The organism is Selenomonas dianae (assembly GCF_030644225.1).
Taxonomy (GTDB): Bacteria; Bacillota; Negativicutes; order Selenomonadales; family Selenomonadaceae; genus Centipeda; species Centipeda dianae.
The window spans coordinates 2,230,665-2,288,335 of sequence record NZ_CP128650.1 but is presented as its reverse complement, the minus strand read 5'-3'; the positions used below and the strand labels follow the sequence as shown (position 1 = coordinate 2,288,335).

The 57,671-nt window shown below is 53.0% G+C and carries 50 protein-coding genes and 1 pseudogene (1 of these 51 only partly in view); 45 read left to right on the top strand and 6 right to left on the bottom strand.

The annotated features are described in order from the left end of the window. The 11 genes from QU667_RS11050 to QU667_RS11000 all read left to right on the top strand — a co-directional run. Positions 1–426, top strand: the 3' portion of a protein-coding gene (locus QU667_RS11050; protein WP_304987220.1) for a TraB/TrbI/VirB10 family type IV secretion system protein. Its footprint begins 942 nt before the window's first position; 426 of the gene's 1,368 nt are visible here — the last part of the coding sequence; its start codon lies off the left edge, out of view; its stop codon occupies positions 424–426. Positions 427–503: 77 nt separating this feature from the next. Beyond that, positions 504–3,044: a type IV secretory system conjugative DNA transfer family protein gene (locus QU667_RS11045; protein WP_304987219.1), complete on the top strand. Its 2,541-nt coding sequence runs from the start codon at positions 504–506 to the stop codon at positions 3,042–3,044. A 3-nt stretch (positions 3,045–3,047) separates the two neighbouring features. Then, a complete protein-coding gene (gene trbB / locus QU667_RS11040; protein WP_304987218.1) occupies positions 3,048–4,040 on the top strand; it encodes a P-type conjugative transfer ATPase TrbB in 993 nt (330 codons plus the stop codon). 134 nt (positions 4,041–4,174) lie between these two features. After that, the gene (locus QU667_RS11035; protein WP_304987217.1) at positions 4,175–4,588 is read left to right on the top strand and encodes a hypothetical protein; all 414 of its coding nucleotides are present in this window, start codon (positions 4,175–4,177) and stop codon (positions 4,586–4,588) included. Positions 4,589–4,597: 9 nt separating this feature from the next. After that, a complete protein-coding gene (locus QU667_RS11030) occupies positions 4,598–4,879 on the top strand; it encodes a VirB3 family type IV secretion system protein (protein WP_304987216.1) in 282 nt (93 codons plus the stop codon). A gap of 13 nt (positions 4,880–4,892) precedes the next feature. Beyond that, entirely contained in the window at positions 4,893–6,020 is a 1,128-nt protein-coding gene (locus QU667_RS11025) for a hypothetical protein (RefSeq protein WP_304987215.1), read from the top strand. After that, positions 6,007–8,490: a TraG/VirB4 family ATPase gene (locus tag QU667_RS11020; RefSeq protein WP_304987214.1), complete on the top strand. Its 2,484-nt coding sequence runs from the start codon at positions 6,007–6,009 to the stop codon at positions 8,488–8,490. The genes QU667_RS11025 and QU667_RS11020 overlap by 14 nt, the downstream gene beginning before the upstream one ends. Further along, positions 8,487–8,708, top strand: a complete 222-nt coding sequence (locus tag QU667_RS11015; RefSeq protein WP_273106177.1) for an L-PSP family endoribonuclease — start codon at positions 8,487–8,489, stop codon at positions 8,706–8,708. Before QU667_RS11020 ends, QU667_RS11015 begins: the two co-directional genes overlap by 4 nt. A gap of 5 nt (positions 8,709–8,713) precedes the next feature. Further along, positions 8,714–10,582 carry a hypothetical protein gene (locus QU667_RS11010; protein WP_304987213.1) on the top strand — a complete coding sequence of 623 codons (1,869 nt, stop codon included), beginning with the start codon at positions 8,714–8,716 and terminating at the stop codon, positions 10,580–10,582. A gap of 16 nt (positions 10,583–10,598) precedes the next feature. Continuing rightward, complete coding sequence (locus tag QU667_RS11005; protein ID WP_304987212.1) at positions 10,599–11,390, top strand: hypothetical protein; 792 nt, start codon at positions 10,599–10,601, stop codon at positions 11,388–11,390. A 91-nt stretch (positions 11,391–11,481) separates the two neighbouring features. Continuing rightward, complete coding sequence (locus QU667_RS11000) at positions 11,482–13,089, top strand: type IV secretion system protein (protein ID WP_304988459.1); 1,608 nt, start codon at positions 11,482–11,484, stop codon at positions 13,087–13,089. A 38-nt stretch (positions 13,090–13,127) separates the two neighbouring features. Here QU667_RS11000 and QU667_RS10995 read toward each other — a convergent pair whose 3' ends face one another. Continuing rightward, positions 13,128–13,433, bottom strand: a complete 306-nt coding sequence (locus QU667_RS10995; RefSeq protein WP_304987211.1) for a hypothetical protein — start codon at positions 13,431–13,433, stop codon at positions 13,128–13,130. A 73-nt stretch (positions 13,434–13,506) separates the two neighbouring features. Between QU667_RS10995 and QU667_RS10990 the strand changes: the two genes are divergently transcribed. The 5 genes from QU667_RS10990 to QU667_RS10970 are packed head-to-tail and all read left to right on the top strand — an operon-like array spanning position 13,507 to position 18,065. Further along, positions 13,507–15,423, top strand: a complete 1,917-nt coding sequence (locus QU667_RS10990) for a peptidoglycan DD-metalloendopeptidase family protein (protein WP_304987210.1) — start codon at positions 13,507–13,509, stop codon at positions 15,421–15,423. 15 nt (positions 15,424–15,438) lie between these two features. After that, positions 15,439–16,326, top strand: a complete 888-nt coding sequence (locus QU667_RS10985) for a hypothetical protein (RefSeq protein WP_304987209.1) — start codon at positions 15,439–15,441, stop codon at positions 16,324–16,326. Between the two features lie 25 nt (positions 16,327–16,351). Then, positions 16,352–16,696, top strand: a complete 345-nt coding sequence (locus tag QU667_RS10980) for a hypothetical protein (protein WP_304987208.1) — start codon at positions 16,352–16,354, stop codon at positions 16,694–16,696. Further along, complete coding sequence (locus QU667_RS10975) at positions 16,665–17,486, top strand: zeta toxin family protein (RefSeq protein ID WP_304987207.1); 822 nt, start codon at positions 16,665–16,667, stop codon at positions 17,484–17,486. Before QU667_RS10980 ends, QU667_RS10975 begins: the two co-directional genes overlap by 32 nt. A 51-nt stretch (positions 17,487–17,537) precedes the next feature. Further along, on the top strand, positions 17,538–18,065 hold the full coding sequence (locus tag QU667_RS10970; RefSeq protein WP_304987206.1) for a hypothetical protein: 528 nt from the start codon (positions 17,538–17,540) through the stop codon (positions 18,063–18,065). 54 nt (positions 18,066–18,119) lie between these two features. Here QU667_RS10970 and QU667_RS10965 read toward each other — a convergent pair whose 3' ends face one another. Next, entirely contained in the window at positions 18,120–18,338 is a 219-nt protein-coding gene (locus QU667_RS10965) for a hypothetical protein (protein WP_304987205.1), read from the bottom strand. Positions 18,339–19,173: 835 nt separating this feature from the next. Between QU667_RS10965 and QU667_RS10960 the strand changes: the two genes are divergently transcribed. The 5 genes and pseudogenes from QU667_RS10960 (at position 19,174) to QU667_RS10945 (ending at position 29,680) form a co-directional block, all read left to right on the top strand. Further along, on the top strand, positions 19,174–19,692 hold the full coding sequence (locus tag QU667_RS10960; RefSeq protein WP_304987204.1) for a TnpV protein: 519 nt from the start codon (positions 19,174–19,176) through the stop codon (positions 19,690–19,692). Positions 19,693–19,748: 56 nt separating this feature from the next. After that, complete coding sequence (locus QU667_RS10955; protein WP_304987203.1) at positions 19,749–25,253, top strand: helicase-like domain-containing protein; 5,505 nt, start codon at positions 19,749–19,751, stop codon at positions 25,251–25,253. Then, positions 25,250–25,669, top strand: a pseudogene (locus QU667_RS11615) (NADAR family protein); the annotation flags it as partial. The gene QU667_RS10955 and the pseudogene QU667_RS11615, both read left to right, overlap by 4 nt. 84 nt (positions 25,670–25,753) lie before the next feature. Continuing rightward, positions 25,754–28,015 (top strand): zincin-like metallopeptidase domain-containing protein, encoded by a 2,262-nt coding sequence (locus tag QU667_RS10950; RefSeq protein WP_304987202.1) that lies wholly within the window; start codon positions 25,754–25,756, stop codon positions 28,013–28,015. Positions 28,016–28,042: 27 nt separating this feature from the next. After that, positions 28,043–29,680, top strand: coding sequence for a MuF-C-terminal domain-containing protein (locus QU667_RS10945; protein ID WP_304987201.1), 1,638 nt, complete (start codon positions 28,043–28,045; stop codon positions 29,678–29,680). A gap of 2 nt (positions 29,681–29,682) precedes the next feature. On the opposite strand, the gene QU667_RS10940 is transcribed toward QU667_RS10945, so the two are convergent. Next, positions 29,683–32,766 (bottom strand): MobA/MobL family protein, encoded by a 3,084-nt coding sequence (locus QU667_RS10940; RefSeq protein ID WP_304987200.1) that lies wholly within the window; start codon positions 32,764–32,766, stop codon positions 29,683–29,685. A gap of 368 nt (positions 32,767–33,134) precedes the next feature. On the opposite strand from QU667_RS10940, the gene QU667_RS10935 reads away from it, so the two are divergent. The 12 genes from QU667_RS10935 (at position 33,135) to QU667_RS10880 (ending at position 45,584) form a co-directional block, all read left to right on the top strand. Continuing rightward, positions 33,135–33,473, top strand: coding sequence for a hypothetical protein (locus QU667_RS10935; protein ID WP_304987199.1), 339 nt, complete (start codon positions 33,135–33,137; stop codon positions 33,471–33,473). Beyond that, a complete protein-coding gene (locus QU667_RS10930) occupies positions 33,470–35,482 on the top strand; it encodes a DNA topoisomerase III (RefSeq protein WP_304987198.1) in 2,013 nt (670 codons plus the stop codon). The genes QU667_RS10935 and QU667_RS10930 overlap by 4 nt, the downstream gene beginning before the upstream one ends. Further along, positions 35,482–35,904, top strand: coding sequence for a single-stranded DNA-binding protein (locus tag QU667_RS10925; RefSeq protein ID WP_304987197.1), 423 nt, complete (start codon positions 35,482–35,484; stop codon positions 35,902–35,904). The genes QU667_RS10930 and QU667_RS10925 overlap by 1 nt, the downstream gene beginning before the upstream one ends. A 119-nt stretch (positions 35,905–36,023) precedes the next feature. Further along, complete coding sequence (locus QU667_RS10920; RefSeq protein WP_304987196.1) at positions 36,024–37,238, top strand: ISL3 family transposase; 1,215 nt, start codon at positions 36,024–36,026, stop codon at positions 37,236–37,238. Between the two features lie 144 nt (positions 37,239–37,382). Beyond that, complete coding sequence (locus QU667_RS10915; protein WP_304987195.1) at positions 37,383–38,105, top strand: DUF4198 domain-containing protein; 723 nt, start codon at positions 37,383–37,385, stop codon at positions 38,103–38,105. Positions 38,106–38,171: 66 nt separating this feature from the next. Then, entirely contained in the window at positions 38,172–38,300 is a 129-nt protein-coding gene (locus tag QU667_RS10910) for a hypothetical protein (protein WP_304987194.1), read from the top strand. A gap of 77 nt (positions 38,301–38,377) precedes the next feature. Continuing rightward, entirely contained in the window at positions 38,378–39,100 is a 723-nt protein-coding gene (locus tag QU667_RS10905) for a DUF4198 domain-containing protein (protein ID WP_304987193.1), read from the top strand. A gap of 141 nt (positions 39,101–39,241) precedes the next feature. Beyond that, the gene (locus QU667_RS10900; protein ID WP_304987192.1) at positions 39,242–40,150 is read left to right on the top strand and encodes an Rpn family recombination-promoting nuclease/putative transposase; all 909 of its coding nucleotides are present in this window, start codon (positions 39,242–39,244) and stop codon (positions 40,148–40,150) included. A 303-nt stretch (positions 40,151–40,453) separates the two neighbouring features. Continuing rightward, positions 40,454–41,896 (top strand): ShlB/FhaC/HecB family hemolysin secretion/activation protein, encoded by a 1,443-nt coding sequence (locus tag QU667_RS10895; protein ID WP_304987191.1) that lies wholly within the window; start codon positions 40,454–40,456, stop codon positions 41,894–41,896. Positions 41,897–41,918: 22 nt separating this feature from the next. Beyond that, positions 41,919–44,957 (top strand): two-partner secretion domain-containing protein, encoded by a 3,039-nt coding sequence (locus QU667_RS10890; protein ID WP_304987190.1) that lies wholly within the window; start codon positions 41,919–41,921, stop codon positions 44,955–44,957. Positions 44,958–45,061: 104 nt separating this feature from the next. Then, positions 45,062–45,334: a type II toxin-antitoxin system Phd/YefM family antitoxin gene (locus QU667_RS10885; RefSeq protein ID WP_304987189.1), complete on the top strand. Its 273-nt coding sequence runs from the start codon at positions 45,062–45,064 to the stop codon at positions 45,332–45,334. Beyond that, positions 45,327–45,584, top strand: a complete 258-nt coding sequence (locus QU667_RS10880; protein ID WP_304987188.1) for a Txe/YoeB family addiction module toxin — start codon at positions 45,327–45,329, stop codon at positions 45,582–45,584. The genes QU667_RS10885 and QU667_RS10880 overlap by 8 nt, the downstream gene beginning before the upstream one ends. 36 nt (positions 45,585–45,620) lie before the next feature. Here QU667_RS10880 and QU667_RS10875 read toward each other — a convergent pair whose 3' ends face one another. Next, complete coding sequence (locus tag QU667_RS10875; protein ID WP_304987187.1) at positions 45,621–45,881, bottom strand: hypothetical protein; 261 nt, start codon at positions 45,879–45,881, stop codon at positions 45,621–45,623. Positions 45,882–46,313: 432 nt separating this feature from the next. On the opposite strand from QU667_RS10875, the gene QU667_RS10870 reads away from it, so the two are divergent. The 9 genes from QU667_RS10870 to QU667_RS10830 all read left to right on the top strand — a co-directional run bounded on the left by QU667_RS10870 (position 46,314) and on the right by QU667_RS10830 (position 53,139). Next, a complete protein-coding gene (locus tag QU667_RS10870; RefSeq protein WP_304987186.1) occupies positions 46,314–46,709 on the top strand; it encodes a hypothetical protein in 396 nt (131 codons plus the stop codon). A gap of 37 nt (positions 46,710–46,746) precedes the next feature. Next, positions 46,747–47,424, top strand: a complete 678-nt coding sequence (atpB, locus tag QU667_RS10865; RefSeq protein WP_304987185.1) for a F0F1 ATP synthase subunit A — start codon at positions 46,747–46,749, stop codon at positions 47,422–47,424. A 66-nt stretch (positions 47,425–47,490) separates the two neighbouring features. Beyond that, on the top strand, positions 47,491–47,742 hold the full coding sequence (atpE, locus tag QU667_RS10860) for a F0F1 ATP synthase subunit C (RefSeq protein WP_006690454.1): 252 nt from the start codon (positions 47,491–47,493) through the stop codon (positions 47,740–47,742). Positions 47,743–47,783: 41 nt separating this feature from the next. After that, positions 47,784–48,308, top strand: coding sequence for a F0F1 ATP synthase subunit B (atpF, locus tag QU667_RS10855; protein WP_304987184.1), 525 nt, complete (start codon positions 47,784–47,786; stop codon positions 48,306–48,308). Beyond that, the gene (locus QU667_RS10850; RefSeq protein ID WP_304987183.1) at positions 48,302–48,841 is read left to right on the top strand and encodes a F0F1 ATP synthase subunit delta; all 540 of its coding nucleotides are present in this window, start codon (positions 48,302–48,304) and stop codon (positions 48,839–48,841) included. The genes atpF and QU667_RS10850 overlap by 7 nt, the downstream gene beginning before the upstream one ends. Positions 48,842–48,858: 17 nt before the next feature. Further along, on the top strand, positions 48,859–50,376 hold the full coding sequence (atpA, locus tag QU667_RS10845) for a F0F1 ATP synthase subunit alpha (protein ID WP_304987182.1): 1,518 nt from the start codon (positions 48,859–48,861) through the stop codon (positions 50,374–50,376). An 18-nt stretch (positions 50,377–50,394) separates the two neighbouring features. After that, the gene (gene atpG, locus QU667_RS10840) at positions 50,395–51,246 is read left to right on the top strand and encodes an ATP synthase F1 subunit gamma (protein ID WP_304987181.1); all 852 of its coding nucleotides are present in this window, start codon (positions 50,395–50,397) and stop codon (positions 51,244–51,246) included. A 42-nt stretch (positions 51,247–51,288) separates the two neighbouring features. Further along, a complete protein-coding gene (gene atpD, locus QU667_RS10835; protein ID WP_304987180.1) occupies positions 51,289–52,701 on the top strand; it encodes a F0F1 ATP synthase subunit beta in 1,413 nt (470 codons plus the stop codon). Positions 52,702–52,704: 3 nt separating this feature from the next. Continuing rightward, a complete protein-coding gene (locus tag QU667_RS10830; protein ID WP_304987179.1) occupies positions 52,705–53,139 on the top strand; it encodes a F0F1 ATP synthase subunit epsilon in 435 nt (144 codons plus the stop codon). Between the two features lie 64 nt (positions 53,140–53,203). On the opposite strand, the gene QU667_RS10825 is transcribed toward QU667_RS10830, so the two are convergent. Together QU667_RS10825 and QU667_RS10820 are read right to left on the bottom strand one after the other, a co-directional pair. Continuing rightward, a complete protein-coding gene (locus QU667_RS10825) occupies positions 53,204–53,476 on the bottom strand; it encodes a DUF4160 domain-containing protein (RefSeq protein WP_304987178.1) in 273 nt (90 codons plus the stop codon). Beyond that, positions 53,448–53,726 (bottom strand): hypothetical protein, encoded by a 279-nt coding sequence (locus tag QU667_RS10820; protein ID WP_304987177.1) that lies wholly within the window; start codon positions 53,724–53,726, stop codon positions 53,448–53,450. The genes QU667_RS10825 and QU667_RS10820 overlap by 29 nt, the downstream gene beginning before the upstream one ends. Positions 53,727–53,862: 136 nt before the next feature. Here QU667_RS10820 and QU667_RS10815 point away from each other — a divergent pair, with 136 nt between their 5' ends. From QU667_RS10815 to QU667_RS10805, 3 genes are all read left to right on the top strand, one after another. Beyond that, positions 53,863–54,900, top strand: coding sequence for an AI-2E family transporter (locus tag QU667_RS10815; RefSeq protein WP_304987176.1), 1,038 nt, complete (start codon positions 53,863–53,865; stop codon positions 54,898–54,900). A 230-nt stretch (positions 54,901–55,130) separates the two neighbouring features. Beyond that, on the top strand, positions 55,131–56,876 hold the full coding sequence (locus QU667_RS10810; RefSeq protein WP_304987175.1) for an ABC transporter ATP-binding protein: 1,746 nt from the start codon (positions 55,131–55,133) through the stop codon (positions 56,874–56,876). A 35-nt stretch (positions 56,877–56,911) separates the two neighbouring features. Further along, the gene (locus tag QU667_RS10805) at positions 56,912–57,658 is read left to right on the top strand and encodes a hypothetical protein (RefSeq protein WP_304987174.1); all 747 of its coding nucleotides are present in this window, start codon (positions 56,912–56,914) and stop codon (positions 57,656–57,658) included. The last annotated feature ends 13 nt before the right edge of the window (positions 57,659–57,671 follow it).

The window sequence follows — 57,671 nt, the reverse complement described above, 5'->3', positions numbered from 1 at the left end:
TCACGGCTGCTTGGTACCTATAAGTCAGACGGTAGCGCGACGAATGGACGTGTCAATGTTGTATTTTCGACACTCATCCTACCGAACGGAAATGCCTTTGATATAGGCACGAGCATGGTGGCTGTCGATGGAGGTGGATATAGCGGGATTGTCGGCAAAGTGCATCGGCATACCTCCCGTGTGATTGGCGCGGGCATGATCTCAAGTGCGATCGCAGCACTTGGCTCACTTGCCAGCGGCAATACATCAGCACGCGACACCTATACAGGCGGTCAGATTGCTATGCAGGGGGCACTTGCCAATCTCATATCGACGACCTCGAATATGATGTCGCAGGGAGCAAATGTCCAGCCGAATATCACAGTGGAGCCGGGGCATACATTTCAGGTATATGTTGTGCAACCTGTTGCATTCGGCACGCCATAAAAATGAATTGAAAGCAGGTTTTGTTCAGGTGCCCAATTTGGGCACCTGAATCTTATAGAGAAAAGAGAGGTTTTCTTGTGTGGGAACTGGATGAAAAAGATCGCACAAAATTCTTCCTGATCTGCATTGCCGTTCTTGCCGTTTCTTACGTTGTCGGGAACTGGGCAACGACACAGATCATTGCTGATGCGCTGGATTATCATGAACTTTTGCCCGGACGAATCTACGGCAGCCTTTTTCAGCCGTTTGCAATCGACCAGTGGCGATCGGATCCAGCACTCTATGATGCCATCAAGATAACCATACGCAAATATTTCTATGTGGCGTGGATCGTTTACGGTGTGGGGATCTTTATCTGCTATCAGGTTTACCGCAGCATGATTCGTATGAGTTCACACGGAACGGCAGACTTCGCCAAAGCCGCCGACATCAAGAAAGCAGGGCTTGCTGCCAAAGAAACCGGCTTTGTTGTTGGAAGGAACCCATTCAATGACAAGATCATGCTCCATAATGGACCCGAGCACGTTCTACTTGTTGCTCCGACACGCAGCGGCAAGGGCGTCTGCAACATGGTACCGACGGGCATTTGCTGGAAGCACAGCATATTTCTCTTTGATCCGAAGGGCGAACTCTGGACATTCACGGCGGCATGGCGCAAGAAGCACATGGGGCAGAAAGTGATGAAATTTGAGCCGCTTTGCAAAGACGGCTCGTCGGCAAAATGGAATCCCTTTGCGGAAATCGACTTCCAGTCCTTTGAAGAGCTGACCGACGTATCTACCATCTCAGAGATGATGGTGAAAACGGGAGAGGGAGGCAGCAAAGATCCCTTCTGGGAGAACTCTGCCGTTGCGCTGATTAACGGTATTATCCTCCACCTGCTCTATAAGCATCATCAGGAAAAGAGACTTTTGCCTTGTCCGTCCGACGTTATGACGTTTCTGTCATCGCCGTCCATGAGTACGGAAAAGCTCTTTGCCACGATGAAAATGTACCCGCATATATCAAAAGCAGAGTTTTTGGAGGAGGAAACGGATCAGCAGAAATATACGAATCCCCTCAAAGAAATCTACGGCGAGTACATTGAGGATTTTCGCCCCTTTGCAAAGGCGTGTCCTGAATTTGCAAAGGCGGTTGAGGAGAACGAAATACGGGCACGCCGCTATGAGGAGGCACTGTCTGCCGGACAAACAGATGCTGCGCCTCCGCTCAGTAACCTTGACCTGCTTCGGGACACCATTCGCAGCCTTGAAACGAATCCAGATGAGGCGCAGCGGCGCACGTTGAATTTTTCCACGCCAGATATTTCTCCTGCGGCAGATAAGAAAGAGATCAACAAGATCATCCAGATGCACATTGAAAAAGAAGGTCCGTGGTATCTTCTTCTCGTGCATCCGAAAGTGGCTGAAGCTGCCGCCAATATGTATAACGGTGCAGATCAGACCGCCGCATCCATCATGCAGACGGCGCAGACGGCAATGGCTGTCTATCAAGACCCTCTGATCCGCAAGAATACGGCTGTGTCTGACTTCACGCTACGCGACTTGCTCGACCCGTCACAGGAGGTTTCTCTCTATCTCGTCCTTCAGCCGAACGACATTGACAAGCTGCGCCCGATCCTGCGCCTGTTTGTCAATACCATGCTCGCGAAACTCGTGCGGGATATGGAGTTTGAGCGCAAGCAGGATGCACAGGGGAATCCGGCAAAGGAGAAAAAACCAAAGAAGCAGAGGCTTCTTCTCATGCTCGACGAGTTCCCGCAGCTAGGCAAACTCGAGAGCATCGAGAAGTCTCTTGCTATCTGCGCAGGTTACGGTGTCAAAATCTGTATTGTCGCTCAGAGTATGGGGCAGCTCAACAAAATCTATACGAAAGACAATGCCATTCCCGGCAACTGTCACGTTCAGATTTACTTTACACCGACACTTGAGGATGGAGGCGGTACGGCAAAGACACTTTCCGACACGCTCGGTGAAAAGACCATTCATTCCTATTCAAAATCGAATAACGGAAAACCGTTTGAAGGGTCTACGTCAACCTCGAATATGGCGCGTAAACTCATGACACCGGATGAGGTGCGACGTATGCCCGCTGACCGTGAACTCGTCTTTGTTGCGGGATTCCGTCCCATTTATGGGAAGAAAATCCGCTACTACGAGGAACAGTATTTCATGGATCGCATCATGGATCCTCCGCTTTTTTCCGATACAGCGACACAGATACAGAGCTTTTCGCAGCTCTTTGCGGTACACGCAGCGGAACGTCAAAAGATCGAGGAGCGGCAACAGACCGTTGCCAAGGCACGGTTCGGTGCGGAGCGATTGCCCGAAGGAGCATCCGTTTCCGATGAAGTCGAAGCCACGAAAGGAAGTGATGATAATGGCAAACTTCAAACAGGTGAAGTTTTCCTCACTCAAGGACAAAATGAAGCGGAGTCTCGTGAAGCTGCCGGGAACACTCTCTCAGAAAGTGGAGGAGTTACTGAAACAGCGCAGCCCGAACGTTCGAAAACGCTGACGGATGCAGAGCGCCGTGCTGCATATTTAGAGGCTTGTCATGCGGCAATCCTTACATGGGCAAAGGAGAATGACGAACAGGATGAACGAAAAGGAGCATAACAGATGAGTGAATCCAATCGTGAAGTAGAGCAAGAGGTACGGGAACGGAGACTGAAGGTGTTGGAAACGTGCCTCGGTGCGTCCATCATGCACTATATGCACGACGACAATGTAACTGAGGTTATGGTCAATCCGGATGGCAGACTTTGGCTTGATACTTTTGATAAAGGCTTTCAGAGTACGGATATTATCATGAATCCGGAAAATACGAAACGCATCATTTACATGATTGCTGACATGTCCGGGCAGGTGATCGATCTCAAAACGGATCCATCCTTACAGGCGAATATCCCGGAATCCCGCCTGTTCGCAAACTGCCGCTTTCAGGCAGAACTGCCGCCGATCGTCACAGCACCGAGCTTCAACATCCGCAAGCACTCCAAGATCGTTATTACACTCGAAGATTATGTGCGGCAAGGGGCAATGACAGAGCATCAACGGGAAGCGATCCTTGCTGCCATTCATGGGAAGAAAAACATCATCGCGGCGGGAGGCACCGGCTCCGGAAAGACCACGCTGCTCAATGCCATCCTTGCTGAAATATCCGCACTGGATGAGCGCGTCGTTACGATTGAGGACACGAAAGAACTCAAGTGCACGGCGGAGAACTATGTCGCACTCTCGACCACAGACACTGTGGACATGGATAATCTGCTGCGGAAAACGCTGCGCCTCTCACCGAATCGGATTGTTGTCGGTGAGGTGCGCGGCAAGGAAGCATTGACGCTCGTTGATGCGTGGTCAACCGGGCATCGCGGGGGCTGCTCCACCGTACATAGTGACAGCGCCCATGATACGCTGTTCCGTCTTGAGGATCTTGTCAGTCGCGTTTCCATCTCCTCACAGCAAGCGGGCATCGCCCGCGCCATCGATGTGATTGTCTACATCGAGCGCAGGGCGGCATCGCGTGTCATTGCGGAGGTACTATCCATTGATGGATGGGACAGAAATGCCCATGATTACATAACGCATCGGCTGGATCAGGGGAAAGAATGATACCGGCTGTGAAGGGGCAAATTACAGCAGACTTATAAAAACGTGCAGTATTTTTTTACTGCATGGGTTTACAATAGAATGCGGGATTCTTTATTCCACAGGATAGAAGATGTAATTTTAGGGAGGAAAACACAATGAAAATCCAGCGTGTAAAGATGGAACTAAGCAGCAAAGTTGCGGCGATGCGCAGCATCACAAAGAAGGATGTTCTGTCCTTCGCGAAGGCATCACTGCCGACGCTCGCACTCATGGGGCTTTATATGCTTCCGGCAGCCGTTGGCTTTGCTTCTGAGGGAACGGAGATCCAGACAGGAATCGACCCGCTCGACAAGCCTCTCAACGTTCTTGCAAGCGCTCTCACCGGACCGATTCCGAAGCTCGTTATTGCAGGATCGATCGCCATGGGCGGCATGAGCTGGGCAATGGGCTGGGAACAGCAGATCATGAACCGTTGCGTCAAGGGAGCGGGTGGTGGAGCAATCGCACTCGGCGTTGGCAAGTTCATGGAGAATATGTTCGGTACCGGAATCAGTGGATCCTTGTTCTAAGGAGACATTATGGATGAGAATAAAAACGTGCAGGAAGCCTCGTGGATTCATCTTCCGATCTACCGGTCGCTGACGGAGTACATCCTATTTATGGATGTGCCCCGCAGCTGCATTGTCTGGAATGTAGGCGCAGCTCTTCTTATTCTGCTGACCTTTGGGCTGTCCTATTGGTACATTCTGAGCGTGAATGTCCTTGTGCATTTCGCTGTGCGTTATTTCTCAATGGAAGATGCTCAATTCTTCGAGTGCTTCAGTCGCTACTGGTCAAAGCGCGACTACTACTCAACGTAAAGGATCGTATGCTATGTCTTGGAAAGAGTATCATCTCGACAACAAAACAATCGCAGACTGGCTGCCTTGGGGAGCATTGACCCATGAGAATGTCATGCGCAATAAAGACGACAGCGTTTTGGGGGTGATCCGCTACAAGCGGTTCGACCCTCCGCAGAGGATTCCGTTCTATGAATGGAAAAACCCGATCTATCTTCCGTCGTTCCGTAGAGGATGGAGTATTTGGCTCGAAGAGCAGTATGCGGAAGATGGGGATGTGGAGTGCTTTCTCACCCTTTGCTGGAATCCGTTCCTCAAAGATGGCGTAGTGGTGAACGGTTTTCAGGATGAGCCGCAGTCCATCTACGACATGGAATATGATCTCGCGATGACGCTGCGGCGCATGGCATGGAGTTTTCCGAAGGACGCGGAGGCAACTGTTCTTTCCTATCAGGAAATTGTCGATTACCTTACCTTTTCCTTGACGCTTGGACGTACACATGTTGCTATGCCGGATATTCCGGTCGATCTTGATGTTTTTCTGACAACAGGGATTGATCTTGACTTTGCGAGCAATCATGTGCGCCTCGGGGATGAGCAGTTCCTCGTCCTGACCCTTCCTTCCGTCGTCGGTTCACAGGAGCTTGTGCTGCGTCAGATCACAGAGGATCTTCATGGTGTCGGGATTCCGTGCCGTCATGTACAGCGGCTGCTGCTTTTTGATAAGACGGAAGCAGAAAAGGAACTGCGCAGATACACAGGGAAATGGTGTCCGTCACGAAAATATATCAAAGATATTTTGACAGGGCATACATTGCAGCGGCTGAACGGCTACTACAACAATCAGACCGTTGCCCTTGTCTCACAGGAAGACTACGCGCGGACAGAGGCATATCTTGAAAAGCTGCTTGGAATGCTGGGGATTCCTTATATCGTTGAAGATTTTAATGCCAAAGACCTCTGGTGGGGCAGTCTTCCCGGACTTTTCCGTGCAGCAGTCGTTCCGCCGATCTGTGGTTTTCGGACGATTGAGGAGCTTCTTGCAACAAAACATATACCACAGCATACGACCGAAACACCCGTACCAACCCTGCCGCCGGAGATCGAGGATCTGATTGATCTGCCGATGGAGTGGGAGGAGAGTGAATATGTACCAACTTAATCTGTTCCGGCGCAAGGTAGATCGTCTCTCGGATATTATGCCGTTCGGGCGCATAATGAGCATCAGCGTTGCGGATCAGCGCGTTGCCGTCTGCATCAACAAGGACGGTTCGCTCCTTGCAACATGGCGTTATCGCGGTCCCGATTTGGATTCCTCTGTGGAGGAGGAACTTTCCGTTATCGCAAATCGGATGCAGGCATCGATCGCTGCAATGAAGACGGGGTTTACGCTCTACTTCGAGGCGCAGCGTGTCCCCTCTACCGCATACGAGACGACAAATGCTTTTCCGGACATCGTAACGCGGGGGATGGATGCAGAACGCTGCCGCCTTTTTTCGAGCGGTATGTATTTCGAGTCTCATTTCTATGCAACACTTCTGTTTTTGCCGCCGAAGGATCGGCAGGAGCAGCTCAAGGAGTTTATTGTTGAGGGGCGCGAGCGCAAAGTCACCAAAGCGGATGATGTGTTAGAAGCGTTTGGCGAGCAGCTCCACAAGCTCTACCTGATGTGTCGTAATCTACGCATTGATACGGAATTTCTTGATGAAGATGGGCTTTTTACCTATCTTCATTCGATGGTCTCCGATCGACCGCGCCCGCTCAAATATCCGCAGACACCGTTTCTGCTGGATAAGTACCTCTATGACACGCCGCTGTACGGAGGGCTTGAGCCGCAGCTCGGACGAAAGCACATGCGTATCATTGCGCCGATCTCCTACGGCAAGGAGTCCATTTTTGGACTCTTTGACGAGTTTCATCGGCTCGACTTTGCGTACCGCTGGGTGACGCGTGTTTATTGCATGAGCAAGAATGATGTGATCAGCCAGCTGGATAGTGAACGTCGGCAATGGAAGGGGAAAACGCAGTCGATTTCCTCTACGATTGCCGATGTCACCGTGCGCGACAGCGTACAGAACGCCGAAAACATCGATGATGTCGCCGTTGATCGCATCGCCGAGATTCGGGATGCGATGAACGCCGTTGAGGGCGATCACATTTCTTTCGTCTACTACTCGACGGCGATTATCGTCATGGACGAGGATCGGGAGGTAGTAGAGGAAAAAGCAAAACTCATTCGGCAGATCTTTATCGAGCGTGGTATGCAGCGTGTCAAAATCGAGGACTTTAACGCTATCGATGCGTGGCTCGGCTGCATTCCGGGTCTCGTTGGGGCAAATATCCGCAGACCGCTGATCTCGACCGGCAATCTCATCCACATGATGCCGCTTGCCCTTGCATGGGCAGGAGACGAGCGAAACAAGCACCTGAATGGACCGCCGCTGCTCTATACGCAGACGGATGGAAGCACACCGTATCGGCTCAATCTGCACATCAAAGGCGTTGGTCACTCACTCATGATTGGACCGACAGGAGCCGGTAAATCCGTCCATCTCAACTGTATTGAGGCGGCATTCCGCAAATATCCGAATGCACGCGTCATTATCTTTGATAAAGGCGCATCAAGTAAAATCCTCACGATGGGTGTGGGCGGCAAGTTCTACGATGTCGGCAAATCCCGTTCACTTTCCTTTCAGCCGCTTTCCCGCATCGATGATGAGGATGAGCGTCAATGGGCACTGGATTGGCTCTGCGACTACCTGCGCGAGGAGGGCGTTGAAGTTACGCCCGACCAAAAGAGCATCATTCGTGATTCACTTGCCACGGTAGCAGGAATGCAGGAGAGCGACCGCACCATGACGACGTTCATCAGTTTTCTGCAAAACAGGGAACTCAAAACAGCGTTCTATCCGATGTCCCTTGCCGACAATCAGGGAAACAAGGGCGAATACGGCGAGATATTCGACAGCAACGAGGATCATCTTTCGATCACCAGCTGGCAGAGCTTTGAGATGGAAACCCTGATGAATGCCCGCCGCATTGTCGGCACGACGCTCATGTATATCTTTCACCGGATAGAACAGGTCGTGAAGAGTGCGGAGAAGAAGAATCAGGAGCCGACACTCATTGTTCTTGATGAGTGTTGGGTCTTCTTTCAAAATCCCATGTTTGCGGAGAAAATCAAGGAATGGCTCAAGACGCTGCGCAAGTACAACACGTCCGTACTCTTTGCTACGCAGTCGCTGGATGATATTGCGAAGTCTCCCATCCTTGACACCGTACTCTCCTCCTGTCAGTCTCGTATCTTTTTGCCGGATAAGCTCGCGATCACGGAGAGCCGGATGGAGCTTTACCGGCAATTCGGTCTCAACAAGCAGCAGATTCATCTGCTTGCCCATGCACAGCCGCAGCGGGAATACTACTATGACAGCCCGCAGGGGTCGCGTCTTTACAACCTCGCGCTTGATCTCTGTCCGTTCACACTCTCATACGCAGCCGTAGGGGACGTTGCGCTTGCGAAATGCCAGCGCATCATCGAAAACTACGGCGCAGAGAACTTCAACGAATACTGGATCAAGGAAAATGAGCTTGTTGTTCCGGAATATCCGAAAGAGGAGGCGGCAGCATTATGACAACCAGCATCATCTTTCTCTGTGTCGTCATGATCTGCTATTTCGCAATTCGGGTCAACTGCATTGAGACGCGTATGAATGCCCTTGAAGAAGCATTGAATCAGGCGGTCAAGGAAGGAAAAATTGATACGAAGATACTCGGCAAGCCATTCGGCGGCGGGGCAGGGGGCATCGGAGATTTCTGGTCGGCACTCAAATCCGCATGGAAAGAGAGGTGAGCAGGGTGGACGCTGCACTCGCTTACCGTACAGAAGCCCTTGCAATGCCGAATCTTCTTGCCGCTGTAAGGCGCATCGAAAAGAATGTGCTGCTCTCCATGAAGAACGAGGGGTACGGAATCAATCAGCTGCGTACGACCCTGCATGAAAGCCGTTATCCCCTTCTTTTCGACGATCAGGACGCTGTAAACGAATATTTTCGTGAGATTCTGCCGCAGGGGGCAGCAGAAGAAACAAATTTCAATCTTCCTGCACCGGGCGCACGTTTTAACGCACTCTATGAAAAGCCATTGCGGCAGATTGCAGGAATCCTAGCGGCTGCGGATCAGGGGATTCTCGAAAATATGCGCAAGCAGCATATTCCACGAGGAGAAGTACGCGAGGAGTATCTCGGCGGAAGCCTCTACGGCATTCTTGCCGGTGATACAGCAGAGCGCACCGCATTTGAGCATCGTGTCTGGAAAAAGCACCGAACGATGATCGTGGAATCCGTTAAAGCAGAGACGGAGGGAATGAAGCCGCTTTTTCAGGATATTTGGGAGAGCCGCAGCAAGGATGCAGCACGCCCTGTTGCCGTGCGTGAAGGGGAGGCTCTTACGCGTTTTCTTCGCACTTCTGATGCACAGGAGGAAACGGCGGCACAGCTTTTGATGGGGACAACCGACTACGAGGGGCGGGATAAAGAAGCGTATGTGCGGAAAATCGCCTCCGCTACCGTCCGTGAGATCGGCGCGTATGAGGCGATCGATGCGGCATCCGCAGATGTGGAAAGTGACACAGAAGTCTATCGGGCGTGTCTCAAAGACGCGATGCGTACATTGCGGCGAGATACCCTTCCATACGAAGCGGAAGCGCAGATTGTAGGGGCATTGCGTTCTGCGGGCATGGACGAAGAGATGCTGCGTGAGGGGATCCTCCGCGCATCGCCTCTTCTCGCTGCCGCAGGGAGGGATTCGGATAAGACCCTTGCGGCACTTTTGTCGGGAGAAACAGAACAAGCCTCTTTCCTCGATGGGGATTATGTGAAGTTTGCGGACATCTATCAGCGTCTCATCACGGATTATGATGACGTGCTCATCGATGCCGGAGCGGATTCCGGTGTCGCTGCAGATCGTCGGCATTATAACGTCTTGGCAGCGCGGGAATTACTTACAAAGTACGGCGCAAGCGAGGAGGAGGTCAGGGAACTGCTCCTCGCTTTTGGTGGTATCCCGGATCATGAACGGACACAGGAGTACCTAAACAAAATTCTTGCAGAAGCGAGAGAAGTGCAGGAAGTGTCCGCCGGGATTATTACTGCAAAAGAACCGCAGACGGATATGTCGTCCGTTTGGGAAGGTGCCCCGCGTACGCAGGGTGATGCCGTACGCATCCGAACACAGGATGCGCCGGAGGCAGCAGAGGAGGTTGAGAAGGTACAAGAAAGCACGCCTGTGCTCCTTGCGACCGACAAGAAAAGTATTCGCGAAGCGAAGCACAAGCTCAGGTCGTATTCCTTTGCGAGTGAGCGCATACGCGTACGCGGCGAGAAAGATGCAGAGGAAATGTATGAGAACTGTCGTGAGGAGATTGAGCGGGATATTCCGCTGCCATTTAACGGGCAAATGGATGAGCAGATCATCCTGCATCTTTTCTCCATCGGCTATGAAGAGCGCGAGATCGAGAATGCAGTTCAGCATAATTCCCCCCGCAGACGCTCGCAGAAGGATTATGCAAAGAATATCGTAAAGAGCGTTCAGGCGCGGAATTTGGGGCTGCAGAACGTCATAAAACAAGCCGAGACCAAATATTTACAGACCAAAATGGAGCAAGGACAGACGCTGACTGCCTATGAAAAAGAGCGTGTCCTCGTTCGTGATGTGCCTACCGGCTAGGGAAAGGAGAAGAACCATGTTCAAGAATTGGAGTACGAAACGCTTACAGATGGCAGTTGTTACGGGACTGCTCCTTGGTGTTACAACGCCCTTTGCAGCAATGATGATGCGCAGTCATCAAACAGAGGCAGCCGTTGCCGTATTCGATCAGAAGAATATCGAAGAAGCAATCAAGACGGCGATCACCACAGCGAAAATTCTCACCACAGAGGAGAAAGAGCTGGGGCTGATGATTCTGGATGCCAAAAAAATTAACCTTGACATGCTGCAAGGCTGGATGCAGAAGAACAAAAAAGCGGAAGACCTCTGCAAAACGATTGACATTGTTCAAGATATTGTTGCGCTCAAGAAAGAGGGGAAGATTCCCAGCATCCTCAACGTCAACAGTTCGGCGACCGCGATTCTGAAAAATGAGATCGGGGCGATCGAGGATGCGATCAATGGAAAGACGACCCTTGTCGATTTCTATAAGCAGACGCAGAAGAACCACAAAGCACTGGATGCGACCTACCGTGCGGCTGCCGAGCGTGCAAAGGCTTCGCAGAAGGTCACGGAATCGACGAACGAAACTGTTCATGAGGCTGTCGCTGCTGCAAATAAGGCAGAGGGGCAACAGCAAATGCTACAGGCAGGAATCCAGATTGCCGCTGCGGGGGTATTACAGGGAGCCGACCAAAAGGAGCTTCTCGCCCAGCTCCTTGCTATGCAGGCGCAGAAGTGGTACGTCGATAACACGGAAAAGGCACAGACAGAGGCACGCGATCGTGCGGTAGCGAACAAACTGCATGATTTTGCAGGAAAACGCTAAAAAATATGAACGCTTGAAAAAAATATTCAGGTGCCCAATTTGGGCACCTGAATATAATCGCAAGATGTTCACGAATGGATTATATAAGGTGATGAAAACGGAGGAGCACATGGGGACAGCAGGGATTGCACGAAAACTAAGGGAACGTCTGCACACGAAACACATTCTCCTCACGCTTGCCGTTTTTGGTCTTATCCTCTTTCAGATGAACGGCATCGGCTTTGCCGCAGGTAGTTCAGAAGACATTGCGAGTGCCGGAACGGGACTGGGCGGCACATTCGATCAGAATTTGACGACACTTGCAAACGGCGCAATCAAGGCAATGCACATTGTTCTTGTCGTCATGACGGCGATCGCGGGCATGATGGTCGCATTTGGCATTGAGGACGGTAAAAAATTCGTCTGGCAGCTCATGCTGGGCGCAGGGCTTGCCTTTAACTTCGGCTCATTTTTGATCGGTTCGGGGGTCTGGTCGATGGCAGACCAGACGGCGCAGACGCAGCAGGTCGAATATTACACACCGGAACTTGTGAGCGGCGAAGGGTCAAGCGTCGAGGACATCAGCATCCTTGGTTCTTTTATGAACCACTACACCGAGCATGTGATTGTGCCCGGTGCGGAGAATATTCTGCCCTACTGCCTCCGGCTCCTCATCATCCTGACCGTCGTACAGGCGACGTGGGAGCTGTCGGTTAAGTTCATGTCGGGGGATAAGCTCCAATATCTCATCAATATGACCCTCAAAATGGGATTCTTCATGTTCCTCATGATGAACTGGATCAGTCTCATGGGAGCACTCATGTCCGGCTTTGAAGTACTCGGCTTCCGTGCGGGTGGGAATAATACAGCCATCGCCAATAATGTCGTAGGCGAGGCGAGTGATACATTCGTGCAGATTGCATTGAAGATGTTTACGGCAATCTGGACACCGAACGCTGACAGCTGGATTCCGGATGTCGTACAGACCATCGCAGCGGTCATGCAGCCCGGCGTACTCCTTCTCGACATTATTTGCATCCTCGTCATCGGCGGCTGCCTCTTTATGGTCGCGCTGGAGATGTTTATGGCGCGAATCGAGTTCTATACGATGGCGCTGCTTGCCCTGCCGTGTCTTGCATTCGGCACGATGAACAAGTTTAATTTCCTCACGGAAAAGGCAATCGGTGCGATGTTCAATCTCTCGCTCAAGGTCTGCGTCATCGCATTCCTATCGGCTGTCTCAAAGCCGTTCATCGAAGGTTTTGCCGATAAGATCATTCAGGCGAATAATCCAGCCGAAGACCTTGCATTGCTGTTTCAGGCAGTGCTTGCATCGCTCTTGATCTTCCTGCTCGTCAAGAAGATACCGCAGCTCGTCTCAGGACTTCTCAGCGGACAGCCCCAACTCAGCGGCAGCGATATGACCGGTGCACTTAAGGGCGCGGTTGCGGGTGCTGCTGCGGCAACGGGGAACATTGCCGCAGCACAGGCGGCGGCAGCAGCGGCAGGAAACGGCGGTATGAAAGGGACACTCACACAGCTCGGACGCAATTATGTGATGAGCCGCAGCCCGGTACGGAGCTATCGGGAGGCGATTGACAGCTTCCAGAAGACAAAGGACAATACAGGATCACGTATCCTTCAAGAACTGCGCTCTGGAGTGGACAGCCGAAACAGGCAAAGGTCGAGCGCGGGACAGCCGGATAATGAATCCAATTGAAAAACAACGGACAAGTTATTCTGTCCGCTGTTTGGAGTTTATCGCTGATTCTGCTGTTCGAGCCGTTCGACGCGCTCGCGAAGATTTTTGTTCTCTATTAGGAGTTCCTTGAGCATTTCTTTCATTTCACGGATATGACAGTTGTTCTTGTACACGCCGTCATCCATTCTGCGGATGATATAGCCAAATTCAGGAGATGCGTTTGCGGGTCCGCTACCGGTAACATAGCCGATTTCTAGGGGTTGTGTAAGTTTTTCATGTAGTGTCATCTCTGGAGTTTTTTGAGCAGGGGGTGGCGCAGGATTTTCCTTCTTCGATCCCCAGAACAGTCCCATTATCATCATTCCTTCCGTTTTTTCTTACCGTAGCACAGTTCTAACACCTTGACAAGTCCTATTTTTGAGAGGAGGTCGATGTATGCGCCACGTTTTGACCGTATTTGCCGCTTTGTTCGCCCTCCTCGTTTCTTTTGCTCCGGCGCAGACCGCAGCGGCGATGACAATGGTCTCTCCGGTCGGTCAGCCGATGGTCGTAACCAGTCCGCAGGGGCATCGTATTCATCCGATTACAGGACAGCCATCCTACCATGCGGGTGTTGATCTTGCTGTCGATTATGGAGATCCAATCTATGCTGCCGCATCGGGCACGGTGAGTTATTCGGGCTGGATGCAGGGCTATGGAAACACCATCATGATCGATCATGGAGGGGCACTCTATACTCTTTACGGGCATAATCAGGAACTTCTGGTCGGCGTGGGGGAGTATGTAACGCAGGGAATGCTCATCGCAAAAGCGGGGAGTACGGGCAATTCGACGGGACCGCATTGTCATTTCGAGGTGCTTCCGAATGGTGTCTATGGGGAGCCAACCGATCCCGGTCTCTACGTTCCGGGACTGCTCGAACTGGAGAAGGCAGAGGGCGGCGGATTTGGGCTTGGTGGTGTAGATTTCCACGGGCACACAAAGGATTGGGCGGTCACGGAGGATTTTGCAAAGCCCATCAGTGATCTCGTGAACAAGGTCGTCGAGCTTATTACGACAGGGCTGGAGACGTTGCAAAACTATGTGACGAAGATATTCTTTGTCCTTGTGGCAATCGATCTTGTGCTTGGTGCAATGAACAAGGCGATGATGCCGACGAGCGAAGACCGCGAGGGACTATTTAAGTGGCTCGTTCGACGGGGGCTGTTCTATGGGTTCTGTCTTGCTCTCCTCTACAACTGGGGGGATTTTGTCGGCAACCTTTCGCTTCATGGTTTTCCTGCTCTTGGCGGGCTTGCCGGTGGAAATCCGGAAGCCGCAGAGGCAGCAGTCTCCGATCCGACAAAAATCGTACAAAAGGGCATGAACATCATTGCTCCGGTATTTAATGGCGTGCTTCATTCCGGCAGTGCATCGGATGTTTTAGCACTGTTGCTCGGTGGTGCGGGTGCAGGTGCTGTCCTCCTCATGCTGATCCTTGCCGTCATCCTATTTTTGCTGTTCTGCCTCATCGGCTATTATATCGCGCTCGCCTACGTCGAGTTCTATATGACGGTGCTGTTCAGCTTTACGGTATTCCCGCTGGCGGGGCTAAAGCATATGCGTCATCTTGCCTCGAATGGCATCAACAGTGTATTTGCGGCATCGATCAATCTCATGTTCTTCTGCCTCTTTGCTGCGATGCTCCAATCGACGATGGAGCACATCGTCGTCGGCGAACTCATGTCACAGACCGTACAGGCGCAGTCTGCCGGAGGAGCACCCGGTGCGTCAAGTGTCTCTATCTCCGGTCGTCCAAAAGCTGAACTGGCTTACCGTATCTCACAGATCATGCAGGAGCGGTATGGAAAAAGTATTTCTCCTGAATGGATTTGGGCGCAGCTTGCACTCGAATCCGGGCACTTTTCGAGCGCACTCGCCGTTGAGGATCACAATTATGGGGGGATCAAGGCGTATAACGGGGCGAAAATAGCGGGCATATCGCCGGAGGGGGATTATTACCGTCACTTTGACAGCGATGAGGAGTATGCTCAATTTGCGGCATCGAACTATGACGCTTACGCTCCTGATGGGATCTATAATGCAAAGACCGTACAGGAATTTGCGGCGGCACTCAAGCACGGCGGTTATTTTGGCTCTTCGCTCGAATCCTATACAGCTACCTTGATGGGGATCCTAGGAGGAAGCGGCGGTGTTGTGAAACAAGCTGTTGCAAACAACATACTGCTCTTGCAGCTCATTCTTGTCGTCCTTATGTATATGTATTTTGCTGATCGTATCAGCAAACTTGTCAATACGCAGTTCGGCAGCTCTGGATTTAAGCTCTCCGATCAGCAAGGCATATTCCGGTGAGGGAGGTTACGCATCATGGCAAATCGATTCGGCAAGTATGGAAAGAAAGTGTTGGTTGTCGCCGCGTTCACCATTGCTGCGTCATCAGGGGCACTCGTCTCCAATGTCCACAAAGGAGAGGCATGGGGGTGGTGGGGTCCGTGGGAGCCTGAAAATTACTGGGATCCTGTGCGTATCTCGTGGCGTGATACCTTCGACCCTCGGCACTATTTTTTCGGAGATTTGGAAGGGCAGGGCGGTTCCGTCTATGACTATACACGCATTATCAAATCTGTACTCTTCGGCGAAAAATTTCTACATATTGTCGAGAATATCGCAGAGCAGCTCGGTATTGACATCATCAACAAGATCCCTCTGGATCCAATGGTTATGCACCTTGCCACCGGCATGACAGAGCAAAAACAAAGCCGTGCTGCTGAATTGCACAACACAATGCAAAAAGACCTGCTCACGGAGAGCACCTCGTTCCATTCCTACAATGAGGGGCACGAAGACTATGAAGCACCGCGCAATCTTGTGCGCCAACGCAAGGAGATTTCCGCATCCGCAGCCAAATATGCGCAGCTTGCAGAGACGGCAATCGCAGACAACGATAACACGAGAGAGACCGTACACCGTCTTGTGGAAGCAGCTTCCAACGCCAAAGGCGAAACAGAGCTACGTCAGATTATGGAGCAGCTGAACGCGCTTAGTGTCGCGGATCAATCACAGGTGACAGCCCTGCTTGCAGCGAAGGTTCAACTTGAAAGCGATCAGCGTCAAGTTCAACTGGATGCTGAAATCGAACGAGAGAAACAGGCGCAGGATGCAAAGATCATTGTCACTGATCCGTATAACGAGGAGCGTGCTGCTGCGAGCGGTTACGAACGTGAAAAGCCGCGTGGGTTTGTTCGCTTCAAGTAAGACAAAGGCGCATCGAAGGTGGGATATGGTCTTCGATGCGCTTTTATGGTATAATGCGAACAAAGGGGGCGATACAATGATTCCGTATGAAGTCATTGAAGCAAAGGAGATCCTGCATGAAGGTTTTGCAGAGCTTTTGGCAGATGTGAGCCGTATCAAGGATCGCATGGGACTTGATCCGCAGGATGCCGTGCATCCGGTGTCCGGCTTCCAAAGCGAACTCCGCACAATCTTGCACAGGATTCTTGGCGACCGCTACAACACGCCCGAAGATATAGCGGAACTGAAGCAGGAGTTTGTGCGTGCTCGCGCTTACGTTCGAGAGTTGGAGACAGAAGATGCCGGAGAACTACAGCGCAAAGGAGCTTGATGAACAAAAAGAAAAAATCAAAGCCGATTTATTAGGCGCGGTCACACCATCAAAAAATCCACAGGCATATCTTCTTGCCGGGCAGCCGGGGGCGGGCAAGACAAAACTTGCAGATATATTCACCCGGCAGCATAGCGGCAACATCGTCTTTGTTTCGAGTGACGACTACCGAAAGTATCATCCTCGCTACGGAGAATTACAGGCAGCATACGGGGATGATGCCGTGCTTCATACACAGAAATTTGCGGGCAAGATGACCGAAGCACTCATTGATGATCTGAGCGCATCTGGCTATCATCTTATCATTGAGGGGACGCTGCGGACAACGGAAGTGCCGCTGCGGACACGAGATTTACTGCGGAGCAGGGGATATGACGTATCACTCAATCTAATCCTCGTGCGTCCGGAGGTGTCATATCTTGGAACGCTGAAGCGGTATCAGCAGATGAAGGAGATAGGGCTTACGCCTCGCATGACACCGAAGGAGCATCATGACCTCGTGGCACGTTCCATCGTCGATCATTTGCATACGCTCTATGAGCAGGATGCGTTCCCGCAGGTTCGCGTCTACAATCGGGCTGGCGAATGCCTCTATGATCGGGAGAAAACGCCATTTCGCGATCCTTCCGAACTCTTTCGCGAAGAGTTCTCGCGTGATCTTACACATCATGAGCGCGAACGTATTGTACGCGACTGTGCACCATACGTCAGTCGCGCTCGGGTAGAGGAAACACTGCACGCATACGAACACTTCTTTCCCAAGGAGGAGCGCGGCAGAGGAGCGCGGTAGCTTTACAGAGAATGAATAGGAGGGATTTTCTTGTATCGAAACATTTTGTGTATGACCGCTCTGGTCATGGTGCTCTTTATGGGGACTGCTCTCGCTGCGCCGCGTGCAATGACCGTGGATGATGTCGCGATCGCCGGCGTTGCTCCCGGCAATGATCTCAGCTATGTGCGGAGCATCTACGGTGAGCCGGACAGCGAAAAAACAATACGGATAGGCAACTATAATCACCCTGCATATCTGGTTGATTATTACGGGCAGGGATTTGTCATCACCTACAACATCATGGAAGATGGTGCATGGAATCCTCTTGTTCAGACCATCGAGAGTACGAACGGTGCACTCGTTATGCCCTCCGGCATCCACGTTGGCATGAAGATTGCGGATGTGCAGCAGATATTTAACAACTTGAAGGAACAACCATCTGATAAATCTGGTGAAAAAAAGTATGTATCACCACTTGACGGATTTGGTGTTACTCTTTCCAATGGAAAGGAAGGGATACGTTTCCTTGTCCTGCAAGTAGATCAGAAGGGGATTGTTCAAAAGATTCTTCTCACCGACAAATACGCTGACATATAACAAGACAGCACAAAAAACACCTGCTTACGGGAATATCCCGCAAGCAGGTGTTTTTCAGTGCGTTTCTTTGACCTCCGGTGCCCATTGCTGCGCCTGTTCTTCAATCATTTTCGCAATCTCGTCGTCGCTTGGAATCTCATGCTCTGCGTAGGTGTTTGGGAATCCGAAGTCATGACCGAACATATCGACCGCCTGATCTTGCGTAATAACCTCGCCTCCGATAAATTCCGGACGATCGGGATTCACATGAATTGCATTGCTATTTACCTGCATAGAAAGTCCTCCTTCTCTGCCTATCCTATCTATCAAAATTATACATGATGTCCGGTGGTAAATCCATGCACTTAGAAAAATGTGCAGTTTTTTCATTCTGCATGACTTTACAATAGAGACAAATGTATGACAGGAGGCACGCAGATGGTAACGGTACATACACTCATCGATGAGAAGGAACGATTCTTAAACGAGCTGCGCCACAACAAAAACCGCTTTCGTGACTTTCTTGGTTCAATGGCTGCACATTACAGGCAGCCGATTGAACGGCAGATTGCACTCTTTTTCCACGCGCCCGCTGCGGGACGTGCATACGCGGATGAGGCACTATGGCAGCGTCTTGGTGCACAACTACAGGAGGGGGCAGAGGGCGTTCCTGTGCTGAATGAGGACGGCAGAAGTGTTTCCTACGTCTATGATCTGAGCGAGACGCAGAATGCAGAAAGCCCGCAGTTTCGGCGTCTCGTTTGGACATTTGACGCAGAGAAAGACACGGATGCGTTGCGAAAGGTTTTCGGAGGGGAAACAGAGAAACCTGTAGAAGATATTGTTGTTGATGGAATGTCTCGTTTGAAAGAACAAGGCTTTGGAGAACTTGAGATTTTGGGGGCAACGTATCTGGTTCTTGAGCGTCTGGGGATGGATGCCGAGGAGCATATAGGACTGTCACTCATCCTTGCACCGTATGAGAATGTAGATGCAAAGCATCTTTTAGGAGATATTCAAAGAGCTGCAATGACGGTTCTTGACCCGCTCGCAAAGGAAATCCGTGCGCGTGAACAGCGGGATGAAGAAAGGACGGTAAGCGAATATGAGGGCATTTTCGGAGAGAGAGATGATGCTTCTGACGGAGCATCTGCGGATGGAGCAGCATCTGCGCGAGAAGATCGAGCAGGAGAACGCGGAGATCTTCAACCTGATGGAGCAGTACGGGGAGATGATGTACCTGTATCAGGTGGAGGGGCTGTCTCCGGAGGCAGAAGCGCAGCTCGAACAGCTGAATCAGGTGACGATCGACGCGGGAGTGCAGCGGGCGATTCGGCAGGAACAGATGGAGGAAGCGGCGCAGGCGGACGAGAAACCGTTCACAGCGGGACGGTGGGCGCAGATTCGGAGGACGTATCTCCAATCGTATCGACCGGAGGAGTGGCTGCGGATGTTGCAGACGGGAGAAGCGGCGCAGCATCTGCAGCAGATACAGCAGGAGACGGAGACGCGCTATCGGACGATGTACCAACAGGAGGAGGAGCGGCAGATTCTGGGACAGGATCTCAAGGGACTGGAGGAGATTCGGCGCAGCCGGATGATCGAAGCACAGATCACAGAGACCTTGACGGCAGACCTATCCAACTAGACGAGGGGAACGATTCTCCCGCTATTGATCTTTCGAGTATTGACTACGAAGCAGATATGAGTACGACGAGCGGCAAGAGGGCAGTCTTTCAGCGTAATCTTGCCGCTATTTTGGCGCTCAAAAACATGGAGCGTGAGGGACGTGCAGCAAGCCCCGAGGAACAGCGTCTTCTCCAATCCTACAGCGGGTTTGGAGGGCTTTCTGAGGCGTTTGACCCTGCCAATAAGGCTTGGGCAAACGAATATGATGTGCTGCAAAAATATCTGACGAACGAAGAATATCGTTCGGCACGCAGCAGTATTCTGGATGCCTATTATACCCCGCCTGAGATTGCCGAAGCCATCTACGAGGGGCTGCGGCACATTGGTTTTACACACGGGAATATTCTTGAACCGTCATGCGGCGCGGGAAGATTCTTCTCTGCGATGCCAGATGACATACGGTCAGAGAGCAATATTTGCGGGGTAGAGCTGGATTCTCTTTCTGCTCGCATCGTTGCCGCTGCGCATCCGGATGTGAACGTGGCATCACAGGGCTTTGAAACAACGCGCTTCGCGGATGGCAGCTTTGATCTTGCCGTTGGGAACGTACCGTTCGGAGATACACCGATTACGGGTGATCCCAAATACGGCGGTGCGGCTCTTCTGCCGCATGACTACTTCCTCATGAAGATGATCGATGAAGTCCGTTCTGGCGGGCTTGTTGCTGCCATTACATCCAGCGGCACGATGGACAAGCTGAGTGAGCGCACGAGAGCGGAACTCGCCGAACGTGCTGATCTTGTCACAGCAATGCGTCTTCCCAGCACAACTTTTGAAGGAGCTGGCGCATTCGTTACGTCGGACATCCTCATTTTTCGGAAAAAAGGGGGCGAACGTACCCCCATCGAAACGCATACGCGCGTTGTGAATGATGCTTATTGGTGGAAATCTTCGCGGCAAGTCGAGCGTCTCAAGGGAACTCCTCTTGAGACACGTCATGCCGTCAACGAATATTTTTCTCAGCATTATCAGGATCATGTGCTCGGTACATGGGAAGAGCGGAACGGGCGTTACGGGACAGAGCTTTCCGTTGTTTCGGGCACGGACAATCTCAAAGAGAAGATTGTCGATGTGTTTAAGGAAATCCCCCAAAACAGTGTATATCTTCCCAGTGAGACGGCACTTCCGCTGCCCGTACAGGCAAAAGTACCGGATGCACGTGCAATGGGATTTTACATTACTGCGGGCGAGTTGGTGTTCATTGATACGCAGGGCGCGGAATCCACGCCGGAGCTGGATGAAAAAACGAGAGCGCGGGTGATTTCGGCAGTCCATCTGCGTGACGCAGGGCACAACGTCCTTGAGGTGCAGCAGCGTGACGGATCAAATGAGGAGCTGCGACAAGCGCAGAAGGCACTGAATGATCTCTATGAGAGCCATGTCAAGAGCTACGGGCATATTGCGGGAGATCGGACACTTGCGAATGTGTTCTATGCCGATCCGGGGTACAACTTCATACGCGCGTATGAGATTAAGGATGCCAAGGGGAACTTTGTCGCCAAAGCGGATATTTTTACGGAGCGGACAATCCTGCCGGAAGCACGCCCGGAGCACGCAGATACGCCGGAAGATGCACTCGTGATCTCAATCCAACAAAAAGGCGAAGTCGATCTTGCGTATATGAGTGAACTCTGCGGAATCCCTGTACGCGAGATTCCGGATGAGCTTGAATTTACACATCTGTATTTTGACGACCGTACGAAAACCTACATACAGGCAGATGAGTATCTGTCCGGCAATATTCGCACCAAAATAGATGACATTGACGAACTGACGGCACAGATTCGCGGGGAACGCGACAGTTATCTTGCACAGACGTATTACCCCGAACAGCACGCTGAGCTTGTGGAGGGCTTTCCCAAAACACTGCCGGAGCCGCAGAACGAAATGGAAGAAGGTCTGAGGGATCTGTTGCAGCAGTTTTCGCAGTTGGGGCGTTCCCGATTGCACTCTGATTTTCGCGCTTATGTGGAGAGCATCGACCAAACGAAATATCCGGAGTGGCGTACGAGTGTTTCGCGCTATATGCTTTATGCCATGCATAAAGCGGATGGAAATTATGGTCGGTATTCCGATTGGATTCCAGACTCTTTGGCAACCGACTGTGCCCTCGGCTTTCAACTTCTGCGCCGTGATTCGAATTTTTTCTCGCAGCGAAGTAACTGGCGATTTGGTGATCTGATACATGCTTTTGACTTATATCAGGCGCAGCATCCGGAACAGTCTTCCGGCGCAAATAGGCGCACGTTCATGGAGGATTTGCATGATCCTGTGCGGAGGCTTTCGATGCTCCACATGATAGATACTGCACAGCAGTATCTTGTTTCGTGTGAATCCAAAGGCGAGAAGCCGCAGCACACGGAGTTAGTGGAACTGTATGAGCAAGCAGCCTCGGAGCATAATATACGCATGGCAGCACACCATGACGAACAAACGGAGCTGTGGGATATGAGGCTGGAGCGTGCGCAGAAAAATCGGGATGCGCTCATGACGGTACTTCCGCAAGATGTTGAGATCGGTGAGATCAGTGTAGGGCTTGGGACATCGTGGCTCAAGCCCGCATATGTTGAGCAGTTCATCCAGTCTATCGGATTGCGGGAAGTGCATGTTGACTATGTAGAGGAAACGAGTTCGTGGAAGGTCACGAAAACGGAACGTCTATCCTATGAACTCTCGGCAGAAACGCAGTATTCTGCGGGTGGGAAGACCGCATACGACCTCATCGAACAATGTCTCAACCAGCGCAACGCGCAGGTGAGAGTTCCGATCGCAGAAGGTTCCGATCAAACGGTCGTCGATCCGGAACTTACGACACAGGCGCAGATGAAACAGCAGGAGCTGCGCGATAAGTTCCGTTCGTGGCTGTTGTCCGACCCTACCCGCGTCAAGGAGATTCAGGAATACTACAATCGCCGTTTCAACAGCGTGCGGTTGCGCGAGTTTGACGGCTCGAAACTCACCTTCCCCGGCATGACAAATACGATTTCCCTCAAGCCGCATCAGAAAGATGCGATTGCACACAGCCTTTTCGGCGGCAATACGCTTTTTGCTCACTGCGTCGGTGCTGGGAAGACATTTGAGATGATCGCCTCCATTATGGAATCTAAACGCATGGGGCTTTCACACAAGGCACTCATGGTCGTTCCGAATCACCTCACCGCACAGACCGGCGAGGAGTTTCAGCGACTTTACCCTCGGGCGAAGATTCTGGTCGCACAGAAGAAGGACTTCGAGAAGAAGAACCGGCAGGAGTTTATCTCCCGCATCGCTACGCAGAACTGGGATGCGGTCATCATCGGCGCATCTTCCTTCGAGAAGATTAAGCTGTCCGCAGAGCGTGAAACGGCAATGCGGCAGCGTGCCATTGACGAACTCGAGGATAAACTCTTCTCGCTGCGGGCAAATGGGGCACATGCCAAAGATTTCTCTGTCCGCAACATCACAAAGCTCATCACCAATCAAAAGAACCGTCTGAAAAAACTCGAACAGTCCAACCGCAAAGGGATGGATGACGTGATTACCTTTGAGGAGCTTGGCGTGGACAAACTCGTTATCGATGAGGCGCACGAGTTCAAAAATCTTGAGGTTATGACCCGTCATGCCCGCGTTGCCGGTGTCGGTACGACCGACCATGTGCAGAAGACATGGGATCTCTACATGAAGACACAGTACATCAACGAGATCACGCAGGGCAGAGGACTAATCTTTGCGACCGGAACGCCGATTTCCAATGCTATGACCGAAATTTATACCATGCAGCGGTATCTTGCTCCGGATCGCCTGAAAGAATTGGGGCTTGAGAGCTTTGACGCATGGGCTGCGGCTTTTACGGATATTACCGTCAGTATGGAGCTGAAGCCGGAAGGACGCGGCTATCAGCTCAAAGAGCGGTTTTCGAATTTCCGTAATCTACCGGAACTCATGACGAGCTTTAAGTCGTTCGCCGACGTGCGGACAGCCGATATGCTCGGTAAAGATGTCATCGTCCCAACCGCCGATATTATCGTCGATAAAGCCCCCGCCTCAGAGGAACAAAAAGAGATCATCAGTGATCTTGTGACACGCGCTGATGATATTCGCAGAAAGACACCGCAGGATGTTCTTCGAGTTGATGGGACGATGACGAAGGACAGCATGCTGCTCATTACACATGCCGGTAGGGCATTGTCCCTTGATCCGCGCCTTGTCGTTCCGGAGGCAGCAGATGCGCCGGACAGCAAGGTAAACCGATGTGTGAAAAATCTGCTCGAAACATACCGTGCGACGAGTTCAGAGCGTGGTACGCAGATCCTTTTCTGCGATGAATCCACATCTACGGGCGCAGGAAAAGGTGGCTTTAACGTCTACGATGACATTCGCGAAAAGCTCATTCAGAGCGGGATTCCGCGTGAAGAAATTGCTGTTGTGCAGGAAGTTTCAGACAAGGATAAGCAAAAACTCTTTGATAAAGTGCGCAGCGGCGAGGTTCGTGTCCTCATCGGCTCCACAGGAACGCTCGGCGTTGGGACGAACGTGCAGGACAGACTTGCCGCACTGCATGATCTTTCTGTTCCGTGGCGACCCGCTGATCTTGAGCAACGTATGGGGCGGATTGTTCGCCCCGGCAATCGCTATGACAAGGTGAAGATTTTCCGCTATGTAACAGAGGGGACATTCGATGCCTACCTATGGCAGACGGTCGAGAACAAGCAGAAGCAGATCGCTCAGGTCATGACGAGCCGAAGCCCACTGCGTACGTTGCAAGATATGGACGAGACCGTTCTCTCGTATGCCGAACTCAAAGCCGTTGCGACAGGGAATCCGTTCCTACGTGAGAAAATGGAGTTGGAAAACCGTCTTGGTCGCATCCAGATTGCAAAGATTGACTATGAATCGACGCGGCAAAAATTGCAAAAATTTACAGTGATTGATGGTCCGGCACGCATCAAGGAGCAGGATGCGAAAATTGCGGGGTTGATGGACGACAAGCTCCGTATGGATAGTGCTTGCTTGCAGAATGAACAAGGAGAAGAACTCTTTCAGATGACGCTCTGCGGAAAGCTCGTCACCGATCGCAGCAAGGCAGCCGATATTCTGCATAAGGCGGCAAAGGGGGGCTTCTCGGCGACAAAAGACTTCAGCGGAGAGTATCGGGGATTAAAACTTCAAATACGCATCGATCCGATAGCGATGCAGCCGTATATCATTTTGACGGGGAAACGCAGTCATCGCATCGGTTTTTCGGATAAGCCGGAAGTCACGGTGCGCCGCATTTCTTCCCTCTATGACGGGATTGTAAAGGAACTCTGTCAAGTGCAGGAGGAGCGTGCGCGTATTGCTGCGGATGTCAAAGATGCAGAGGAGGAGATCAAGAAACCGTTCCCACATGCCGCAGAGGAGGCAGAGAAAAAGGCGCGGCTGATTGAGATTACAAAACAGATGGAAGTGAGCAGCGAGGAATCAATCGCCGCACGCGGTGCTCGGCGAACTCAACCGATCGACCGCGAGGAAGGTCAGACACACACTGTGCACGCGAGATGAGAAGGAGGCTTAAAGAAGTCATGGAACAGCCATCCGAAGAAAAGAATCCCATAATTGAGACAATGGATGATTCCGGTATATTTTCTTTTCGTGACGAGTATGCCTTTCTCTCGAATATGTTTCCGTGCACTATTTCTTATAAAGGGAACACATATAACAATGTAGAGGCAGCATTCCAAGCTCAAAAGGATCCAACAAGAGCAAAGGAGTTTTCTCGACTGACAGGAAAGGAGGCAAAAAGAAAGGGACGCACAGTAAGGTTGCGTCCTGATTGGGAAAGTGTCAGAGTAAATATCATGGAGGAACTGATTCTTGCTAAATTTACACAAAACGCTGATCTAAAGACGGTTTTGCTAAAAACCAGAGATGTCAAACTAGTGGAAGGAAATACATGGAATGATCACTTTTGGGGCGTTTCCAAAGGAAAAGGAGAAAATAAACTAGGTGTAATTCTAATGAAAATCAGGCAGCAAATGCTAATAAAGGAGGAGAAACAGAAAATGGCAAATGTAGGACGAAAAAACAAAGCCTCCAAACCCGATCTGTACGAGCAGACTACGCAGAAAATCATTGCACTGATGGAGAGCGGAAAACTCCCTTGGCAACAGGGCTGGGACAACAACGTCGGTGCAGCACTTGTCTGTCCGATCAACGGAAAGAGCCGGCATCGGTACTCCCGTATCAACAGCGTATACCTCTCGTTCATCATGGCAGAAAAGGAAAGCAACGATCCTCGGTTCTTTACGATGGGAATGCTGAACGCTCAGAATCGTATCTTTCGGGAGCGCGTCGCCGCACTAAAGGAGCAGGGTGATCCCGTCAATCCTGAACTCGAATGGCAATATGGTGTCAGAAAAGGTGCAAAGTCCGTGCTCATTCAGATGTCATGGAAGCAGACGCACGATAAGAACGGGAATCCGCTGCCAGAGGATGAGCAATACTGGGCGAAGCGGTTCTGCAACGTCTTTCACGCATCTGATTGTGTGCGTCGTGAATACCTGCGGGACGCAGACGGGAATCCGATCCTTGACGCAGATGGTAAGTGCACCTATAAAGAGCATCCGCTCAAGCCATACGTTCCGAAAGAGCGGGGATATACACATGAGGAACAATATGAGATTGCAGAGGGCATCCTAAAGGCAAGCGGCGCTGTCATCAAGCATGATGTTCCTGCGGCGAAACCTCATCCATGTTATTCACCGTCAACGGATGATATTCATTTGCCACCGAAGGAGGCGTTTCCCAGTCTCGGCGAATACTATGCGACTGCGCTGCACGAGCTTGCGCATTGGACGAGCCACAAGAATCGTCTCGATCGGAATCTGACAGGCGAGCATGGCTCACCTGAATACGCAAAGGAAGAACTGCGCGCAGAGCTTGCTTCTGCGTATCTTGCACTTGATTTCGGGCTGCCCATGAATCCGACCAATCACGCAGCGTATGTCCAGAGCTGGGTGCAGGATCTCAAAGAGGATAAGATGGAGATTTTCCGCGCCTCCGCAGAAGCACGGAAGATTGCAGACTATATCAAGGGATTCATGCCTGAGCGTTTCCGTATGGAAGATCTGACTGTGGCGAATGAGGACGTTATCATAGATAGTGCAGAAGACAAAGCACCGGAGGAAAAAGCGGTGACGACCGATACCCCTTCGATCGGTGATACCATGCCTATCCCTGTTACCGATTTGCGTACATTGACGCTTCCACCGGAAGCACTGGCACGTGGGACGGCACGGTTTTACAAATACCTTTTGACGGAGCGTCCGGCTGATGCAGGGGCAATCCCAAAGGAGAATCTCTATCTCGTCGATTCGGATGACAAGTCTGCGCGTTATGGAGCAGCATATTATGAAAAGCAGCTCCCTGCAAGCGTGGCTGCCGCCTACGAGATGACCCCGGACTACAACTACTTCGCCAACAAGTCTATGCACGTTACCATCTATCAGCATAAAGAAGGTGTCTCGCCAACAGCATCGCTGCCGTACCTGAATCGTGACTACGAAATCACCGCGCAAGAGAACTATGTCCGTACTGACATGATGCGCGAGCATGGTCTCGATCAGATTCTTGCACATTATGCTGTGCGCCCGCCGCAGGAAGGACGCTTTCTTGAGGAAGGTGATCTCATCGAAACAGATGGGCGCATCTTCCGCGTGGCAGATGTCGGATTTGTCGAGCAGGAACTGAACGTGCATAAGGGGGATTTTGTCCTTACGCCGCTTGCGGATGAGCGCGTGCAGCAGCTTCGCACAGCAGCACAGGAAAGTGTTGGCGAAGACACCTATCGGCTGTACTGCGATAAAATTCGGGAGATGTTTTATCGTGCTGCGCAGACAGAAGAAACGATGCGCACGCATCCCGGTGTCTTTGCGATGACGGATGTTCCACAAGAAAACGAGCGTATCTATGGCGACAGGGATTATGCGCAAGGATTTCGTGAGCGTGCATATCAAAGCGGTATTTCCAGCTATACGCCGATGGATGAGCGGGGATGGCAAAAGGCAGATATGGAGTTTGCTGTCGAAGAAATAAAAGCCTCGCTCGCTGATGATGCAGATGCCTATCTTGAGCTCGACCGTCTGCGCAGCAATATCGCTGACACAATCCAACGCAACAGCCCTTACGCTGCCATTTCTCAGGATCGATCCTACGGGAAAGAAATTGTCCGTAATGCAGAAAAAGAGCCGTCAATCAAACGGCTCTTGTCGGTGAATGAACTGGAAGTGAGAGAACCTGCTCTCGTTGTACAGTATATCAGATAGCATGTATCGAAGAGAGGAGAAAGAGCGGTGCGATACATCAAGGAGCTTGAAGATGCTCAAATTACCAAAGATGAAGATCATTTTACCAAGGAAATACAGGAGTGGTTTTCAGGAGACCGGACTTCAGGCAGTTTGCCAATACGGGTAGCTCAGACTCCGTTGGCATTACAGTTTGTCGGAATGGATGATTTGCCGATTTACGTTGATGTTTCTAAATTAAAAGCTATAAAAAACGATCACCCTGAAATCACAACAGAGGTATATCGGCAGATACCTAGAGCTCTTGCCGATCCAATGATGATTATGAAATCTAGTACGTCTCCTGATCGTCTAGTGGCAGTTTTAGATGTGAAGGATGCTAGTGGCGTAAACATCATCATTCCATTTGAGCTGAATGTTGATCGCAATGAAGGGCGCGTAAACATGATGACATCTGTTTATGGCAAAGGAGATGGTGGACACATCAATTACCGCTGGTATGTTCGTAATATTATTGACGGCAACTTGGTTTATGCACACACAAAAAAGGCTACCAACTTTCTAGCTCCCGCCGGGGTCCAATTCCCCATGGCAGCTAGAAAGGGCAACCTTGTTACTTCCAGTATAAAGACAGAAAGTGATCTTGTCAAGTTCAAACAGGAAAAAGAGGAGGAGCTATTGATGACAGCGGAAAAAGATAGATATTCTAGTGACTATCATCAGGAGATTTCCGACAGCCTGACGATGGCTGAGGAGGCTCTGGACGACAATGCCATAAAAGAGCTGCGCGGCATCGCCGACGATCTTCATACAAGCATGAAGAATGTGGAGGAGGCAGAGCAGACCTGCGGCGCAGATCAGGAGACATGGGACGGCTACGCTACGCACCACGAGAACATTGTCCGGCAGATTGAGGCGGCAGGTGATGCAAGGAGCGAAGGCAAGTCCGATGCGGAATGCAGCAGGGCACTTCACGATGCGCATGAATCCATGCGCGAGGGAGCTGCCTACATGCAGGAGCGATGCGAACTCATTCTTCAGCGGGAGAAGGAGTATCAGGAGCAGATCGAAGGGCTTCGCCAGCGGATTGAGGAGCTGGAGCGTGAGCGCGAATTGAAAGCGCAGTCGTCCGAGGAGCTTGCCCGCTGTATCGCCGTATCAACGGAGTTTCTCGCTGTTATCGATGCAATGCGCAAAGAGGCAAAGAATCAGCCGCGCATTGTTGCATCCGAGATGTTTGCTGCATCGCGGGAATCTGTAAAAGAAGCCTACTACTCCGTGAAACTTGCGCCGACCAAGGTCAAAAGCTATTTGAAGCAAAAGGCGCACAAGGCGATTGACGGTGTGCTTCACAGCGTTGCGGGCGTATTCGACAAAGGCATCACCGCCCTAACGCAACGGCGTGACGAAATTATCAAGAAATCACATGAGGTTCAATCGGCGACGGAGTTTTATCGTGATGCCATGAAACAGGAAACAGAGGACGGCAAGGTGCAGGGCACGGTGGAAACAGAACGGCGTGTTGCAAGCCGCATGGCGAAAGCCGGATTCGGTGTCTATGCCATCGAAAAGACATTGCACGCCGAATCTCCGCACCGCAAGGAGATGGAGAAAGGCGGGGCGAGGAATATTGCAAAGGATTCTGTGCGGGAGAGGGAAGAGCAGCGCGAGGAAAAATCACGGTGACGTTACCGTCCTCGTGCAGATTCTTCAGCGATCTCGTCACGCTCGAACGCCGACATCAGCGTCCAGTTTTCATCCATGCGGTCATCACGATCCTTTGCGACCAGCTGAGTGGTCGGCACGCCGCGCAGCTGATCTGCAATCGCGCGTGCATCATCCATCGGTGAGCCGCCACTCCGACCGCCCTTCGAGACGACACGCGCAGCACCGCCGCGTTTGTCGCGTTCGGCTTCAACTGCGTTTACACGCGCATCGGCGGTATCATATTTTTGCTGTAGAGCTTCCAGCTCTGCGGCAATTTTTTTTACGTTCATGACGGCAGACCAGTTCTTGCGCATAATGCCGACGGCAATCTGCTGGATCTTTCTTTCTGCCTCCGGCGTATCGCGACGTGCATCGATCTCGCTGCGCAGACGGGCACATTCTCTGCGTTCATCCGCAAGTCGCATAGCTCTCTCTGAAAGTTCTTTCCGACGATCGGCGAGTTCTCGCTTCTCGTTTTCATACGCCGCTTTTTGACTGCCAAAAAGTTCATGACCGTTCGGTATCGGTTTTGCCATAAACACACGCTCATCATTTGTGAGTGCTTCCTTGTCGTTTGTAAGATACTCTTCGTTCTTTGCGAGTTTGCGTTCTCGTTCGCGCAGTCGTTTGATACCGCCGCGCTCATAGATGTTTTCTGCAATCTGTATGATGCGCTCGTATGAGAGCACTTCCTTGCGTGCAGCAACAAGCTCCGCTGCTTTGCTGCGCACCTGATGATCGGCGTGCTGCTTCGCATGGCGCAGAATCGATGTTACATCGTCGAGCGTCATCGAAAGATCGTCTCGCATGAGATCATACTTGTTCTGCGCTGCGAACGCGCAGCGCACGTTATCCAGCTTGCATCTTGTTTTCTCTGCAAGATCAGCGTACTTTTTCAGAGCTTTTAGATAGCGTGCCTTTGGAAGTTCGTTCCGGAAAAGGTAGTCGTTTATGCGATGCTGAATGTTTTTATGTGTGCTGCGTGCACTGAGTTTTTTGAGATGGGGCTGCAACTTCTTTGCCGCGTCTTTGTATTCCTGTGTGAGTTTCTGTATGCGCTTGTGCATGGCGATCTCGAGTTCGCCCATCGCGACATCCTCTTCCTCTGAGGCATCCGGGGGAAGCTGAAACGATGCACTGAACTCTTTCGCCTCGTTCAAATCTTTGCGTAACGACATGACCGTGCTCCACGCCTCTCTGCCCTCTTCGCCGAGGAAGTCGAGGCGTGCTTCTTCGAGCGCATCCTTTCCCCACATGACGAGAGAACCTAAGACCTCTACTTCTTTCCGTGCGTCTTCCAATTCATTTTTCTGTGCTTCGATTTCCTCCTGATCGTGTTGTTCGTATTGGGAAAGAAGTTCGTTGCGCAGCAAATCATGTGTTTCGCACGCAGCAGAAAACATCCGCTGCGCATCTTCTTCTTTCTCTGCATCGTTTTCAAGAGCGCGACGGATGATCTGATCCGTTCGTTGATCGTTGAATTTGCGCAGTTGCTTTTGGCGGCGCACGACATCATCGTCGCGGATGATGGAGATCGGCGATGTGGAAGTCTGCGGAAGACGATCCAAAATCTCTGCAAGCACCCAGTCACCGCGCATCTCCGCTTGCATCTTTTGGGCTTCGAGGCAGAGATGACTGACGCGCACCGGAATATCGTATTTTTCGAGCACATCATTTTGAATGCGTGCATAATCTTCGCGCATGGTGAGAAGATACTCCCGTCGATCTTTGCCGACCCACTTTTCTGCTTTTGGACATCCGCCGCGTTCCGGCGTGTTCGTATTGGCACGCTTGAAAAAAGTTTCGGGCGTGCGCTCTTTTGTCCGCTCGATGGCATCCAGTTCGCGCGTTGAGAACATGATGTGCACATGCGGATGACGCTCACCACCAGACATTGCTCCGATCTTTTCGTGAATCGCCCATGCGTAATAGTGCCCCTTTAGATGCTTTTCGAGAAAGCGGTCGATGATCTCTCTGTTTTGTTCCGTTGTAAGTTCCTGCGGGAGCGAAAAGACGATTTCTTTATATCGCTCACCATTTGAGCGTTCGAATCGATCGGCTGCATGGAAAAAGCGCAGCGGGGAATCGTTCGCCCACTGCGGAAGGTGATGACCGGTAGCGACGCAGCCGCCGCGATTCGTGAATGCGGCTTCGCGATTGATGTACTGTAGATGTGCAAACGCAAAATCGCCATCGACGTTTTTCTGCAAAACGCCGAGAATGGAATCTGCGGCTTTTTCTATTTCGCCTCTGCGTCCACGAGAAAGGGACCATCGCATAGCAAGATTAGACTCTCGTCTTCCTCCGTCGAGGTAAAGCATACGCTTTTCATCATCCGACAAAAACAGATGAGTACGTCTCCTTTTGTGAGCCACATTGCCGCCGGGCAGAACATGCAGGTGAAGTCCTTTTTGGGTAAGAGTTTCGATGGTAGATTGAGGAGCGTCTGACTGGAATACGCTGATGTCGAATCCATCGGCTCCGGACTTCCAGTCTCCTCGTATACGGGCAAGCCCACTTCTTCCAAATGTTCCTCCATCGCTGTCTGCTCCGGTGTATCGTCGAGCACTGATAGCAGATCCTTGAGCGAGTCCTCGCTGCCATTCAATCTCTTCACGCTCCTTCTGCATCTTTTCGTTGGCACGCTCCAAGTCCGCATCCGAAAAATGCGCACCCAGCTGAAGGTCTCTTTCGGCGATCAGGAGATTGCGCGTGAAACCCTCATCTCCATGAACACCGAGTTCATCGCCGAAAATTTTCTGCGCTGTCCTGAGTGCGATTGCCTGTGTCTCGATGGATGCCCCGTGACTGACGTGAATACCGTGTGCGTCGAGCTTGATATTTCCGAAGGGACTGCTATAGAGCAGCATCGGTTTTTTCGGCAGCGACAGAATTGGATGAGTGCCGTAAATCGTATTTTTATAACTTCCTGTTTGCAGGATAAATCTGCTGTCTGCATCCTGATATTTTCCTTCGCGGTTCACATACGAGATGTGTTCTGCCGATGAGACACGCATACCATTCGGCTTCTTGTCCGACTTCAAACGGAAGTGATAGCACGCCATGATCTCATCTCCTCTCGTTATTCTGCGAATATAGGTTACGGATTCTCGTCATTTTTGCGAAACCGAAGGTTCAAGGAGCGTAGGCGATTGGCAGAACAGAATCATTAAATTTTTGTGAGAATCACATTTTTATGATTCTGCGTTTTTTGCCGTTCCTGCACCGAGTTTCTCACCCGTGAGAAACTCCTAAGTGCACCTCGAAACCTCTCAAGACCCCCTGATTATACTATCGTGATACCACTATATCAAGTGACAGATTTGTCACATGGCACAATATGTTGTGCCATCGGAGATTGCTGTGATAAAATGCAGCAAGAAGCGAAATGTTATTTTTGCCAACAAGGCAAACTTTGTAGGAGGCGATTTCTATGTCAGTTGAAAACGAGAAGAATGAGACGAAGGATATGCTTGCAAAAATCGACGATCAGCTCCAAAAGCACATGAAGTCTTTGGAAAAGGCTGAAAAGGGGCTGAAGAGCGCACAGCAGAAAATCCGTACCTGCAAAAAAGCGATCAGCGACATCCAGAAGATGCGTAGCGCGATCATCGGTGAAAAAGTTGTTGCGATGGGATTTGACACGCCGCAGGAACTGGAACGCCTCTATGCGCTTGCACAGGAAAAAAAGGAGCAGGAAGTCATGCAGCAGCAAGCGTATGCGACCGAAGAAAATGCGGAGAGCGAAGCGCATGAGGGGGCGATGATGTGAAGCGTCTTTTTATCGCAGAGAAACCCAGTCTCGGGCGTGCGATTGCGCAGGGACTTGGAAAATGCACTGCAGGAGACGGATGTATCTACGCAGGGAATGACGTTGTAACATGGTGCTTCGGTCATATCCTCGAACAATGCAGTCCTGAGGAATACGATGAAAAATATGCAAAGTGGCGTATCGAGGATTTACCGATTCTTCCATCTGCATGGAAGATGAAGGTAAAGCAGAGTACCGCGAAGCAGTACAAAATTATCCGTGCACTTGTGAAGGATGCGGATGAGATTGTTCATGCCGGCGATCCGGATCGTGAGGGGCAGCTCCTCGTTGATGAAGTGCTAAGCGAACTTGGCGTTTTGCGAGCAAAGCCGATCCGACGTATTCTCCTCAATGCGCTGGATGAAAAATCCGTCGCGGATGCGCTGCGGAGTTTGCGCAGCAATGATGAGTTTGTCGGTCTGCGCAATTCCGCTCTTGCACGCAGTCGCGCCGACTGGCTCATCGGAATGAACCTTTCACGCATCTATACGATTCGTGCGCGTGAGGCGGGGTATACGAATACGGTCAGCGTCGGAAGAGTGCAAACGCCGACGATGGGGCTTGTCATCCGGCGCGAAATTGAAATCCAGCAATTTCGCCCGGTGACGTTCTTCACGCCGCGCATTCTTTGGCAGCATGAAAACGGCAGCTTTCTCACAAAATGGAAGCCGCGCGAACTTGATGGGGTCGATGGGGAAGGGCGCATCATCGAAAAGAATGTTGCAGAGCGCATTATAATAGAAGTAAAAAAATCTCCTGCGAAAATTTCCAGTGTAGAGCAGAAGAAAGGGACAGCGGCACAGCGGCTTCCGTATTCACTCTCTGCGCTGCAAATCGATGCCGGCAAAGTGTTTGGATATTCACCGCAGGATGTTCTTGATGCGCAGCAGTCCCTCTACGAAAAGAAGTACACAAGCTATCCACGATCCGACTGCGACTATTTGCCGGAGAATCAGCTTGCCGATAAAGATGCGATCTTAGAAAATCTTGCCGCACTCTCTGCGCCGTTTTCCGCGTTTGCTGAAAAAGCGGATCGCAGCATCAAGAGCCGCGCGTGGAACGATAAAAAGATTTCAGCGCATCATGCGATCATTCCGACGACCGTTCGCCCTGATTATGCGACACTCTCGGAAAAGGAAAAAAATCTTTACGGACTCATTGCGCGTGCCTACATCGCACAGTTTTATCCGGCGCAGGAATTTCTCTCTACGAAAATCGACGTTTCCGTTGGAGAGGAAATCTTTACGGCAAGCGGAAAAGTGATTTTGCAGGACGGTTGGAAAGTACTCTATCAAAAGCAGACCGATGATAAAGCAAAGGATGGTGCCGATGAGGTGCAGAATCTTCCAAGCGTCCGTGGAGGAGATTCCGTCACATATCAGGATGGGAAGATTCAGGAGGGCGTAACAAAACCGCCGCCGCGTTTTACTCCGGCAACACTCCTAAAGGCGATGAAAGAGATCCATAAGTATGTAAAAGATAAGGAACTCAAAGAAACACTCAAAGAGTGTTCCGGGATTGGAACGGAAGCAACACGCGCCGAAGTGATTGAAGTCATCCAGAAGCGCGGCTATGTCCGGCTCGAAAAAAATAACTTCGTGCCGAACGAACTAGGCATCTCGCTGTGCAAAATTCTACCGGACAAAATTATCTTTCCGGACATTACTGCGCAATGGGAGAATGATCTGGATGCGATCAGCAGCGGAAGCATGTCTGTCGAAGATTTTTCTGCGCAGCAGGAAGTCTATGTGCGGGAACTGCTTGAAAACGCGAAAACCTCAACGATTTCCCCACCGAAAAATATTGTGAAGTGTCCGCAATGCGGCAAGGCGATGGTGCGTAGAAAAGGAACGAAAGGGTTCTTCTGGGCTTGCTCCGGTTATCCGGAATGTAAAGCGACGCTGCCGGATAAAAATGGAAAACCGGATACAGCCCCCAAACGTCCAACAATGAAAGCGAGGAAATTCTGATGAACAACGTAGCTTTGAGTGGTCGTCTCGCTGCGGACATTCGCGAACACTACACCAAGACAGGGAAGCATGTTATTCATTTTCCGCTTGCCGTCCAGAAAGGTTTTCGAAGAAACGAGGAGGGGAAGTATCCCGTCAATTATTTCCAAATTGAAATTTGGAATAAGCTCGCCGATACCTGTGTCGATCATTTGATACGTGGTGATCGAATCAATGTGATCGGTCGTCTTGATTCAGACAGCCGTCAAGATGAACAGGGAAACACTTCCTATTGGACGAAAGTTGTCGCCACGGAGGTCGAGTTCCTGACACCTCAAAAGAGAGACGGCAAAACAAACGAGGAACTGCCGGAAACAGTTTCGGATGAATCGGTTTCCAAAACATCGTTTCCGACAGTGGATGATGACGAAATTCCATTTTGACCGATACTTCTCATCAAAAAAGGATGGATGACCGCAAATGCTGGCATCCATCCTTTTTTTCATGGAGAAATTTCGCTATACTGTGTGTTGGCGAAAACAATCAGAAAGGAGCTTTCTCCATGTACGAGGATTTTAACATTTTTTTATTAAAACTACCAGAGGACTGCAAGGAAATAACCACTGAGAGCTGCGTACAATTTCATTTGCCGCGCAAGCATCATGTTTGCCCTATTTGCGGATCACAGCATACCTATGTTCACTCCTATCGCTCGCAAAATTTATGCGGGCTTCCAACCGATACGGTCTATATCTATCGGAAACGCCGCTACCGTTGTCAGGATTGCGGGAAAGCCTTTTTCGAGGAAAACTCGTTCATCGAACGTTTTCAGCGCATTCCTCGCAGTGAAATCGACAACATTATCAAGGAGCACAGCGAACTTGTTCCGTCCGCACTTATTGCACGCAGACATGGAATCTCTACGAACACTGTTATGCGTTATTTTGAGCGAGCGATGAACTGCGTCGAAGAAAAAGAGGCAGCAAGCCCAAAAACATTAAGCACCGTTATTTCAATCGATGAGTTTCGAGGAAATGCTGGCGCACAATTTCAGGTCGTGGTCAACGATTTAGAGAAGCGTAAGTGTTGTGACATCATTGATGATCGCAGCGTTGCAACACTCTATGATAGGATCCAAGGCTATCCACTTGCGGATCGTGAAAGTGTTGCGCTGGTCAGCATTGATTTATCGCCGCTCTTTCGTCGGCTCGTTGAAGATTTTCTTCCCAATGCAGAAATCGTAGCCGATAAATTTCACGCGGTACGACTTGCCAACGATGCACTGGACAGCATCCGAAAAGAAGTCCAGACGGGACTTGATAAACATAATAGGAAATGGTTCAAAAACTCGCGCCGCGTTCTGCTTCGACGACAACATAAACTCAGCTCAGGAGAACGGGCAAAACTCTCGCAGATGTTCAGCCTCTCCGAAAAGCTGATCCTCGCCCATGCGTTGAAAGAAGAATACTATCGCCTCTTTGACAGCTGCGATCGGAAGACGTTTAAGGAACGGCTGCGAAATTTTAGGGAACACGTTCTTGCCTCTAATATTGCGCCATTCATCAGAGTTCTAAAAACGACCGAGCAGTGGAAAGAGGAAATCTGGAACGGGATCCGTACCGGCTATAATAATGGATTCACCGAGGGCTGCAACACAACGATTAAGACCTTGAAACGGGTATGCTACGGATTCCGTAGCTTTGCAAACTTCCGTCGGCGTATCATGTATATTCTCAACAGCGAAGAGCGTCAAAGTCGCCGTACAAAAAAATCCTAAAAATCCCCATTATTTTTCTCCACAACTATTGACAAAGAGCCAAAAATTCTTTATTCTTGCAAATAGAAATCAATTATACTATAATAAACAAAAGTGCGGGTTATCCCCCGCAGAACGGTTTGTTTTACGATGGGAGGAAATGTTATGAAGAAAAAAATGTTGGCGGCAATGCTCGGCGCGGCGATGGGTCTCTCCATGTATGCAGCACCCGCAGACGCGCATGGTGTTTTCTTTGCAAATCGCATTGATATGCATACGCTGGTGCTCGGCGAGGGGCCGCTCGACAATGCCTACAATCCCGCCTGTGTGCAGCACATTGATGCCTATGATGTGAATTTCCAGCCGACGACGGTGGAGCGCATGGACGGCGAGAAGAATGTCAGCATCGTGCCGGGCGATGACCTCGGTGTGACGGCGACGTTCTTTGACTACGGCTATTTCGCAAAGACGACGGACGGCAAGGTGATCCCGACGCGCGATTTTATGAGCGTCCCGAATCTCAAGGCGGTTACCTATGCGGTCAAGTACAACATCCACTACTGGAATGAGAATGTGACACCGGGCGCGATCTACAATGTGCCGATCCAGATCGTGCCTGCGGTGAATCCGTTGACGCTGCGGCGCGGTGATACGCTCCGTCTGCGCATCTACAAGGACGGCGAGCCCTATGCGAATGCGCCCGTGATCGCGGATGTGCTCGGCGATCTGACCAATGAGATGAATGCCGATGCGAACGGCTATATCTCTGTACGCGTTGCGAACAACGGGCTGAATGTCATCGGCGTTGAGGTCGGTTTCCCGACGGACGACCCGATCGTGACGAAGAAGGTGTTCAGCTCGCTCTCGTTCATCCTGCCGGCAGAGTAATACGGATCGGAACAGCGAAAGGGGTGCTGTGCGAAGCTGATCACTTCGTGCAGCGCCTCTTTTTGTATGCAGAAAGTTTGGCAGGGGGCAGGAGGAACGCTGCTCTCCCTGCGTTGCGCGGCGATTGCGATCGGTGTGCGGCGCGATGCGGAGATGGGCGCGTCAGGACAAAACAGATGCATTCTTGCAAATTGAGATTTGTTATACTATAATGAGAATACAAGGGACACCGTTTCCGCAGATTCATTGATTTCCCGATGGGAGGATACGTAATGAAGAAAAAAATGTTGGCGGCAATGCTCGGCGCGGCACTGGGACTCTCCATGTACGCAGTACCTGCGGATGCGCACGGCATCTACTATGCGAACCGCCTCGATCAGAAGGCGCTGGTACTCGGCGAGGGTCCGCTCGACAACATCTACGACCCCGACTGCGTGCAGCGCATTGATGCCTATGATGTGAAGTTCAACCCCACGACGGTGAAGCGCATCGACACGGACAAGAACATGATCCTCGTGCCGGGCGATGATCTCGGCGTGACGGCGACGTTCTTTGACTACGGCTATTTCGCAAAGACGACGGACGGCAAGGTGATCCCGACGCGGGATTACTCCGACATCGAGAATCTGATGGCGGTGATCTATGCCTACAAGTACAACGTTCACTATTGGAGCATGGATGTGAAGCCGGCGGGGCTGTACAACGTCCCCATCCAGATTGTGCCGGCGGTGAACCCGCTGATGCTGCGGCGCGGCGATACCCTCCTTCTGCGCATCTACAAGGACGGCGCACCGTACGCGAATGCCCCCGTGATTGCGGATGTGCTCGGCAACCTCTCCTCCGTGATGCAGGCGGACGAGAACGGCTACGTCTCCGTGCGCGTGTCGAACGACGGTCTGAACGTGATCGGCGTGGAGGTCGCGCTGCCGACAGCCGATGTAAACGTGACGAAGAAGGTGTTCAGCTCCCTCTCGTTCATCCTTCCAGCGGAGTAAGCCGTATTTTTGCAAACGAGAAAAGCGCAGCTGCGTACGGCTGCGCTTTTTGTGTGCGCGTGCAACTGTTTCCCTTGTATCGATCGAAAAAAAACGATAAAATAGAAAAAGACAATCTGCGTGCAAGGGAGGGAATCTACGATGAAGCGGCAGAACTACAACCCAATGAACGACTATCTGTTCAAATTTGTCTTTGGCAGGGAGGAGAGCAAGCGCATTACACTCAGTTTCCTCAATGCCGTGCTCGGGCGCGAGGGCGAGGATGAACTCACGGACATCGCGTTCGCTGATCGGGAATTTGATCCAAGGTTTAGCGAGGAAAAGCTTTCGCGGCTCGATATTTACGGTGTTGTGAGTGACGGCAGCAAGATCAACATCGAGGTTCAGCTGGTGAACTATCAGAATATGGAAAAGCGGACGCTGTACTACTGGGCGCAGATGTATCAGAGCCTGCGTAAGGGGGAGGACTATGAAAATCTGACCCGTTCGATCACGATCAATCTGCTGAATTTCCGTCTGCTGCCACAGGAGAACGCTCATAATATGTACGGACTGTACGACATCGCAAGTGGGCATCGGCTGACGGAGGACTTGGAAATCCACTTTCTTGAGATCCCGAAATTTCATGTGAAATCGGTTAAGGAAATGAAACGGCTTGAGAAATGGCTCGCGTATTTCTCAAACAAACTGGATGAACGGGAAACGGAGGAACTGGCCATGAGCGAGGCAGCAATCAGTGAGGCGATTCGGGCAGAGCAGGTCTTTATGCAGAGCGATGTGGAGCGTTGGCAGTACGAGCAGCGCGAGAAGGCACTGCGGGACTACATCAGCGGGATGAGAGCCGCGCGTCGGATTGGGCTTGCCGAGGGTCGTGCCGAGGGGCGTGATTTGGGGCTTGCCGAGGGACGTGCGGAAGGAACGCAGCAAGCGATGCTGCAAAGCCTACGGCATCTGATGGAGGAGCTTTCCCTCCCCCCGGAACGGGCGATGGATGTACTTCACATCGCACCTGCGGAACGGGCAAACTATTTACAGTTGCTCAAACAGTAGGATATGCGCAGAAGGAACAGCGCAGCTGCGTACGGCTGCGCTTTTTGTGTGCCGTTTTCTTGCAGTCATAGTTTTTCCTTATAAATTAAAACAATAGATAAAACAGGACAAAAGTCTGGACGGGGGGGTGACACGTGCTATAATTTCAATACATATTAAACTGTGGATAAGTTTGCCCACGGTCATTTGATATGTGCCACAATAACGCGCCGCAGATTGTGCGGCGAAGCGGAGCGAGGTGCGCGTTGTCTGTGTGTGTGGATGCAGCACGGCGGGGCGTGCTTCCGAAAGGATGGTAGAGGCATGAAGAAAAAGAAGGCAAGGATGCTCGCGGCGGCAATGCTCGCGGGGGGCGCACTGCTGAACTACGGGACGGCATCGGCGGCTGCGGACAGCGACCGCGACAGTGCGGCGCGCGCCATTGAGCGTTCGGAGATGGATGTGCGCAGCGCGGCGGAGAAGAACGCAACGGCGATGGACACGCGGAACATGAACGTGCGCGTGAGCGGGATCACCGTCACGGGCGGGAACGAGAACACCGTGCGTGCGCTGCTGCCCGAGCTCTCGCGCGACACCGTGAACATCCGCAAACTCTCGCAGCAGATCCAGAGCGTCAACGACACGGGGGCGCTCGTCCTCGGCACGCGCTTCAGTCCCGTGGGGGACGGCAGCTACCGCGTTACGGTCAGTGTCGCGGAGAAAAAGAGCGACCACGTCCGCCTCGCCGTGAGCAACACGGGAACGGAGTACACGGGCGACTGGCGCACCTCGCTCACCTATATCAACACGAACATCTCGGGCAGTGCCGATACGTTCGGCGCGGCATTCGTCACATCGCCCGGGCATTTCGGCGATGTGAAGGTCGGCGCACTCTCCTATCGGAAGCTCATGCCGGAGTGGAACGGTGCTGTATCCGTCAGCGTCAGCCACGGGCGCACGAACATTGACAACTACGACGGCGGCACAGGGGGACTCCTCGATCTGACCGTTGGCGGCAGGAGCACGAATGCCGACCTGCACTATCAGCGGTTCTTCTCCTATACCGCGCGGAACAAGGACATCCTCGATTTCGGCCTCGGGTATCGCCGCACGGAGAGTGAGGTGGGCGGCAGGATCGGCTCGATCATCCAACCGAAGCGTACGCAGGACTATGACGTCATGCTCGCCTCCCTGACCTACCTGCACACGGAGAAAAAGCCCAACAGCGTCCTCTCGTACAACGTCGGACTTGCGACCAACGTCAGCGGCGATGCCGATACGTACCGCACCTACAGTGCGGACAGGAACTTTACCCTGCTGCGTGCCGGGATGAACTATCAGACCCGTTCGCAGAGCGACTGGATCGGTGCCCTGCGCCTGAACGCACAGTATACAAACAAGCACATCGTCCCCGTCGAGCAGCTTGGCGCGGGCGGTGCGATGAGCGTGCGGGGCTTTGATGAGCGTGCGATTGCAGCAGACAAGGGGGTCGTCGGGAGCATCGAGATCTACACCCCCGAGATCGCAAAGCATACGCGTCTCCTCGCGTTCACGGACTATGCGCATTTGGCGAACAACAACAGCAACCGTGTGATCTACGACAGCGACAGCATCGCGAGCGCAGGGCTTGGCGTGCGCTATGCGGACGGACGCTTCTCGTTTGCCCTCGACTACGCACGGGTTCTGCGCGATGCGGACAAGACCGATCTCGATCGATCGAAGGCAAACCGCCGCCACTGGAATCTGACGGCGAGCATGAGCTTCTAAGAGGTAGAAAGGAAGGAACGGAATGAATTTCAAAAAGAAAATGCGCCGCGGCAGTCTTGCGGCACTCATTACGCTGGCACTCACGAGCTCCGCACTCGCCATGCCGACGGACGGTGTGGTGATGGAGGGCGGCAGCGACATCACCATCACCGACAACAACTGGACAAATCCCGCCTCGGAGGCGACCATCACGGCGGCGAACGACGGTCTGGTCGGATGGAATACCTTTAACATCGGCGAGACGGAGAAACTGTACTTTAACATCGCGGATGGCAAGACCCTCGTCAATCAGGTGACGGGTGTCGGCCAGCTGTCGAGCATCCTCGGCACGATGGAGCAGACGGGCGGCAAGGGCAATCTCGTCCTCATCAACCCGAGCGGCATCTATGTCGGTTCGAACGCTGTGCTGAACATCCCCGACCTGACCCTCTCCGCACTCAGCGCGGAGAAGGCGACGGATACGGAGCGCATTCTGAAGGCGGATGGCGAAGGCCTCCTCAACGTCACGGGCGGACACTTTGTCGGTAATGAGGTGAACCTCATCGGCAGGAAGGTGAACGTCGCGGACGGCGTGGTCTTTGACCTCGGCACGGCGGGGGATACGTCGACGAAGACCATGCTACAGGTGCTCGCAGCAGACCGTGCGGAGTGGACGTTTGACGGCGACCGGATGCTGACGGAGAACATCACGCACAATGCGGGCAACGATGTCGTCTTTAACGGCACGGTCAACATGAAGGGCGGCGACAAGAACCTCGTCGAGATCGGCGGCGCGACGGCAACGGCGACGGGTGCGAAGTTCCACGACGTGCGCACGAGCGGCGACCGTCTGGAGACCACCATCTATGCCGCCTCGAAGGTTCAGTCGGATGAGCGCAGTGCAGACCGCAGCAAACACCGCTTTACGTCCGAGACGACGAAGGATAACAAGGTCACGGCGGACAATATCACGGCGGACGGCGAGTCGCTCAGCCTCGGCGGCGGGGTCGCCACGCTCAAGAATAGCAAAATCTCTGTGGATGATCTCGCGATCGACGGTATCGCAAGTATCAGCACGGTCGGCGACGGCAAGCGGACCGAGACGCTGACCGCGCCCGACCGCACGGTGACGATCTCGAACAGTCAGCTGAAGGCGGATGAGGTCGGCATCCACGGCGGCAAGGTGACGGTGGATAGCAATGTGACGTTTGGCAAGCTGTCCGAGGCAGGGAATTTCGAGGTTGTTGCAGGCAATGTCTACCATGAGCAGGATCGTTATACGACCGCAGCGGGCAATGACCTCGCGTTCCATGGCAAGGTGGACGACTTCGCCAAAAAGGCGGATACGGACGTGATTCTCCTCGGCAATACGGTCAATCTGGACGATGCACAGATTGGGCAGACCGGTCGTGTGGGGAATGTCAACATCGGTGCAGTCAACGAGTTGGATGCGAAGTCTCACGTCACAGCAAACGCGACGAAGACGAATACACTCAGTGCGAATGGGGCAAATATTCAGTCCGATGCGTCCGTTCAGATGCTTGGCGGCACGGTGACACTCACGAATACAGCATTGGATGTCGCGCGTAAAATTCATGTTTCGACGGGCAGCTACCGTGAGCAGGGCGGTGAGGCACGCACGATTACCACTGCCGCCGACCAGCAGGTGACCTTTGCCGGCACGGGCACATACAAGGCGAAGTCGGTTGATGTGCGCGGCGGCAAGGTGACGGTGGAGAGCGGCATCACCTTTGCGGCACAAGATCCGGCGAATGAGAAAGGTCTCGACATCGTTGCGGGCAGCGAGCAGGTGAGCAGCGACGGGAAAACGCGTACCTATACCCACAACAAGGGCAACGATCTCGCGTTCCACGGCAAGAGCGAGAACCTCGGCAAGACCGAGAACGATCCCGTGGCACTCCTCGGTTCGACCGTGAACCTTGACGGCGCACGCATCGAGGGCGCAGGCTATGTGAATGCGGCAGCGGCACAGCGCATCGTGAGCACGGACAGCGGCGTGACAGTCACGGCGAGCGCGGGCAATGCCCTCAGTGCGGACGGCGCACAGATCACTGGCAGCAAGGATGTCTATCTCGTCGGCGGAAATGTTGTACTGAAGAACGGACAGATTCAGGCGACGAGAGATACTAAACTTGTGGCGGCAGCCAGCTTCATCCTGAGTGGCAGCAATATGCGTGCCTCGACAACTAAGGATAACGTCCTTTATCTTGACCATACAACGGTTTCGTCGGGAGCTGTGATTCCTATTAATGGAAAAGCACAGTTTGTGAACGGGACGCAACTGACGGCGGATGGAGGGGTTTATCTTCTGACGGGTACCAGTTTCTCGCATGAGGGCGGCGTATTGAAGGGGAATGTGACGAAGAATAACATTGTTTCCATGTGGGGATCGAAAGTGACGGGGCATAATGTAACTCTTGCCGCAGGTGGTGCAGAGGTCTATGGTCATAGCGAAGTCAAGGCAAGTGATGAGTTGATCGCGGCTGATGTCACGCGGACGGACGGTTCTCAGCTGTCCCTCATAAAAGATGGGGATTCCACGGTAAAGCACCACAATACCATAGATGCTGAGGGCTTTACCGTAAAGGGCGCGGCGGATGTCCCGCCCACCCCCGAGAAGCCCGTCCCGCCCTCCGTTCCCGACACAATCGCACCTGCGGAGACGAACCTCTCCGAACAGGACAAGGAGAACATCGCGACGGGCAAGGCAAAGGCACAGGAGGCTCTTGCGGCACCGACGCAGGAGCAGCGTGCCGAGGCACTCGTAAAGACCGTCGCACAGCTCAATGAGAAGGTCGGTACGTCGCGTCGGCAGACGGCGGGCGTCGTCGTGGGGCTCGTGGAGCAGATCGCCGCCTCGGCCGCGCTCTCCGACGCGGAGAAGGCAACCCTCACGGAGACGGTGGTAAGCGCCTACGCGCCCGTACAGGAGGCAAAGGCGGAGCAGGAACACCTCACGACGGACACCGTCGATGAGGCGGCAGCGTCCGCTGCATCTCCGTCCGTCGCCCCCGTCTACCCCGACGAGACCGAGGCGGAGGACGTTGTAACGTTCGCGTGATATTGCTTCTCCGGCAGGAAAAAGAGCAGTCGCTTTGGCGGCTGCTCTTTTTTCTTGCTTTTTGTACGAGTTTTGGTACAATAGAACTGAGAGGATGTGATCGTATGGTGGCGGTGAATTTTTCGACACTGCGGAGCAATTTGAAGTCCTATTGTGATGCGGCAACGCGCGATGCGGAGACAATCATCGTGACACGGCGCAATGAGGAGAATGTTGTGCTGATGAGCTTTGAAAACTATAACAATCTGGTGGAGAATGTCTTTCTGATGAGTGATCGGCACAACTATGCCCACATCGTCGAGGGGATTGCGCAGCTGCGTGCAGGATGTGTGACAGAGAAGTCATCGGAAGAATTGGCGCGGCTTCTCGATGAATAAGGTGTTCTCGGAGAATGCATGGCGGGACTTCATGGCGTGGGTGCAGGAGGATCGCAAGACGGCGCGTAAGATCAACGAACTGCTGAAGGATATTGAGCGGAACGGACACGAGGGCATCGGCAAGCCCGAACCCCTGCGGCATGATCTATCGGGCTATTGGAGCCGCCGCATCACGCAGGTGGATCGCCTCATCTACACGTTTGACGAGAAGAATATCTATATCGCTGCCTGCAAGGGGCATTATGAATAAGAGCGGAGTGCTTGCCATGCGGAAGGCTCCGTTCTTTCACACAATATGATATTTCTTCCACGGGATCTGGTTGATCCGCAAGCCGCTCAAAAAATCCACGATGTCCTTGCGTCCGTAGTACTGCGGCTTGCCGTCATGGGTGAGGCTCATGAGGATGATCGGCATCCCGGGGAAGAAGCGCATCAGGGCGCGGCGGGTCTGCGTCGATTTCACGGTGTAGCGCGTGACCTCGGGCGCAACGTGGATGACGGCGAAGGTCACGCCCTGCTCGATGATGACAGCTCCCTCGATGGTCATAATATGCGCTCCTTTCGGCTGTATTTGCTGTGTTGGTCATGGCTCGCCTGCGATTCGACAGGCGCGTCCTCTATATTTCGCCCATTGTAGCAAAGGCGATCTCACATTACAATATTAAATTGAAAAGAACTATTAAAAGGATGTTGCGAAAAAGAGGGGAAGCCCGTATAATAGACAATAAGGGCTATGTATTACATCATTGTGTGAATATAGCCGCACCTTATGATATTGACGGAGAAATTTGTGAAATTTTCTACAAATGGATACAATTGTGGAAGGAGAAACGTTTTTTCTGTCGAATGTCATTGAGGTATTGATATTCAACGAAGGCGGTACGCGGTGTGCGGCTCTGCAATCCAAGCGGAATGTGGGGGCGGTTTTCTTGCGTTTTTTAAGAAATTCGCTGCATTGCGGTACGGTCGGAGGAGGAATATGAGGCAGGTTTTATCGGCGTATCGGAGGCAGATCGTCCTCTCGTTTGCGGCGGCGGCACTCGTGGGCTGCGGCACGCTTCTCCTCATGGGGGAACTGCGGCTCGTTGGTGCGATGCTCGCGGGCACGGGGGCGGCGGCGCTCTACTTTGCACAGATGGCGCAGCGCGTGATGCGTGCGGCGCGTCTGGGTGCGGCGGGAACGTCGCAGGTGCAGGTGGGGCTCTTGCTGATGCTCGTGCTGATCGGGGCAGTCCTCTGGGCGGCGACGACGGCGGGCGTACACTATTTCTTCGCTGCGGTGGGGGGATTCCTCCTTACGCACACGATTATGATGGTGCAGCTGATCGTGCGGACGATACGCGCCGATAGACGGGACTCTCGGGAGTCTCGGTAGGTAACTGGGGGAGATCCCCCCGAGGGAGGTAGAGGTTATGCACGAAATCGGTGTTCGCGAGGCAGTGCAGATCGCCGGATTTACCTTCAATTCGCAGACGCTGGTGATGACGTGGATCTCGATGGTCGTCGTCCTCTTCATCGGTTGGCTCGCGACGCGCAATCTCAGGGTTGTGCCGACGTCGAACTGGCAGATGATGATGGAGACGGTGATCGAGGCGCTTCATGACCAGGTCGAGGAGAACATGGGGCCGCGCGGGCGTGGATTCCTGTCCACGTTCATCGTGTCGCTGTTCCTGTTCCTGCTCGTGTCGAATTGGATCGGTCTGATTCCGACGATGGCATCGCCGACAAACGATCTGAACACCACACTGGGACTGGCTCTGCTGGTCATCGTCATGATGCACGTCCTGGGACTTGCGGTGAAGGGGATGCACTATGTGGCGCATTTCTTCCAGCCGGTCGCACCGTTCATCATCATCAACATTGTCGAGGAGGTTGCGAAACCGATCACGCTGTCGTTTCGTCTATTCGGCAACATCTTGGCGGGTGAGATTCTCATTCACATCCTGCTGCAGCTTCTCGGGAATGGCTCCACCATCCCTTCGGTGATCTGGCTCGCGTTCAGTGTGTTCGTCGGCATTGTGCAGGCGCTTGTCTTTACGATGCTCTCGACGGCTTATATTGGCGCAGCGATCAAGACAGAGGATCACTAATCCGGTTTCACGTGCAATATGCACATCATCTAAGACTTTGTTCAACTGTTTAAGGAGGATTTCTTCATGGAAAACGCAATCATGGTCGCAGGCGCTCTTATCGGTGCGGGTCTCTGCTTTGGTCTTGCCGCAATCGGCGCGGGCATCGGTGACGGTCTTGTTACGGGCCGCTTCATCGAGGGTCTGGCACGTCAGCCGGAGGCGGGCGGCGTTCTCTTTACGCGTACGCTGATCTCGGTCGGTCTGATCGAGGCGCTTGCCATCATCGGCGTCGTTTTCGGTATCATCATGCTCTATGCAAATCCGCTGATTCACTAAGAAGTATGAATTGCATGGATTTTGCAAAGGGGGCATAGGAATTGAGCGAAATTACGCAAGGGCTGATTGATCTCAACGGGACGCTGCCTGTCCAAATCATCAACTTCCTGATTCTCGTTGCACTCCTGCGCGCGGTGGCGTACAAGCCGATCGTCCGCATGATGGATGAGCGCAGAGCTAAGATCGCCGAGAGCATCGAAAAGGCGGACGCGGATGCGGCCGCTGCCGAGGCGACGCTCAGTGAGTACAAGGCGCAGCTTGCCGCCGCACGTACGAAGGCACAGGAAATTGTCGATCAGGCGGAGAAGCGTGCGAGCGAGGAACGCGAGGCGAGCATCCAGGCGACGAAGCGCGAGATCGAACAGATGAAGAAGGCGAACGAGCTGCAGATGGAGCGCGAACGCGCCCATGCCGTTGAACAGCTGAAGGCGGAGGTTGTCACCCTGTCGCTCGCAGCGGCGGGCAAGATCATCCGGAAGAATCTGGAGGCGAAGGACAACGATGCCATCATCGGCGAGTTTATCAAGAAGCTCGACGCAAAAAAGATCGGTGATGCGCCATGCTGAACATGGAACTTGCACGCAAGTACGCACGCGCGATTTTCGAGCTTGCCTGTGAGGAGCACGCACTCAAGGAGTACGGCGCGGATCTCGCGAAGGTGCAGCACCTCTATCAGGACTGCCCGGAGCTGAAGGCGTATCTCTGCAACCCGAACATCCGGCCGGAGGACAAGAAGTCCCTCCTGAAGGAGGTGTTCGAGGGCGGCGTGCGCGATACGATGCTGAACTTCCTCCTCTTGCTCATCGACAAGCGGCGCATGATGGTGTTCGACGCGATCCACGCGATCTTCGGTCAGCTCTCGAACGAGAAACTCGGCATCGCCGTGGCGGATGTCACGACGGTGGACGCGCTCGCGCCCGCGCAGCTGAAGGAGCTGACGGAGAAACTTGAGCGCATCACGGGCAAGCAGGTAACGCTGCGCGAGCACCGCGACCCCTCGCTCATCGGCGGCGTGGTGGTGCGCATCGGCGACCGCCGCATCGACGGCAGCATCAAGGGACGTCTCGCAGCAATGACGGCAGAGTTAATGGCGAACTAGCGGGGTGACAGCGAAATATGAAAATGAATCCGGAAGAGATTACTTCCATAATCAAGGAACGAATCAAGAACTATGATGTCGATCTGAATGTGAACGATGTCGGCACGGTTCTTGAGGTCGGCGACGGTATTGCGCATATCTACGGGCTGGACAAGGCGATGGCGGGCGAGCTGCTGGACTTCGGCAACGAGGTCTACGGGCTCGTGCTGAACCTTGAGCAGGAGAGCGTTGGCGCGGTTCTGCTCGGCGGCGATACGGTCATCAAGGAAGGCGACACCGTGAAGCGCACGGGTCGCATCATGCAGGTGCCCGTCGGCGAGGCGATGATCGGCCGCGTCGTGGACGCGCTCGGTCGTCCGATCGACGGCAAGGGCCCCATCGACACGAAGGAGTTCCGTCCGGTCGAGTCGCCGGCACCGGGCATCGCGGATCGCAAGAGCGTCCACGAGCCGCTGCAGACGGGTCTGAAGGCAATCGATGCGCTCGTCCCGATCGGACGCGGACAGCGCGAGCTCATCATCGGCGACCGCGGCACGGGCAAGACGGCAATCGCCGTCGATACGATTCTGAATCAGAAGGGGCAGAACTGTATCTGCGTCTACGTCGCCATCGGTCAGAAGGCATCGACCGTCGCGCGCGTCGTCAAGACGCTTGAGGACGGCGGCGCGATGGCGTACACGATCGTTGTCGCGGCGACGGCTGCGGATTCCGCACCGCTCCAGTACCTCGCTCCGTATGCGGGAGTTGCGATGGCGGAGTACTTCATGTACAAGGGCGGTCATGCGCTCTGCGTCTACGACGACCTCTCCAAGCACGCGGCTGCATATCGCGCGATGTCGCTGCTTCTGCGCCGTCCGCCCGGACGCGAGGCATACCCGGGCGACGTGTTCTACTTACACTCCCGCCTCCTTGAGCGCGCGGCAAAGCTCTCCGACGCACTCGGCGCAGGCTCCATCACGGCGCTGCCGATCATCGAAACGCTCGCGGGCGACCTTTCGGCATACATCCCGACGAACGTCATCTCGATCACCGACGGTCAGATCATGTTGGACACCGACTCGTTCTACTCGGGCATCCGCCCGGCGATCAGCGTCGGTCTCTCGGTCTCCCGTGTCGGTGGCTCCGCACAGATCAAGGCGATGAAGCAGGTCGCGGGCACGATGCGTCTGGATCTCGCGCAGTACCGCGAGCTCGCGGCATTTGCCCAGTTCGGCTCCGACCTCGACAAGGCGACGAAGGCGCAGCTCGACCGCGGTGCACGCATGGTCGAGACGCTGAAGCAGGCGCAGTACAGCCCGCTCTCCGTTGCCGAGCAGGTGCTTGTCATCTTTACGGCGGTGCGCGGACACCTCACGGACATCCCCGTGAACAAGGTTGTCACGTTCCACACGGACTTCCTCAAGTTCATGCGTTCCTCGCATCCCGAGATCGCGTCGGCGATCACGTCGAAGCAGAAGCTCGACGATGCGCTTGAGGCGGACATCACGGCGGCGATTGCGGAGTTCAAGGACACCATCTCCTACAAAGAAGCGTAAGGGGAGAGGTGACTGTATATGGCAAATTTACAGGACATCCGCCGGCGCATCCGCAGCGTCAAGAGCATCCAGCAGATCACAAACGCCATGGACATGGTCGCGACCTCGCGTCTGCGCCGTGCCAAGGAGGCTGCAAACAGCAACCGTCCCTATGCCGAAAAGACCGCTGCGGTCATTCGGAGCGTCGCGGCGGCGGCAAGCGGTGTCTCGCACCCACTGCTTGAGCAGCACACGGGCGGCAAACGCCTCATCCTTGTGATGGCGGCGGACAAAGGCCTTGCGGGCGCGTATTCCAGCAATGCCCTCAAGACGGCGATGACGCTTGTCGAGGACAAGGCGAACACGCAGATCGTCGCGGTCGGGCGCAAGGCGCGTGATTTCTTCAAGAATCGCGGCTTTGACATTGTGCACGAGCGCGTCGGCATCAGCGAGCGTCCGAAGGCACGCCACGCGCAGAAGCTCGCGGCGCAGCTCATCGCCGCGTTCGAGGCGGGCGGTGTGCAGGAAGTCTACATGGTCTATACGCGCTTTGTCTCGGCGATCACCTGCGTTCCCGAGATCGTAAAGCTCCTGCCGTTTGAGGCGGAGGGCGAAAGTGCGGCGCACAAGCAGGCACAGTACATCTATGAGCCGAATGCCGAGGAGGTGCTCGGGGCACTGCTGCCGCAGTACCTGTTCACCACCATCTATGCGGCGCTCCTCCAGTCGGCGGCGAGCGAACTGAGTTCACGCATGAACGCAATGAGCAACGCGACCGACAACGCAGGCGAACTCATCGGGAAGCTCGACCTCTTCTACAACAAGGTACGTCAGGCGGGCATCACGAACGAGATCAACGAGATTGTCGGCGGCGCCGAGGCACTCAAGTGACATCCATGCACAATGGGTACATGGAGGTAAGGAGGTTTTCCATTGGCAAAAGGTAAAGTCGTACAGGTCATCGGACCTGTCGTAGATATTGAGTTTCCGGCGGGCGAACTGCCGGAGATTCTGAACGCCATCAAGGTCACGGGCAAGGCTGCCGACAAAGAGATCAATCTCACGGTCGAGGTCATGCAGCATCTCGGCGACAGCGTCACGCGCTGCATCGCCATGAGCTCCACCGACGGCCTGATGCGCGGCATGGAGGCAGACGACACGGGCGCACCGATCAAGGTGCCCGTCGGCGAGGCGACCCTCGGACGCGTCTTCAACGTGCTCGGCGAGACCGTTGACCACAATCCCGACCCCGTCGGCAACAAGGAGAGCTGGCCGATCCACCGCCCCGCGCCGAAGTTCGACGATCAGGAGACATCGACGCAGATCCTTGAGACGGGCATCAAGGTCGTGGATCTCATCGCGCCGTACTCGCGCGGCGGCAAGGTCGGACTTTTCGGCGGCGCAGGTGTTGGCAAGACCGTTCTCATCATGGAGCTCATTCACAACATCGCGACCGAGCACGGCGGCTACTCCGTTTTCGCCGGCGTCGGCGAGCGTACGCGTGAGGGCAACGACCTCTGGTCGGAGATGACGGAGTCGGGCGTTATCGACAAGACCGCGCTCGTCTACGGCCAGATGAACGAGCCGCCCGGAGCGCGTATGCGCGTGGCTCTGACGGGTCTGACGATGGCAGAGTATTTCCGCGACGTGCAGGGGCAGGACGTGCTTCTGTTCGTTGACAACATCTTCCGTTTCATCCAGGCAGGTTCCGAGGTTTCGGCTCTGCTCGGACGTATGCCGTCCGCCGTTGGCTACCAGCCGACGCTGACGACCGACGTCGGCGCACTGCAGGAGCGTATCACGACCACAAAGAAGGGCTCGATCACGTCCGTGCAGGCGGTCTATGTCCCTGCGGACGACCTGACCGACCCCGCGCCGGCGGCAACCTTTACGCATCTCGATGCGACCACGGTTCTCTCGCGTCAGATCGCCGAGCTCGGCATCTACCCCGCCGTCGATCCGCTCGACTCCACCTCGCGTATCCTCGACCCGCACGTTATTGGGCAGGAGCACTATGAGGTCGCACGCGGCGTGCAGGCGGTGCTCCAGAAGTACAAGGAGCTGCAGGACATCATCGCCATCCTCGGCATGGAGGAACTCTCCGACGAGGACAAGCTGACCGTCTCGCGTGCGCGTAAGATCCAGCGTTTCCTCTCGCAGCCGTTCGCGGTCGCGGAGGTCTTCACCGGCTCGCCGGGCAAGTACGTTGCGCTCAAGGACACGATCCGCGGCTTCCGCGAAATCCTCGACGGCAAGTACGACGAACTCCCCGAGGCTGCCTTCTACATGGTCGGCGGCATCGAAGAGGCGATCGAAAAGGCGAAGAAGCTCAAAGAGGAGGAGTAACGGATGGCGACCATCAAGCTGGAGATCGTATCTCCCGACCGCATGGTCTACGCCGCCGATATCGACATGCTCATCGCCCGCTCCACGGGCGGCGAGATCGGCATCCTGCCGAAGCACATCCCCCTCGTCACGGGACTTCAGCCGCATGCCATGAAGATTCATGTCGACGCCAAGGAACAGCTCATCGCTGTGGCGGGCGGCTTCATGGAGGTCACACCCGAGAAGATCACCGTTCTCGCAACCGCTGCGGAAGAGCCGATCGACATCGACATCAACCGCGCGCAGCGTGCCTACGAGCGCGCACAGGAGCGACTGCAGCTCCTGCGCGAGAGCCCCGATACACAGGGCGGCATCATCGACGAACAGCGTGCCACCCTCGCCCTCAAGCGCGCCATGGCGCGTCTGCAGGCAGCAAAAGCTCCAACACCCGGAGCGTAAGATTTGCAATGGAAACGCCCCAACCGCATTGGCTGGGGCGTTTTTGTTCTTTATGAAGCTCCGCTTATATACGTCCAAAATGTTGATACCAAGCGAATACAATGCTTTCTTTGTTTGCCGAGATACCTTTGAGCAGTCGGTTCAGATCCTTTGCGGGGATGTTGCCATGATTGTGAGCGACGACGGGATTGCCGTCCGCCGGAATCCATATTTTCGTTGCATTCGGAGACGGCGCGCCCTTGCACACATGAACGTGGACAGGTTCGTTTTCCTCGTGTGACCAGAAAAAGATACGATAACCGAACAAATCACCCCACGTCGGCAACGAGCTCACCATCCTCCCGTGCAATCTCCCAGATCAGCGCACTGTTATTCCGTACAAATTCGGTTAGCTTCGTACGCTCGTCCTCGGTGAAGCCGCTGTACTTCGTGCAGACAATGCTCGGAAGCAGGAATTCAGCCATGTCAAATCCGTGCTCCTGCGCACGCTCCATATGTACGAGAATACTCTCGCCCTTTGCGGCGGAGCAGTGAATATCCGAAAACGTCGTGACAATACCGTCGATCGTGCTGTAGTAGTGTTTCATAGCGAACACCTCCCTATCAAAAGTATACGTCAGAGCGTGTTTTCGGTCAATAGATTCCATGAGATCGAAGTATGATAGACGGCGCACGGTGAATATGTTATCATGAGTCTGTACCGCTCGCAGAAAGGAGGTGTCTATGAATCTCGAAAGCTATCGCACGTCCATCATCCTTGCCGTAACGTTTACGCTCCTGCTCTCGATGTTCTGGTTCTATCAGGATTTTGCATTCATCATCTTCCTATCGCTGCTCCTACAGCTCCTCCTAAAGCCCGCCGTGGACTTCATGGAGGTGCGACGGATGCCGCGCTCGATTGCGTCGGCAATCGCCATCATCGCCTTCATCCTCGTGCTCGCGGCACTCGCGAGCATCATCTCGCGCTCCGTCCTTCCGTCCTTCCAGCGGTTCGTTGCGGAGCTGCCGACCATCGGTCAGAGTCTGCAGCAGCTTCCCGTTCTCTCGGACACCGACTTCATCCAAGATGAGTTTGTGAACATCCTCGACCGCCTTCGCAGCGTCGGCACGGAGGTCGTGCGTGCCTCACTCTCCTTCCTGCTTGTCGCATTCGGGAAGGTGATGGACTTTGTTATTATCATCTTTGTATCGTTCTATCTTCTGAAGGACGGTGTACGCATCAAACATTGGCTCGCCGATCTCTTTCCGCATACGGCACGGGAGCGCGTCCTGCGTCTCTTTGACACACTGCTTGCGGCACTGCGTGCCTACATTTGCAGTCAGATCGTCATGTGCGCCATCACAGGTGTGGTCGTCTTCGCCTATTTCAAACTGATGGGACTGCCGTACGCCTCGGTCTTTGCCCTGCTCTCGGGCATCAGCGAGTTTGTCCCCGTGCTCGGCCCTACCGTCGCCTCGACCCTCGGCACGCTCATGACCGCCGCAGCGGTGCGGGAGCTCACCGTGCAGACCGCGTTCTTCTACGTCGCACTCACGCAGGTGAACCACAACATCGTCTATCCCGCCCTCGTCGGTAAAAGTCTCCACCTCCACCCCGTCGCCGTCATCCTCGGTGTCGTCTTCGGCGGCGAGATCCTCGGCGCGGCGGGCATGTTCCTCGCCGTCCCCTTCATCGTCATCGTCAAGATCGTCATCACCGACATCTATCGCGATCGGGAGGAGATGAAGGGCGCGGGGGAGGAGAAAACGGCACATCCATAAGGAGAGATCTTCTTCGACTTGCATACGCAGATTTTTTGAACAATCCGATGCGGACGGAGCGATGAACGCCTCTGCCATGCGAAAAAAGTGCTTTGCTGCGATGGTGTTAAAGCATATATTGACAGAGTATCTGTATGCACCTATACTATTGTATATTGGGTAGTTTTTTGTCGTGTCTGCAATTTGTGCACGTTATGTGATTCTGCATGGAATGAGGGAGCTTTTTCTGGATGAAATTGTTTCTGAAAATCTTTTCGATCTTTACCCCGAAGGAACTGCGCTACTGTGCCTTTCTTGTAGCCGTGATGATGGTTGGTGCCGTTCTCGAAGCAGTCGGCATCGGAACGATTCTCCCCCTCATCTCGCTCATGGGGCAACCGGAATTTCTTGCAGAGCATACGGAGATTGCAGGATATGCGGTGAAGATCGGAATCACAACGCATACGCAGCTGATCATTGGGCTCTCGATCCTCCTTATCCTGCTCTATATCCTCAAAAATCTCTACCTCGCATGGCAGCTGCGCTTGCAGATCAACTTTTCCATCTCGAATCAGATCCAGTTTTCCAAGGAGCTCATGGCGAGCTATCTTTCCAAGCCCTATCTCTTTCATCTGAATCATAATACGGCAACCCTTTTGCGTAATGTCAACAGTGGTGGTGTGGTTATTTTCTCCAATATATTGGTGCCGACATTTCAGCTTCTGACAGAGATTGTTACAGCGTTGACCATTTGGGGAATGCTTATCTTTGCGGATCCCTTTACTGCGATCATTGTGGCCGGTGTTATGGGGGGGATGATCTATGCGATTCTTCGATCGTTTCGTCGCAAGATTGATGAGACTGCTCAGATACAGAATACATATGTCGCGGCCTATATTCAATCAGTGAATCAGAGCCTGGGGGCAATCAAAGAAACGAAGGTTATGCGTAAGGAACAGGCATTTCTCCAAGAGTTTGCGAAAAATTATGAAAGATTTGGCCTGGCGAATCAGAAGTTTATGTTTTTGAATCAGTTGCCGCGCATCATTATTGAAACGCTCATCGTGTGTGCGTTGCTTCTCCTCATCATTGAAAAAGTGGCATTTGGGAACACGCCGATGGAGATCGTTCCCCTGCTCGGGGTTCTTGCTCTCGCGGCATTTCGGTTGATGCCAAGTGCAAACCGCATTGTAACGCTTTCCAATGGCATCAAATTCCATATGCCGCTGTTTGATGAGCTCTACCGTGAGCTTCTCGCACTCAAATCGCGTAAATATCATCGCCGAGATCTGAAACTGGCGGATACTCCGCCCCCGCTTCCTTTTACCAACACAATTTGCGTGGAACATTTGGGATTTTATTATCCCGGAACATCAGAGGAAGTGCTTACGGATGTCAGCTTTTCCATTCCGAAAGGAAGTTTTGTCGGTGTTTTGGGGCCATCGGGCGCGGGTAAAACCACATTTGTCGATATTCTTCTGGGGCTTTTCGTCCCGACACGCGGCAGGATCACCGTTGACGGGATAGATATTCGGCATGAACTTCGCGCATGGCAGGCGAATATCGCCTACGTTCCGCAGTCCATCTATCTGACCGATGCGACCATTCGCGAGAACGTGGCATTGGGAGAATCACCCGACGAAATTGACGAGGATCGTGTCCATAGAGCGCTCGCCATGGCAGAACTGGATGCGTTTGTGAACGCGCAGGAGCAGGGGCTTGATACCATGGTCGGCGAGCGCGGGGTGAAGCTCTCCGGCGGACAGCGGCAGCGTATCGGCATCGCGCGGGCACTCTATCAGCAGCCGGAGGTGCTGATCCTCGATGAGGCGACCTCTGCGCTTGATACTGAGACGGAAAAGAGCATTACGCATACGATACTGAAGTTCAAGGGAAAGATTACGATTGTTGCGATTGCACATCGCGTCAGTACATTGGAAGCCTGTGACTTCAAGGTGATGTTTGAGAATGGCACAGCACGTGAGCTTTATTCATGAAGCTCTGGCAGTAAAATAAACGTGGAGGATTGAGCATGGGGATAAAGGAGAAACTGAAAAGATTCCGACATAGAATATTTGCAGCGGATTTTACCATTCTGGATGAGTTGTATTGGGCGCAGATTTATAACAGTACAATTCAAAACAGCGCATGGTTGGAGGATAAGTCTATATCCCCCGGGCGATGGGCCGTTGGGTACAACTACCTCTATGTGCTATACCGTATTTTAGATGATATAAGACCGACCCATATTCTTGAATTGGGACTTGGACAAAGCACCAAGATTATTGGGCAATACGCTATGCACTGTAATGCGTCAGAACATATTGATCATGTTGTTGTAGAACATGATGATGAATGGGTACAGTTCTTCTTTCGGAGGAATAAGCCTTTATGTCAAAACACACAGATTGTTACACTGCCTTTGATCGATGTTGAAAAAGAAGGGGAACTGTTTAAAGTATACGATGGGTTTCAAGGTATGATGGAATCTCTGAACATGAGATTCCATGTGCTTTCCATTGATGGCCCATTGGGGGCCGGTGAACATTGGGGGCGTCGGGATATTTTATCCTGTATTCCTAGCTGTCTTGAGGCTGATTTTGCCATTATTTTTGATGATTACGGACAGGGAGAGTATACTCTAAATACCATTAAGGATACAGAAAAGATACTTCATGAACATCATATAGAATTTGTTAAGGGAATGTATCCGGGTGTTGCACATAAAGGCGTGTGTATCCTGACATCAAAATCATGGAAATTTCTGACCTCGCTATAAGTGGGGATGAACG

Excerpts from the sequence above, each read along its gene's own strand:
- trbB (WP_304987218.1), top strand. The coding sequence starts at position 3,048 with ATGAGTGAATCCAATCGTGAAGTAGAGCAAGAGGTACGGGAACGGAGA.
- QU667_RS11035 (WP_304987217.1), top strand. The coding sequence starts at position 4,175 with ATGAAAATCCAGCGTGTAAAGATGGAACTAAGCAGCAAAGTTGCGGCG.
- QU667_RS11030 (WP_304987216.1), top strand. The coding sequence starts at position 4,598 with ATGGATGAGAATAAAAACGTGCAGGAAGCCTCGTGGATTCATCTTCCG.
- QU667_RS11025 (WP_304987215.1), top strand. The coding sequence starts at position 4,893 with ATGTCTTGGAAAGAGTATCATCTCGACAACAAAACAATCGCAGACTGG.
- QU667_RS11020 (WP_304987214.1), top strand. The coding sequence starts at position 6,007 with ATGTACCAACTTAATCTGTTCCGGCGCAAGGTAGATCGTCTCTCGGAT.
- QU667_RS11015 (WP_273106177.1), top strand. The coding sequence starts at position 8,487 with ATGACAACCAGCATCATCTTTCTCTGTGTCGTCATGATCTGCTATTTC.
- QU667_RS11005 (WP_304987212.1), top strand. The coding sequence starts at position 10,599 with ATGTTCAAGAATTGGAGTACGAAACGCTTACAGATGGCAGTTGTTACG.
- QU667_RS11000 (WP_304988459.1), top strand. The coding sequence starts at position 11,482 with ATGAAAACGGAGGAGCACATGGGGACAGCAGGGATTGCACGAAAACTA.
- QU667_RS10995 (WP_304987211.1), bottom strand. The coding sequence starts at position 13,433 with ATGATGATAATGGGACTGTTCTGGGGATCGAAGAAGGAAAATCCTGCG.
- QU667_RS10990 (WP_304987210.1), top strand. The coding sequence starts at position 13,507 with ATGCGCCACGTTTTGACCGTATTTGCCGCTTTGTTCGCCCTCCTCGTT.
- QU667_RS10985 (WP_304987209.1), top strand. The coding sequence starts at position 15,439 with ATGGCAAATCGATTCGGCAAGTATGGAAAGAAAGTGTTGGTTGTCGCC.
- QU667_RS10980 (WP_304987208.1), top strand. The coding sequence starts at position 16,352 with ATGGTCTTCGATGCGCTTTTATGGTATAATGCGAACAAAGGGGGCGAT.
- QU667_RS10975 (WP_304987207.1), top strand. The coding sequence starts at position 16,665 with ATGCCGGAGAACTACAGCGCAAAGGAGCTTGATGAACAAAAAGAAAAA.
- QU667_RS10970 (WP_304987206.1), top strand. The coding sequence starts at position 17,538 with ATGACCGCTCTGGTCATGGTGCTCTTTATGGGGACTGCTCTCGCTGCG.
- QU667_RS10965 (WP_304987205.1), bottom strand. The coding sequence starts at position 18,338 with ATGCAGGTAAATAGCAATGCAATTCATGTGAATCCCGATCGTCCGGAA.
- QU667_RS10960 (WP_304987204.1), top strand. The coding sequence starts at position 19,174 with ATGATGCTTCTGACGGAGCATCTGCGGATGGAGCAGCATCTGCGCGAG.
- QU667_RS10955 (WP_304987203.1), top strand. The coding sequence starts at position 19,749 with ATGAGTACGACGAGCGGCAAGAGGGCAGTCTTTCAGCGTAATCTTGCC.
- QU667_RS10950 (WP_304987202.1), top strand. The coding sequence starts at position 25,754 with ATGGCAAATGTAGGACGAAAAAACAAAGCCTCCAAACCCGATCTGTAC.
- QU667_RS10940 (WP_304987200.1), bottom strand. The coding sequence starts at position 32,766 with ATGGCGTGCTATCACTTCCGTTTGAAGTCGGACAAGAAGCCGAATGGT.
- QU667_RS10935 (WP_304987199.1), top strand. The coding sequence starts at position 33,135 with ATGTCAGTTGAAAACGAGAAGAATGAGACGAAGGATATGCTTGCAAAA.
- QU667_RS10925 (WP_304987197.1), top strand. The coding sequence starts at position 35,482 with ATGAACAACGTAGCTTTGAGTGGTCGTCTCGCTGCGGACATTCGCGAA.
- QU667_RS10920 (WP_304987196.1), top strand. The coding sequence starts at position 36,024 with ATGTACGAGGATTTTAACATTTTTTTATTAAAACTACCAGAGGACTGC.
- QU667_RS10915 (WP_304987195.1), top strand. The coding sequence starts at position 37,383 with ATGAAGAAAAAAATGTTGGCGGCAATGCTCGGCGCGGCGATGGGTCTC.
- QU667_RS10910 (WP_304987194.1), top strand. The coding sequence starts at position 38,172 with ATGCAGAAAGTTTGGCAGGGGGCAGGAGGAACGCTGCTCTCCCTGCGT.
- QU667_RS10905 (WP_304987193.1), top strand. The coding sequence starts at position 38,378 with ATGAAGAAAAAAATGTTGGCGGCAATGCTCGGCGCGGCACTGGGACTC.
- QU667_RS10900 (WP_304987192.1), top strand. The coding sequence starts at position 39,242 with ATGAAGCGGCAGAACTACAACCCAATGAACGACTATCTGTTCAAATTT.
- QU667_RS10895 (WP_304987191.1), top strand. The coding sequence starts at position 40,454 with ATGAAGAAAAAGAAGGCAAGGATGCTCGCGGCGGCAATGCTCGCGGGG.
- QU667_RS10890 (WP_304987190.1), top strand. The coding sequence starts at position 41,919 with ATGAATTTCAAAAAGAAAATGCGCCGCGGCAGTCTTGCGGCACTCATT.
- QU667_RS10885 (WP_304987189.1), top strand. The coding sequence starts at position 45,062 with ATGGTGGCGGTGAATTTTTCGACACTGCGGAGCAATTTGAAGTCCTAT.
- QU667_RS10880 (WP_304987188.1), top strand. The coding sequence starts at position 45,327 with ATGAATAAGGTGTTCTCGGAGAATGCATGGCGGGACTTCATGGCGTGG.
- QU667_RS10875 (WP_304987187.1), bottom strand. The coding sequence starts at position 45,881 with ATGACCATCGAGGGAGCTGTCATCATCGAGCAGGGCGTGACCTTCGCC.
- QU667_RS10870 (WP_304987186.1), top strand. The coding sequence starts at position 46,314 with ATGAGGCAGGTTTTATCGGCGTATCGGAGGCAGATCGTCCTCTCGTTT.
- atpB (WP_304987185.1), top strand. The coding sequence starts at position 46,747 with ATGCACGAAATCGGTGTTCGCGAGGCAGTGCAGATCGCCGGATTTACC.
- atpE (WP_006690454.1), top strand. The coding sequence starts at position 47,491 with ATGGAAAACGCAATCATGGTCGCAGGCGCTCTTATCGGTGCGGGTCTC.
- QU667_RS10850 (WP_304987183.1), top strand. The coding sequence starts at position 48,302 with ATGCTGAACATGGAACTTGCACGCAAGTACGCACGCGCGATTTTCGAG.
- atpA (WP_304987182.1), top strand. The coding sequence starts at position 48,859 with ATGAAAATGAATCCGGAAGAGATTACTTCCATAATCAAGGAACGAATC.
- atpG (WP_304987181.1), top strand. The coding sequence starts at position 50,395 with ATGGCAAATTTACAGGACATCCGCCGGCGCATCCGCAGCGTCAAGAGC.
- QU667_RS10830 (WP_304987179.1), top strand. The coding sequence starts at position 52,705 with ATGGCGACCATCAAGCTGGAGATCGTATCTCCCGACCGCATGGTCTAC.
- QU667_RS10825 (WP_304987178.1), bottom strand. The coding sequence starts at position 53,476 with ATGGTGAGCTCGTTGCCGACGTGGGGTGATTTGTTCGGTTATCGTATC.
- QU667_RS10820 (WP_304987177.1), bottom strand. The coding sequence starts at position 53,726 with ATGAAACACTACTACAGCACGATCGACGGTATTGTCACGACGTTTTCG.
- QU667_RS10815 (WP_304987176.1), top strand. The coding sequence starts at position 53,863 with ATGAATCTCGAAAGCTATCGCACGTCCATCATCCTTGCCGTAACGTTT.
- QU667_RS10810 (WP_304987175.1), top strand. The coding sequence starts at position 55,131 with ATGAAATTGTTTCTGAAAATCTTTTCGATCTTTACCCCGAAGGAACTG.
- QU667_RS10805 (WP_304987174.1), top strand. The coding sequence starts at position 56,912 with ATGGGGATAAAGGAGAAACTGAAAAGATTCCGACATAGAATATTTGCA.